The organism is Hydrogenophaga sp., assembly GCF_036675665.1.
In the GTDB taxonomy this organism is placed as follows: domain Bacteria; phylum Pseudomonadota; class Gammaproteobacteria; order Burkholderiales; family Burkholderiaceae_C; genus Hydrogenophaga.
The window spans coordinates 447784-501936 of the sequence record NZ_JAKFEO010000007.1 but is presented as its reverse complement, the minus strand read 5'-3'; the positions used below and the strand labels follow the sequence as shown (position 1 = coordinate 501936).

Annotated in this window: 55 protein-coding genes, 1 tRNA gene, 2 pseudogenes and 1 riboswitch (2 of these 59 cut by a window edge); of the genes and pseudogenes, 24 read left to right on the top strand and 34 right to left on the bottom strand. The window is 65.5% G+C overall.

The annotated features are described in order from the left end of the window. Positions 1 to 1049, bottom strand: partial view of a TRAP transporter substrate-binding protein gene (locus V6M63_RS05130; RefSeq protein ID WP_332740075.1) — the 5' portion only. 97 nt of this gene lie to the left of the window's left edge; the window shows 1049 of its 1146 coding nt (coding positions 1-1049); the start codon lies at positions 1047 to 1049; the stop codon falls past the left edge of the window. Positions 1050 to 1266: 217 nt separating this feature from the next. Here V6M63_RS05130 and V6M63_RS05125 point away from each other — a divergent pair. Beyond that, a pseudogene (locus tag V6M63_RS05125) lies at positions 1267 to 1569 on the top strand (ATP-binding protein); the annotation flags it as partial. Positions 1570 to 1614: 45 nt separating this feature from the next. On the opposite strand, the gene V6M63_RS05120 reads toward V6M63_RS05125, so the two are convergent. The 10 genes from V6M63_RS05120 to V6M63_RS05075 form a co-directional block, all read right to left on the bottom strand. Then, positions 1615 to 2565: a PdxA family dehydrogenase gene (locus tag V6M63_RS05120; RefSeq protein ID WP_056272090.1), complete on the bottom strand. Its 951-nt coding sequence runs from the start codon at positions 2563 to 2565 to the stop codon at positions 1615 to 1617. Continuing rightward, complete coding sequence (locus tag V6M63_RS05115; protein WP_056272088.1) at positions 2562 to 3614, bottom strand: TRAP transporter substrate-binding protein; 1053 nt, start codon at positions 3612 to 3614, stop codon at positions 2562 to 2564. Before V6M63_RS05115 ends, V6M63_RS05120 begins: the two co-directional genes overlap by 4 nt. A 75-nt stretch (positions 3615 to 3689) precedes the next feature. Continuing rightward, complete coding sequence (locus V6M63_RS05110) at positions 3690 to 5138, bottom strand: NAD-dependent succinate-semialdehyde dehydrogenase (protein ID WP_159604288.1); 1449 nt, start codon at positions 5136 to 5138, stop codon at positions 3690 to 3692. A gap of 14 nt (positions 5139 to 5152) precedes the next feature. Further along, positions 5153 to 5908 (bottom strand): SDR family NAD(P)-dependent oxidoreductase, encoded by a 756-nt coding sequence (locus V6M63_RS05105; RefSeq protein ID WP_056272082.1) that lies wholly within the window; start codon positions 5906 to 5908, stop codon positions 5153 to 5155. Positions 5909 to 5960: 52 nt separating this feature from the next. After that, positions 5961 to 7136 (bottom strand): NAD(P)/FAD-dependent oxidoreductase, encoded by a 1176-nt coding sequence (locus V6M63_RS05100; protein WP_056272078.1) that lies wholly within the window; start codon positions 7134 to 7136, stop codon positions 5961 to 5963. Further along, entirely contained in the window at positions 7136 to 7459 is a 324-nt protein-coding gene (locus V6M63_RS05095; protein ID WP_056272074.1) for a 2Fe-2S iron-sulfur cluster-binding protein, read from the bottom strand. The genes V6M63_RS05100 and V6M63_RS05095 overlap by 1 nt, the downstream gene beginning before the upstream one ends. Before the next feature lie 38 nt (positions 7460 to 7497). Further along, the gene (locus V6M63_RS05090; RefSeq protein WP_332740064.1) at positions 7498 to 8718 is read right to left on the bottom strand and encodes a cytochrome P450; all 1221 of its coding nucleotides are present in this window, start codon (positions 8716 to 8718) and stop codon (positions 7498 to 7500) included. 25 nt (positions 8719 to 8743) lie between these two features. Next, positions 8744 to 9778 (bottom strand): 2Fe-2S iron-sulfur cluster-binding protein, encoded by a 1035-nt coding sequence (locus V6M63_RS05085; RefSeq protein ID WP_332740062.1) that lies wholly within the window; start codon positions 9776 to 9778, stop codon positions 8744 to 8746. Positions 9779 to 9785: 7 nt separating this feature from the next. Further along, positions 9786 to 10262, bottom strand: coding sequence for an aromatic-ring-hydroxylating dioxygenase subunit beta (locus tag V6M63_RS05080; protein WP_056272065.1), 477 nt, complete (start codon positions 10260 to 10262; stop codon positions 9786 to 9788). After that, positions 10259 to 11518 carry an aromatic ring-hydroxylating oxygenase subunit alpha gene (locus tag V6M63_RS05075; protein ID WP_056272063.1) on the bottom strand — a complete coding sequence of 420 codons (1260 nt, stop codon included), beginning with the start codon at positions 11516 to 11518 and terminating at the stop codon, positions 10259 to 10261. The genes V6M63_RS05080 and V6M63_RS05075 overlap by 4 nt, the downstream gene beginning before the upstream one ends. A gap of 152 nt (positions 11519 to 11670) precedes the next feature. Here V6M63_RS05075 and V6M63_RS05070 point away from each other — a divergent pair, with 152 nt between their 5' ends. Further along, positions 11671 to 12441 (top strand): IclR family transcriptional regulator domain-containing protein, encoded by a 771-nt coding sequence (locus V6M63_RS05070; RefSeq protein ID WP_056272060.1) that lies wholly within the window; start codon positions 11671 to 11673, stop codon positions 12439 to 12441. A 157-nt stretch (positions 12442 to 12598) separates the two neighbouring features. Here V6M63_RS05070 and V6M63_RS05060 read toward each other — a convergent pair. Then, positions 12599 to 12748 (bottom strand): annotated as a pseudogene (locus V6M63_RS05060) (DNA-binding protein); the annotation flags it as partial. 223 nt (positions 12749 to 12971) lie between these two features. Here V6M63_RS05060 and V6M63_RS05055 point away from each other — a divergent pair. After that, complete coding sequence (locus V6M63_RS05055) at positions 12972 to 13178, top strand: hypothetical protein (protein WP_332740057.1); 207 nt, start codon at positions 12972 to 12974, stop codon at positions 13176 to 13178. Continuing rightward, positions 13175 to 13738: a transcription elongation factor GreB gene (gene greB / locus V6M63_RS05050; protein ID WP_332740055.1), complete on the top strand. Its 564-nt coding sequence runs from the start codon at positions 13175 to 13177 to the stop codon at positions 13736 to 13738. Before V6M63_RS05055 ends, greB begins: the two co-directional genes overlap by 4 nt. On the opposite strand, the gene V6M63_RS05045 is transcribed toward greB, so the two are convergent. The 4 genes from V6M63_RS05045 to V6M63_RS05030 all read right to left on the bottom strand — a co-directional run bounded on the left by V6M63_RS05045 (position 13739) and on the right by V6M63_RS05030 (position 17932). Further along, positions 13739 to 15997 carry a RelA/SpoT family protein gene (locus V6M63_RS05045; protein ID WP_442909537.1) on the bottom strand — a complete coding sequence of 753 codons (2259 nt, stop codon included), beginning with the start codon at positions 15995 to 15997 and terminating at the stop codon, positions 13739 to 13741. It lies immediately after the preceding gene. A gap of 147 nt (positions 15998 to 16144) precedes the next feature. Further along, complete coding sequence (rpoZ, locus tag V6M63_RS05040; RefSeq protein ID WP_056272051.1) at positions 16145 to 16348, bottom strand: DNA-directed RNA polymerase subunit omega; 204 nt, start codon at positions 16346 to 16348, stop codon at positions 16145 to 16147. Between the two features lie 28 nt (positions 16349 to 16376). Then, complete coding sequence (gene gmk, locus V6M63_RS05035; protein ID WP_332740051.1) at positions 16377 to 16997, bottom strand: guanylate kinase; 621 nt, start codon at positions 16995 to 16997, stop codon at positions 16377 to 16379. A gap of 2 nt (positions 16998 to 16999) precedes the next feature. After that, complete coding sequence (locus V6M63_RS05030; RefSeq protein ID WP_332740049.1) at positions 17000 to 17932, bottom strand: YicC/YloC family endoribonuclease; 933 nt, start codon at positions 17930 to 17932, stop codon at positions 17000 to 17002. Between the two features lie 60 nt (positions 17933 to 17992). On the opposite strand from V6M63_RS05030, the gene V6M63_RS05025 reads away from it, so the two are divergent. From V6M63_RS05025 to hemW, 5 genes are all read left to right on the top strand, one after another. Beyond that, positions 17993 to 19000, top strand: coding sequence for a serine/threonine protein kinase (locus V6M63_RS05025; protein ID WP_056272041.1), 1008 nt, complete (start codon positions 17993 to 17995; stop codon positions 18998 to 19000). Continuing rightward, positions 18997 to 19896: a PP2C family protein-serine/threonine phosphatase gene (locus V6M63_RS05020; protein WP_056272039.1), complete on the top strand. Its 900-nt coding sequence runs from the start codon at positions 18997 to 18999 to the stop codon at positions 19894 to 19896. The genes V6M63_RS05025 and V6M63_RS05020 overlap by 4 nt, the downstream gene beginning before the upstream one ends. A gap of 9 nt (positions 19897 to 19905) precedes the next feature. Continuing rightward, positions 19906 to 20643, top strand: a complete 738-nt coding sequence (gene rph, locus V6M63_RS05015) for a ribonuclease PH (RefSeq protein WP_332740042.1) — start codon at positions 19906 to 19908, stop codon at positions 20641 to 20643. Then, on the top strand, positions 20640 to 21263 hold the full coding sequence (gene rdgB, locus V6M63_RS05010; protein ID WP_332740040.1) for an RdgB/HAM1 family non-canonical purine NTP pyrophosphatase: 624 nt from the start codon (positions 20640 to 20642) through the stop codon (positions 21261 to 21263). Before rph ends, rdgB begins: the two co-directional genes overlap by 4 nt. 89 nt (positions 21264 to 21352) lie before the next feature. Next, the gene (gene hemW / locus V6M63_RS05005; RefSeq protein ID WP_332740159.1) at positions 21353 to 22534 is read left to right on the top strand and encodes a radical SAM family heme chaperone HemW; all 1182 of its coding nucleotides are present in this window, start codon (positions 21353 to 21355) and stop codon (positions 22532 to 22534) included. 6 nt (positions 22535 to 22540) lie between these two features. On the opposite strand, the gene V6M63_RS05000 is transcribed toward hemW, so the two are convergent. Both V6M63_RS05000 and V6M63_RS04995 read right to left on the bottom strand, forming a co-directional pair. Beyond that, positions 22541 to 23899 carry a heavy metal sensor histidine kinase gene (locus tag V6M63_RS05000; RefSeq protein WP_332740038.1) on the bottom strand — a complete coding sequence of 453 codons (1359 nt, stop codon included), beginning with the start codon at positions 23897 to 23899 and terminating at the stop codon, positions 22541 to 22543. Next, entirely contained in the window at positions 23896 to 24576 is a 681-nt protein-coding gene (locus V6M63_RS04995; RefSeq protein WP_332740036.1) for a heavy metal response regulator transcription factor, read from the bottom strand. The genes V6M63_RS05000 and V6M63_RS04995 overlap by 4 nt, the downstream gene beginning before the upstream one ends. Positions 24577 to 24782: 206 nt before the next feature. Here V6M63_RS04995 and V6M63_RS04990 point away from each other — a divergent pair, with 206 nt between their 5' ends. Then, a complete protein-coding gene (locus V6M63_RS04990) occupies positions 24783 to 25136 on the top strand; it encodes a DUF4148 domain-containing protein (RefSeq protein ID WP_332740034.1) in 354 nt (117 codons plus the stop codon). A gap of 162 nt (positions 25137 to 25298) precedes the next feature. Here V6M63_RS04990 and V6M63_RS04985 read toward each other — a convergent pair whose 3' ends face one another. Continuing rightward, on the bottom strand, positions 25299 to 25685 hold the full coding sequence (locus V6M63_RS04985) for a hypothetical protein (RefSeq protein ID WP_332740032.1): 387 nt from the start codon (positions 25683 to 25685) through the stop codon (positions 25299 to 25301). Next, complete coding sequence (locus V6M63_RS04980) at positions 25682 to 26020, bottom strand: hypothetical protein (RefSeq protein ID WP_332740030.1); 339 nt, start codon at positions 26018 to 26020, stop codon at positions 25682 to 25684. Before V6M63_RS04980 ends, V6M63_RS04985 begins: the two co-directional genes overlap by 4 nt. Positions 26021 to 26252: 232 nt before the next feature. Between V6M63_RS04980 and V6M63_RS04975 the strand changes: the two genes are divergently transcribed. From V6M63_RS04975 to V6M63_RS04940, 8 genes are all read left to right on the top strand, one after another. Next, entirely contained in the window at positions 26253 to 26939 is a 687-nt protein-coding gene (locus V6M63_RS04975) for a TetR/AcrR family transcriptional regulator (RefSeq protein ID WP_332740028.1), read from the top strand. Positions 26940 to 27065: 126 nt separating this feature from the next. After that, positions 27066 to 27620, top strand: a complete 555-nt coding sequence (locus V6M63_RS04970; protein WP_332740026.1) for a TRAP transporter small permease — start codon at positions 27066 to 27068, stop codon at positions 27618 to 27620. After that, positions 27617 to 28897, top strand: a complete 1281-nt coding sequence (locus tag V6M63_RS04965; protein ID WP_332740024.1) for a TRAP transporter large permease subunit — start codon at positions 27617 to 27619, stop codon at positions 28895 to 28897. Before V6M63_RS04970 ends, V6M63_RS04965 begins: the two co-directional genes overlap by 4 nt. Before the next feature lie 88 nt (positions 28898 to 28985). Further along, positions 28986 to 29993, top strand: coding sequence for a TRAP transporter substrate-binding protein (locus V6M63_RS04960; protein WP_332740023.1), 1008 nt, complete (start codon positions 28986 to 28988; stop codon positions 29991 to 29993). Between the two features lie 10 nt (positions 29994 to 30003). Continuing rightward, positions 30004 to 30474 (top strand): type II 3-dehydroquinate dehydratase, encoded by a 471-nt coding sequence (gene aroQ / locus V6M63_RS04955; RefSeq protein WP_332740021.1) that lies wholly within the window; start codon positions 30004 to 30006, stop codon positions 30472 to 30474. Positions 30475 to 30492: 18 nt separating this feature from the next. Further along, a complete protein-coding gene (locus tag V6M63_RS04950; protein ID WP_332740019.1) occupies positions 30493 to 31326 on the top strand; it encodes a shikimate dehydrogenase family protein in 834 nt (277 codons plus the stop codon). Positions 31327 to 31367: 41 nt separating this feature from the next. After that, positions 31368 to 32294 (top strand): VOC family protein, encoded by a 927-nt coding sequence (locus V6M63_RS04945; RefSeq protein ID WP_332740017.1) that lies wholly within the window; start codon positions 31368 to 31370, stop codon positions 32292 to 32294. A gap of 4 nt (positions 32295 to 32298) precedes the next feature. Then, positions 32299 to 33192 (top strand): sugar phosphate isomerase/epimerase family protein, encoded by an 894-nt coding sequence (locus tag V6M63_RS04940; RefSeq protein ID WP_332740015.1) that lies wholly within the window; start codon positions 32299 to 32301, stop codon positions 33190 to 33192. A 34-nt stretch (positions 33193 to 33226) separates the two neighbouring features. On the opposite strand, the gene hpaI is transcribed toward V6M63_RS04940, so the two are convergent. From hpaI to V6M63_RS04920, 4 genes are read right to left on the bottom strand one after another with little or no spacing between them, the layout of a single operon-like run. Then, complete coding sequence (hpaI, locus tag V6M63_RS04935; RefSeq protein WP_332740013.1) at positions 33227 to 34024, bottom strand: 4-hydroxy-2-oxoheptanedioate aldolase; 798 nt, start codon at positions 34022 to 34024, stop codon at positions 33227 to 33229. Then, positions 34021 to 35505, bottom strand: a complete 1485-nt coding sequence (locus V6M63_RS04930) for an NAD-dependent succinate-semialdehyde dehydrogenase (RefSeq protein WP_332740011.1) — start codon at positions 35503 to 35505, stop codon at positions 34021 to 34023. Before V6M63_RS04930 ends, hpaI begins: the two co-directional genes overlap by 4 nt. A gap of 41 nt (positions 35506 to 35546) precedes the next feature. Then, on the bottom strand, positions 35547 to 37070 hold the full coding sequence (locus tag V6M63_RS04925) for a UxaA family hydrolase (RefSeq protein WP_332740009.1): 1524 nt from the start codon (positions 37068 to 37070) through the stop codon (positions 35547 to 35549). 4 nt (positions 37071 to 37074) lie between these two features. Continuing rightward, positions 37075 to 38085: a Bug family tripartite tricarboxylate transporter substrate binding protein gene (locus V6M63_RS04920; RefSeq protein WP_332740007.1), complete on the bottom strand. Its 1011-nt coding sequence runs from the start codon at positions 38083 to 38085 to the stop codon at positions 37075 to 37077. 100 nt (positions 38086 to 38185) lie between these two features. Here V6M63_RS04920 and V6M63_RS04915 point away from each other — a divergent pair, with 100 nt between their 5' ends. Next, positions 38186 to 39118, top strand: a complete 933-nt coding sequence (locus V6M63_RS04915) for a LysR substrate-binding domain-containing protein (RefSeq protein WP_332740005.1) — start codon at positions 38186 to 38188, stop codon at positions 39116 to 39118. Between the two features lie 49 nt (positions 39119 to 39167). On the opposite strand, the gene V6M63_RS04910 is transcribed toward V6M63_RS04915, so the two are convergent. The 8 genes from V6M63_RS04910 to V6M63_RS04875 all read right to left on the bottom strand — a co-directional run bounded on the left by V6M63_RS04910 (position 39168) and on the right by V6M63_RS04875 (position 43736). After that, a tRNA-Ser gene (locus V6M63_RS04910) sits at positions 39168 to 39255 on the bottom strand. Positions 39256 to 39279: 24 nt separating this feature from the next. Next, complete coding sequence (ureG, locus tag V6M63_RS04905) at positions 39280 to 39963, bottom strand: urease accessory protein UreG (RefSeq protein WP_332740003.1); 684 nt, start codon at positions 39961 to 39963, stop codon at positions 39280 to 39282. After that, positions 39960 to 40679, bottom strand: a complete 720-nt coding sequence (locus V6M63_RS04900) for an urease accessory protein UreF (protein WP_332740001.1) — start codon at positions 40677 to 40679, stop codon at positions 39960 to 39962. The genes ureG and V6M63_RS04900 overlap by 4 nt, the downstream gene beginning before the upstream one ends. Continuing rightward, on the bottom strand, positions 40666 to 41196 hold the full coding sequence (ureE, locus tag V6M63_RS04895) for an urease accessory protein UreE (RefSeq protein WP_332739999.1): 531 nt from the start codon (positions 41194 to 41196) through the stop codon (positions 40666 to 40668). Before ureE ends, V6M63_RS04900 begins: the two co-directional genes overlap by 14 nt. An 11-nt stretch (positions 41197 to 41207) precedes the next feature. Beyond that, positions 41208 to 42926, bottom strand: a complete 1719-nt coding sequence (ureC, locus tag V6M63_RS04890; RefSeq protein ID WP_332739997.1) for an urease subunit alpha — start codon at positions 42924 to 42926, stop codon at positions 41208 to 41210. Continuing rightward, positions 42926 to 43231 (bottom strand): urease subunit beta, encoded by a 306-nt coding sequence (locus tag V6M63_RS04885; protein ID WP_332739996.1) that lies wholly within the window; start codon positions 43229 to 43231, stop codon positions 42926 to 42928. Before V6M63_RS04885 ends, ureC begins: the two co-directional genes overlap by 1 nt. 11 nt (positions 43232 to 43242) lie before the next feature. Continuing rightward, on the bottom strand, positions 43243 to 43413 hold the full coding sequence (locus V6M63_RS04880; protein ID WP_332739995.1) for a hypothetical protein: 171 nt from the start codon (positions 43411 to 43413) through the stop codon (positions 43243 to 43245). A 20-nt stretch (positions 43414 to 43433) separates the two neighbouring features. After that, on the bottom strand, positions 43434 to 43736 hold the full coding sequence (locus V6M63_RS04875) for an urease subunit gamma (RefSeq protein WP_291087853.1): 303 nt from the start codon (positions 43734 to 43736) through the stop codon (positions 43434 to 43436). A 114-nt stretch (positions 43737 to 43850) separates the two neighbouring features. On the opposite strand from V6M63_RS04875, the gene V6M63_RS04870 reads away from it, so the two are divergent. Together V6M63_RS04870 and V6M63_RS04865 are read left to right on the top strand one after the other, a co-directional pair. Continuing rightward, on the top strand, positions 43851 to 47420 hold the full coding sequence (locus tag V6M63_RS04870; RefSeq protein ID WP_442909542.1) for a hybrid sensor histidine kinase/response regulator: 3570 nt from the start codon (positions 43851 to 43853) through the stop codon (positions 47418 to 47420). A 4-nt stretch (positions 47421 to 47424) separates the two neighbouring features. Then, the gene (locus tag V6M63_RS04865) at positions 47425 to 48447 is read left to right on the top strand and encodes a response regulator transcription factor (RefSeq protein WP_332739988.1); all 1023 of its coding nucleotides are present in this window, start codon (positions 47425 to 47427) and stop codon (positions 48445 to 48447) included. Positions 48448 to 48477: 30 nt separating this feature from the next. Here V6M63_RS04865 and V6M63_RS04860 read toward each other — a convergent pair whose 3' ends face one another. Then, complete coding sequence (locus V6M63_RS04860) at positions 48478 to 48876, bottom strand: hypothetical protein (RefSeq protein WP_332739986.1); 399 nt, start codon at positions 48874 to 48876, stop codon at positions 48478 to 48480. Positions 48877 to 48950: 74 nt separating this feature from the next. Between V6M63_RS04860 and V6M63_RS04855 the strand changes: the two genes are divergently transcribed. Continuing rightward, entirely contained in the window at positions 48951 to 49421 is a 471-nt protein-coding gene (locus V6M63_RS04855; protein ID WP_332739984.1) for a helix-turn-helix transcriptional regulator, read from the top strand. 10 nt (positions 49422 to 49431) lie between these two features. Here V6M63_RS04855 and thiC read toward each other — a convergent pair whose 3' ends face one another. Next, positions 49432 to 51339 (bottom strand): phosphomethylpyrimidine synthase ThiC, encoded by a 1908-nt coding sequence (gene thiC, locus V6M63_RS04850; protein WP_332739982.1) that lies wholly within the window; start codon positions 51337 to 51339, stop codon positions 49432 to 49434. Positions 51340 to 51460: 121 nt separating this feature from the next. Further along, positions 51461 to 51575: riboswitch (TPP riboswitch) on the bottom strand. A 151-nt stretch (positions 51576 to 51726) separates the two neighbouring features. Here thiC and V6M63_RS04845 point away from each other — a divergent pair. Beyond that, positions 51727 to 52881: an imelysin family protein gene (locus tag V6M63_RS04845; protein ID WP_332739980.1), complete on the top strand. Its 1155-nt coding sequence runs from the start codon at positions 51727 to 51729 to the stop codon at positions 52879 to 52881. Further along, positions 52878 to 54153, top strand: the 5' portion of a protein-coding gene (locus tag V6M63_RS04840; protein ID WP_332739979.1) for a di-heme oxidoreductase family protein. It continues 161 nt past the right edge of the window; 1276 of the gene's 1437 nt are visible here — the first part of the coding sequence; its start codon is at positions 52878 to 52880; the stop codon falls past the right edge of the window. Before V6M63_RS04845 ends, V6M63_RS04840 begins: the two co-directional genes overlap by 4 nt.

Sequence of the window (54153 nt, the reverse complement as noted above, 5' to 3'; positions counted from 1 at the left end):
CATTCGACCTCTACCTGGCTTGCTGCGCGCCTGAACTCTTGGGCTTCGACCTGCCCGAAGTTATGGGTCACGTTGCCGCGTGCCTCCACCAACTTGCGGGCAGGGTCGTCGCCACATTGGTGGGCGCGCCCCAAGGACGCAGAAGCGGTTATGCCCGAGTTGGGGTCCAGCACCTTCCGGACATCTGGCGGCAGGGACTCGTACTTCCGTTTGTTTGTTGCCGTCACGAATTTCGTGGTGTAGAGCGCGCCACTGGCTGGATCGAACTGACTGTGAAACTTCGTTAATTCGTGCACCTTTACGGAGGGAACGACATCCCAAGGGATCACGCAACCGTCGAGAGGCCCCTTTTGCAGTGCGTCGGGAATCTTGGGCAGCGGCATGCCCACAGCATTGGCGCCGAGGTATCCCAGCATCTTCGTAGTTTGTCTGGTTGGACCGCGCATTTTCAGGCCGCGCAAGTCGTACGGAGCCTCGAAGAGGCGGTCGCGGGTGTGGAGCATCCCCGGCCTATGAACCTGCACTGCAATGGGATGCACTTCCTTGTATTCGTTGGACGCTTTTGTCTTGATGAACTCCCAGAAAGCCTTGGAAGTAGCCTCGGCGTTGGTCGTCATGAACGGCAGGACAAACACCTCGCTGCAAGGAAAGCCTCCAGGTGAATAGCCGGTCAGTGTCCAAACGATGTCAGCCACGCCATCCCGTGCCTGGTCGTATGGCTGCACAGGCGCGCCATCAAGCTGCATCGCGGGGTACGCCTCAAACCGGATGCGCCCATCTGATTCCCGTTGCACCTTTTCCATCCATACCTTGTTCATGCTGACCCATACGTTGGACATGGGAGACATGAAAGTGTGAAATCGCAAAGTGATCGACTGCTGAGCAAAGCCTGTCAGCGAGGGAGCGCCCAAGGCCATCCCTACTGCCAACTGAACGATGGTTCTGCGGTTGATCATTTGGTGAATTGAGGAGAAGGCGTGAGTACCTAGGAAGTGAGACTTGATCCAGTTCGCAATCCGGATTGTCCGTCTGGTGATTATGTTGTTCATTCTACGGTTATGTTCACTCCACGAAATCAGGGTAAACACTGGGGGCGTCGTGAGCGGTTACCTAAATGACCTTCGATGTTGTTAGGCTGGGTCGGCACGAAACATCCGGCGCTATCGCCAAATCCACAAGATCACGACGAGAACCGCAAGGACCCAGTCCTCATGTGCGCCACAGCCAAGCACCAGCGTGCAGGCCGTGGGATGTGTGGAGTCCTCGGACCTGCTCGTGCTAGATGACCAGTCTCTGGCCCGGCGCATCGCCGACATCAGCGACGAACTCCTCTATGCCATCGTTCACCAGCGCTACAACCTGCGCCGCGCCATCGTCATCACCTCAAATCTTTTGGTGCAGGACCTGAGCAAGTACCTGGCCGACGTCACCATGGCCACCACCATCCTTGATCGACTGATACACCGCTGCTCGACGCTGGGGTTCGAAGGCAAGAGCTACCGTCTGAAGCAGTCCGCCTCACGAATCGCGATCGCACCCGAACAGTCGGAATTCGAACGACTTTGTTAGCGCAGTTTGGGTTGACCATAGGAGGAGACTGTCAAATTTAAGAAGTCACTCGCTCAGCGTGGAGTTCAGCAGGTAAATCGTGCGAAGCAAGGCCTCGGGACTGGCAATTCCCTTGCCGGCGATGTCCATGGCACTTCCATGCCCGACACTGGACAGCACGACGTTGCCTCCCACGCTGAGGGCACTTGCGGCGTGGGGCGCCAGCAACTTGATTGGAATGTGACCCTGGTCGTGGAAGACGGCCACATAGAGATCGTGCTGCCTGTTTGCCAACAGCGTGTCTGCACCTGTGGGCCCACTGACATGGTGGCCTGCTGAGCGCAGCTGCGCCACCGCAGGCACCATCAAGCGAGCGTCCTCCGGTCCGAAAAGCTCACCTTCGGATGCGTGTGGATTGATACCGAACATGCCGATGCGAGGCGTTTCCACGCCCAGCCGCTGACACGCGACGATGCCTGCCTGAGTGGCGCGCACGATCAGGTCGGTGCTCAGACGATCAAGTGCTGTTTGAACGCTCTCGTGGAGCGTGACGTGCACGATGCGTAAGCCCGCCCCCACCAGCATCAAGAAAACGGAGTCGGCAGATTGGCCGCACACACGCGCCACAAGAGAGGGGTACCCGCTGAACGCTATACCTGCCTGCGTGATCGCTGTCTCGTGGTGAGGACAGGCGATCACGGCGTCGAACTCGCCAGCCTGCGCAGCCTGAATGGCCGCCGTGGCGCTGGCCACCGACGAGGCGCCAGCGGCCGCGTCGATGCGACCAGGTACAGCTGCAGCCGGATCGAGGGCGCCTACCTCGTTGCAACGAACACCATCTAGCATCCCGCTAAGGTTCAATTGCTCGGCGCAGCGGCGCAGCACCGAATTCGGGCCGAACAGCGTAATACGGTCGCGCTCAGACTCTGTCAGAGTGGCAAGTGCCTTTAGCGTGATCTCCGGTCCGATGCCGTTCGGATCGCCGATCGAGATGGCCAGGCGCGCAAGGCCGCTCATGCAGCCTTTGGTTTATGTTTGGCAATGAGCGCCTTTGCGCCAGCCAAGAGCTTGGCACCGTCCTGCCCGCGCTTGTCCATCTCCTGGACCCATTCGCTGGCGATGGTGCCAGTCAGTTTGACAAACTCGCTGGTTTCCGATTCGCTGAACACGTGTACCTTGTTGCCTCGATCGGTCGCCATCTTGCGGCTGATGGGGTCATGATCTTGTTGCACCTTGCCGAACCAAGCCGAGGTTTCCAGGCCCGAGTTGTCGTCGATCACCTTTTTGATATCCGGAGGCAACGATGTATATTTTCTTTTGTTCATCACCATCACAAACGCCGTGTTGTAAAGAGCTGGCTTGCCGGGCGCGAACTCGCTGTGGTGCTGAACAAGCTCATGCACCTTGACCGAAGGAATCACTTCCCAGGGCAAGGCTGCGCCGTCAATGACGCCTTTGGACAGCGCGTCTGGAATCTGTGGCAGCGGCATGCCTACCGCGGATGCTCCTGCTGCTGCGAGCAACTTAGTCGCTTGGCGGGTCGGCCCTCGCATCTTCAGGCCGCGCAGGTCGGAAGCGCTGTTGATGGCCTTGCTTTTCGAGTGCAGCACTCCTGGACCATGGGTATGAAAAGCGAGTGGTTGGACGTCCTTGAACTCATCGCTGGCGTGGGTTTCGAGGTACTCCCAGGCGGCACGCGACGCTCCGATGCCGTCCATGGTCATGAACGGCAGTTCGAACACTTCGGTCCGAGGGAATCGACCGGGGGTAAGTCCAGCCAAAGTCCATACGATATCGACAACACCATCCCGTGCCTGGTCGAAAAGTTGACTTGGTGAGCCCCCCAGCTGCATGGCAGGAAAGCCCTCGAAGCGGATACGTCCGCCCGAGTCGTTCTCCACTTTCGACATCCATGCCTTGTGTGCATTGAGATAGACATTCGAGGTCGGCGCCATGAAGGTATGGAACTTCAGGGTTACCACTTGCTGGGCGAAGACGCCAAGGGTGGGGGCTCCAAGGGAAGCGGCTGCCGCCGCCGATTTGATGAGGGTTCTGCGTTGCATCATGAGGTTGTCTCCTGGATTGAAGGGAAAGGCGGGTCCGGCCCCCTGGGCGGTGCTGGCTTCTTGTAGTACTGGTGATCAAGCAGGGCTTGCCTGCGAAACGAATTTAGTGACGAGGTAGCCGTCGAAGGTTTCGCTGCCGCCTTCGCTGCCGATGCCGCTGTCCTTCACGCCACCGAACGGCGTCTCGGCCAGCGTGATGCCGAAATGGTTCACGTTGACCATGCCCACCTCGAGGCCGTTGACCATGCGCTCCGAGGTCTTGATGGAGCCGGTGAAAACGAAACCGGTGAGGCCGAAGGGCAGGGCGTTGGCGCGCTTCAATACCTCGTCGGTGTCCTTGAAGCGCGTGATCGGCGCGACCGGACCGAAGGGTTCTTCGACCATCAGGCGCGCGTCGTCGGGAATGTCGGTGAGGATGGTGGGCGGGTAGAAGTAGCCAGGGCCAGCGAGCCGCGTGCCGCCGCTGGCCAGCTTCGCGCCACGCTCCAGCGCATCGGCCACCAAGCCTTCCATGGCATCGACCCTGCGCAGGTGCGCCAGGGGGCCCATCTGCGTGTCCTTGTCCATGCCGTCGCCCACCTTCAAGCCACCGTAGGCTTTCGTGAAGGTGTCGAGAAAGCGGTCGTACACCTTCTCCTGCACGAAGAAGCGGCTGGGTGCAATGCACAGCTGCCCCGCGTTGCGCGCCTTGAAACGCGCCAGCAGATGGGCCGCGTCGTCCACGTCGGCGTCGTCGAACACCACCACCGGCGAGTGCCCGCCCAGCTCCATGCTGATGCGCTTCATGTGCAGGCCGGCGAGCGACGCCAGCTGCTTGCCCACCGGCACCGAGCCGGTGAACGATACCTTGCGCGAGATCGGCGAGCGGATCAGGTGGTCCGACACCTCGGCCGGCACACCCCACACCACGTTGAGCACGCCCGGGGGCAGACCCGCGTCGTGGAACATGCGCGCGAGCGCGATCACCGCGCCCGGCGAATCCTCTGGCCCCTTCAGCACAAGCGTGCAACCCGCGCCGATCGCCGCCACCATCTTGCGGATGGCCTGGTTAAACGGAAAGTTCCAGGGCGTGAAGGCCACGCACACACCCACGGGCTCGCGCAGCACCAGCTGGCGCACGTGGGGCAGGCGTGCGGGGATCACGCGGCCATAGATGCGGCGGCATTCTTCGGCGTGCCACTCTGCGTGTTCGGCACAGGTGGTCACCTCCAGCAGCGCCTCGCTCAGCGGCTTGCCCTGGTCGAGAGTGATCTGGCGGGCGATCTGCGGTGCGCGTTCGCGCGTGAGCTCGGCCACGCGGCGCAGCACCTTCGAGCGCTCGAGCGGCGAACTCTTGCGCCAGCTCTCGAAGGCGCGTTGCGCCGCGTTCAGTGCGCGGTCAAGGTCGTCGCGGCGCGCGTGCGGCAACGAGCCGATCACCTCGCCGTTGGCGGGGTTGATGATGTCCTGGTGTTGGCGGTCGCCGCCTTCGATGAATTCGCCATCGATGTAGAGGAAAGGCTTGCCGTATGCGGTGTCGGTCATGGTGAGTCAACCGATCAGATGAATACCGAGCCACCGTCGACGGCGATGGTCTGGCCGGTGATGAAGCCCGCGCCGTCGCTGGCTAGGAAGAGCAGGGCGCCCACCAGGTCTTCAGGCACCTGGTCGCGCTGCAGCGAGCGGCTGGTCTTGCGCACCACGTCGCCCATCTTGCTGTGCAGGTCGTTGTCGAGCACACCGTCGCTCAGCGTGAAGCCCGGGGCAATGGCGTTGACGGTGATGTCGTCCTTGCCGAGTTCGCGGGCTAGCGAGCGCGTGAACGCGATCACCGCGCCCTTGCTGGCCACGTAGTGCAGCATGTTGGGCGTGCCCTTGATCGGCGTGGTGGACGCGATGTTCACGATGCGGCCGAACCCGTTCTTGCGCATTTCGGGCACGACCGCTTTGGCGCACACGAAAGGCCCCAGGGTGTTGACCTCCATCACCCGCATCCACTCGGCGTCGCTGATCTGGTCGAACGGTTTGAGCGTGAGCGTGGTGAACAGGCCGGCGTTGTTCACCAGCACGTCGAGCCGGCCGAACGCCTTCACGGCCTGTTCGACCATGCCCGCCACGTCGGCGGGCTTGACCACATCGGTCTGCGTGCCGATGGCCTTCAGGCCCTGGGCACTGAGGCGTTCGGCCGCTTCGACGGCACCGCGCAGGTCGGCGATGACGACCTGGTGGCCCGCGCGCGCGAGGGCTTCGGAGAAGGCGAAACCGATGCCGCTGGCGCCGCCAGTGACCGCGATGACCCGGGATGCTGCTGTCATGTGTTGTCTCTTTCTGTGGGAAGGTGTGGATGTCGAATGGGACTGAGGGAGCTCAGGTCGGTGCTAGCACCGGCGCGAGGGCCGTGCGCGCGCGCATGTGGGCGGCAGGGTCGTTGAGGGATTCGACGGCGCTGAGTTGATCGCCGCGGTAGCGCAGCACCGAAAAGCGGCCGCTGGCCGGATCGCCCTCGATGTCGCTGCGGTCGCCCGGCGCGGCCAGGCCGGCCATCTGCAGCCGGCAAGGGCCTTGCTCGCTCCAGAACCAGGGCACCTTGGCGTACGGCAGGGGTTGACCGCACAGGCGCGCGGCGATGCAGCGCGCCTGGTCAACGGCGTTCTGTACCGACTCGATGCGCACGCGGGAGCCGCCATCGGCCGCGAACGGAAAGTTCGCGCAGTCGCCGAGCGCGGAGATGGCGGCGTCGCTGGTGAGCAGCAGCTCGTCGACCTCGATGCCATTGCCCACCGCCAGCCCGGCGTCGCGCGCCAGCTGGTCGTTGGGCGTGACGCCTACCGCGATCACGATGAGGTCGGCGACGATGCGGCCACCGCCGTGCAGGCGCAGGCCGGTGGCGCGGCCGTCCTCGCCTTCGATGGCGTCGAGCTGCGTGTTCAGGTGGAATTGCGTGCCCTGGGCTTCGTGGAAGGCTTGCAGGTGTCGCGCCATGGGCTCGGAGAGGGCGCGCAGCAGGGGCCGTGCCGTGGCCTCGATCACGTGCATCGGCAGGCCCTGGCCGCGCGCCACGGCCGCGAGTTCCAAGCCAATGAAGCCGGCGCCGACCACGGCCACCGAGCGCGCGCGGGCCAGTTGCTCTCGGATGCGCCGCGCGTCCTCCAGACCGCGCAGCACGTGCACGCCGGACAACCCCGCTCCGGGCACGCACAGGGTGCGCGCGGTCGCGCCGGTGGCCAGCACCAGGTGGTCGTAGGGCAGGGTCTGGCCGCTGGAGAGGTGCACGCCACGCGCCGCGCGGTCGATGCGCGCCACGCGCGTGCCACCGAGCACGCGGGCATCGATGCGTTGGTAGAACGGGGGCGGGCGCAGCAGCAGGCCGGTGTCGTCCACCTTGCCTTGAAGGAAGGCCTTGGACAGCGGGGGGCGCTGGTAAGGCAGGCCGGGCTCGTCGCCGACCAGGGTGATGGGATCGGCATAACCCGAATCGCGCAGCGAGGCCGCGAGCTGGAAGCCGCCCTGCCCGGTGCCGACGATGACGGTGCCGTGGGCCATCAGACCTGCCGCTCCGGGATGTGCACGATCAGCTGGTCCACGCCGGGCGCCAGCGCGAGCTGGCAGCCCAAGCGGCTGTGTTCGCGGCGCTCGCCCGCGGCGCTGGCCAGCATTTCGTCCTCGACGTCGCTGATGGGCGGCAGGAAGCCGATCGAGGCCGGGTCCACGTACACGTGGCAGGTGGCGCACATGGCGGAGCCGCCGCACTCGGCGACGATGCCGGGAATGCCGTGGCCGACAGCGGTCATCATGACGGTAGCGCCGGGACTGGCGGGCACGGCTTCTCGGGAGCCGTCGGGTTGTACGTAGACGATCTGGGGCATCGTGGGTCTCTCTCTTCTAGTTCGAATGGGGCGGGATGTCAGTGCACGGCGGCCAGCAGCGGCTCGACCGTCACGGGCATGCTCTTGAGCCCGCGCACCGTGTTGTTGAAGTGCTGGACCGGTTCGCCGTCGAGGCGGATCGAGGCCACGCGGCGGGCCAGTGCGGTGAGCACGATCTCGCCTTCGAGGCGCGCCATCATCTGGCCGGCGCAGCCATGAATGCCCGTGCCGAAGGCCATGTGGCCGGTGGCGCGGCGGGTGATGTCGAAGCGGTCGGCTTCGGGCCAGCGGCGCGGGTCGCGGTTGGCCGAGGCGATGAACACCACGATCTTCTGGCCCTGCTTCACGGTGATGCCGCCGAGTTCCACGTCCTGGGTGCTGGTGCGGTAGAAAGAGTGGAAGGTGCTGTCGTAGCGCAGTACCTCTTCGAGTGCCTGGCGCGCCAGCGAGGGGTCGTCGCGCAGCAGGGCCCATTGACCGGGGTTGCGCGCGAAGCTGGTGAAGGCGTTGCACAGGGTGAACACGGTGGTGTCCAGCCCGGCGGAGAGCAGGGTGCGAACCAGCATGCCGGCCTCGTCGTGGCCTATCTCGCCCGCGTCGGCGGCGGCGAACAGCTGGGCGCCCAGGCCGTCGGGCGTGAGCGCGTCGCGCTGGCAGACCTTGGCGATCCAGTTCACCGCTTCGCCCGAGCTGTTCATTCGGTCTTGGAAACGCTCGTTGATTGGGCCGAAGCCATTGAACACCATGTCACCGTAGGGCAGCAGGTGCTCGCGCCCCTCGGCGGGCAGGCCCACCGCGTCGCCGAAGGCCTTGATGGGAAAGGCCTCGCACAGTTCTTTGGCGGCGTCGAACGAGCCGCGTTCCACGAGCTCGTCGACCATGCGCGCGGCCACGTCCTCGAAAGTGGCGCGCAGGCGTCCGATCGATGCGGGCGAGAGCACGCGCGCCACCACCTTGCGGGTGCGGCTGTGGTGGGGCGGGTCTGCTTCGAGAATGATGCTGGGCTTGCGCCAGGGCGCCTCGGTGTGGAAGTTGGCAAGGCCCACGCCCGCGCTGGAACAGAAGATGTCGGGCTGAGACAGGATGCGCTGCACTTCGTCGTGGCGTGCGACCGCAAGCACGCCGTAGCGCTCCAGCCAGGCCCAGGGGCCGAGTTCGCGCAGCTGCTCGTAGTGGGGATAGGGGTTGGCCAGCACCTCGGTGGCGTACGGGTCGAAGTCGCTGGTGGGAACGTTGTCGTAGGGGTTCGGATGGGTCATGGAATGGCTCTTCTTCGGGTGTGCTTCAGTCGGTCAGCGCGGAGGTGCGGGGGTGGGCCACCACGAACGCGTCGCAGAAGAACGCATCGGGCGGCAGGCCGCGGGTTTCGACGAAATCGCTGCGCGCCGCGCTCACCATGGCAGGCGCGCCGCAGGCGTAGACCTGGTGGCCGGCAAGACTGTCGTGGTCTTGCAGCACGGCCTGGTGCACGAAGCCGGTGCGACCGCTCCAGCCGGCCTCGGGTTCGGAGAGCACGGGCACGAAGCGCAGGCCGGCCTGCTCTCCCCAGCCGCGCGCCAGGTCGAGCAGGTACAGGTCCTTCTCGGTGCGCGCGCCCCAGTAGAGTGCGATCTCGCGTGCCTGGCCCCGGCGCAGGCCGTCCTCGACCATCGACTTGATGGGTCCGAAGCCGGTGCCGCTGGCGAGCATCACGATGGGCGCGGTGCTGCCCTCGCGCAGGTGAAAGTCGCCATGCGGCAGTTCGACCCGGAGGTGGTCACCCACCTTGAGGTCGTGCGCGAGCCAATGCGAGAACGCGCCGCCTTCCAGCATGCGGATATGCAGCTCGGCGCCATCGTTCTGGTGCGGCGGGTTGGCCATGGAGAAGCTGCGGCGCTGGCCGTCGGGCAGCAGCACCTGCAGGTACTGGCCGGCCTTGAACTTCACCTTCTCGCCCGCCGGAAAACGCAGCTTGAGGCGCGCCACGTCGCTGGCCAGAAAGTCGATGCGCATGACCCTGGCGGCGAGCTGGCGGCGCGCGTTCGGATCGGTTTTCTCGATCTGGCGCGGTTCGATCTCGATGTCGGTGAGCGGGCGCGCCTGGCAGAACAGCACCTGTCCGTGCGCGATCTCGTCCGCCGTGAGCGTGTGCTCACCCGCCGCGCCGGGGTTCACCCGGCCCGAGACGACGCGGCCCTTGCAGCTCGCGCACACGCCCGAGTTGCACGAGAACGGCATCTCGTAGCCGGCCTGTCGCACTGCGTCGAGCACTGTCTGACCAGCGGCGCAGGGGATGGCGGTGGCCATCCCGGCGATGCGTATGAGGTGCGGGGTGCTCACGGCTTGCTCACAGGGGAATGGCCAGCAGCGTGTCGATGTTGTGGCTGTCGCAGACCACCACACGGCTGGCCAGGCGCAGGGTATCGCCTCCATCGATCACCAGCTCGTCGAGGTAGCGCCCGGTGGCGAAGAGGCTGGTCTCGCCGCCACGCATGATGCGCACCACCACAAACGGGGTTTCGCTGCGGCGCCCGCGCGGCGTGTCCTCCAGCAGGGAGGGCAGGCCCACCAGGTGGCGGTAACGTTGTTTCTCGTAGACGTTGGCGGTGCGCAGTGAGAGCACGCGGTCGTTGAGCATGGCGCGCGAGTCGGCGTAGATCAGGCTGGCTTCCATGCCTTGCGCATGGTTGTCGGCGGTGGTCACGCGGTAGAGGCAGTGTTCGGTGAAGAACTGCGTCCAGGCTTCGAGCTCGTCGTTGTCGATGCAGCGCGCGCAATGCGCGTTGAGCGCCAACGCGCTCGCGGTGTCGATCACCGCGTTCATGCATCCGCTCCCATGTGCAGGCGGTAGGCTTTCCAGAAGCCGCGCACGGACGCTTCCGTGGTGCGGCTGCTCTGCGAGCGCACGCTGTCGCCGCCCATCTCGACGATGGCTTCCTGCGCGCCAGCGGAGGCAATGCCGCGTTGCACAAAGCCGCCCACAGCGCCGTCCTCCATCGATACGAAGCCGGCCGGCCCGATCAGGTTGGACTGCTTGTGACGCATGGTGCGCAGCTCGGGTGTGTCGTCCTGGAAGCCGAGGTACACCCAGTTCAGGGCGGTGGTCTCCAGGCCTTCGGGCAGCACCTGGCGTACCGCGATGGTGTTCTGTATCTGCGCCAGCACGAAGCCCGGAAATACCGAGAGGATCTGCAGCGTCACGCCATCGCCGAACTCGTCTATTCCTTTCAACAGCGTGGCGTCCTCGAGCTTGAAGTCGTCCTTCTCCGAACGCAGTTCCTCGGTCTTGTAGTCCTCGCTATTTTCGGCGATGGGGTCGATGGCGGAGAAGCTGATGTGGTTGCCGCCACATTCGCTCACCACCACGCCGCCCTTCTGCGAAAGGCGGTTGAGCCGGAACGTGGTGAAGAACACGTGCAGCAGGCTCGCGTGGTACGTGTCGCGCACGTTCTCCACATAGAGCTTCCAGTTGTTGGGCAGCGTCTGCTTGAAGCGGCCGAGGATCTGCACCGGCTTGTGCAGCACGCGCGAGATGCCGCGTGCGATTTCCGGGCCGAGGTAGTCCTCCAGGTCGGGCACGTCGTCGCTCAGGCTGCCAAATACCAGGCCACAAAACACACTCGTTCTCAATTTGCGCGGACCATGACTCTTCATGCAGAAAGCAGGGTCCATGCCGCCTTCGCCGTTTACGCCGTTCTGGAACGCGATGCCCTTGAGGTTGCCCTGGCGGTCATAACGCCATGCGTGGTACACGCACTGGAAGTCACGCGCGGTGCCGCCGTCGTCCAGGACGATCAGTGCGCCGCGGTGCGAGCAGCGGTTCTCGAACGCGTACACCTCGCCGTCGCTGTCGCGCGCCACCACCACCGGCATGCGGCCGAGGAACGTCGTGCGGTAGCCGCCGGGTTGTGGCAACTCGGCTTCGAGACACAGGTAGTTCCAGGTCGCGCCTTCGAAGATGCGCTGTTGCTCGGCGTCGAGCACGGCCGGTTCCTGGTACAGGTGGTATGGCACGCGGGTGAGGTTCCCAGGTGGCCAGAAGGTGAGGGGTGCGCTATTCGCAGGGGCGGTGACGCTCATGATGCAGTGGGGTTCTTGCCTTGGAAGAATTCGGATACCGAACTTTTGACCGTTTGGTGAACCGCGACTGTATTTTTTGAGTTGATGAAGGTCAACAAAATCCGGCAAAATGTTCGAATACCGAACTTATTCAACTTCGAGTGGGGCCGCAAATGGACGATGAAGCGCGTGCAGTTGACAAGGAATACGTCATGGGTCTGGAGAAGGGCCTACTCCTGATCGAGGCCTTCGGCGTCAGCAATTCGCCTCTGACGCTGACCGAAGCGGCCGATATCACAGGCCACAGCAAGGCCTCGACTCGCCGCGCCCTGCTTACCCTCGTCAAGCTAGGCTACGCGCGAGCATCGGGGCGGCATTTTTTTCTCGAGCCGCGCACCTTGCGGCTGGTGCACGCCTACGTGAACTCTACGCCCCTGACCAAGGTGGCGCAGCCCATCCTGGAGATCACGAGTGAGCGCACGCGCGAGTCCGCGTCGCTGGCGGTGCTGGACTCGCAGTTTGTCGTTTTCGTTGCACGCTCAACTCAGCGGCGCAGCTTGTCTTTCGGACTCGGTATCGGCGCGCGATTGCCCGCCTATTGTTCTGCAACCGGGCGAGTGCTTCTCGCGGGTATGTCAGACGAGGAGGTTGAATTCCGCCTTCAGCGAATGAGTCGCCAGGCGATTACGCCGAAAACAAAGACTGACGTGGCGGCACTGATGAAGGAGGTGCAGGCTGCGCGCGAGTGCGGTTATTCGATGAGTGACGAAGAGCTGGAAATTGGCTTGCGTTCCATTGCCGTGCCGGTGCGCAATGGAAAGGGTGAGTTGCTGGGGGCTATGAGTCTTTCCGTGGCCACTTCGCGCATGTCACGCGACGATGTCGTGAACAAGTTGATGCCAGAACTTGAAGTGGCACGAAGGACGTTTGCACTGCAGTTGTAGAGCCCGCCTGTTGGCTTCCGTTGAAAACTGACCCCCGTAGAGCGGCAGAGATCAGTGGAACTCAACACGACGTATCCAGATCGTCCAAAGGGAATGATCAACTCGCGCAGAAAGGGGCTCTGACCGACCTTGCGGCACGTGAATGGTGAAGTCTTCAAGGTGGCGGCGCCGGCGCGGATCCGCGACCGAGGTGCGTGCGCACGCGCTCGATCGTGGGCCGCTCGCGTTGGGCAAGCACGCCGTCGGCCGCGGCCCAAACGTCATCGACTTGGACGCCCCGGGAGGCTCTCGTACTTTTCGTTGGCATCGCCCTGCTCTCTGATATAAATTAGTGCCGATAAGATGTATTTATCGACACCTATCTCCCTGACAGCTCCGAAGGAGCGGGCGCATTTTTGTCGCTTCACAACACTCACCGGGCGCCTGCGCACGCTACAGAAAACGTTTGCGCCCCGGTCGCAGAAACTGATCGATGTCACTTCGCACGCAATTTTTCTGCGGGACTTTTGCGGGACTGGGCTCTGAAATACATGTCTAAACAGGGCAGTTTTGGTACAATGCGCGGTCACAGAATTTATATAAATCAACAACTTACAGATGATCTGGTAGCTACGAACCAAGGGGTCGTGGGTTCAATTCCTGCCAGCCGCACCAAACAAAAAACCCGCAGCCACAAGCTGCGGGTTTTTTCATTTCTGCCGCTGAAAACGCATGCCGGCGGCGAAGGGTCACCATGAGCAAGGCTTTTACCAAGGAGTCCGACCAGGACGAGGATGACGATCTTCCGCCAGCGGCACCGGTGCCCGGTGGCAAGAACTACATCACCCGGGCGGGCTACGACCGTCTGCGCAGAGAGTTGTTTGCGCTGATCGACGACGAGCGTCCCAGGATCGTCGAGATTGTTCACTGGGCCGCCAGCAACGGCGACCGATCGGAAAACGGTGATTACCTGTACGGCAAGAAGCGCCTGCGCGAGATCGACCGGCGCATCCGGTTTTTAACGCGCCGTCTCGAAATTGCCGAGGTGGTCGATGCATCGCTGCATCACGGAGGCGACCAGGTCTTCTTTGGCGTCACCGTGACCTACGCCGACGACACGGGTGTCGAGACCACCGTCACCATCCTCGGTGTGGATGAGGCTGACAGCGCACAAGGACAGATCAGTTGGGTGTCGCCAGTGGCACGCGCGTTGCTCAAAGCGAAAGTTGGCGATGTGGTGCGCCTGGTGGTGCCCGGTGGCGCGCAAGAACTCGAAGTGCTGGCGGTGAGCTACCCAGCGCCCGCCAGCGGGGGGTGATCAAGCCTTGACGGGCTTGAAGCGCTGCGCCTTGATCACCGAAGTTGTGCGCTTGAGGCTGCGCAACACATCGGCGAGGTGTTGACGGTCGCGCACCGAGACCGAGAAGCGGATGTCGGTCGCGGTCTGAGCGGGTTCGTCGCCCATGTCCACATGGGTGATGTCGGCTTCGGCCGACGCGATGCTGGACGCCACGCGTGCCAGAACGCCCTTGCCGTTCATGACGGTCACCACCACCGTGGTCTCGAAGGAACGCACGGGCTCATCGGCCCATTCCACTTCCAGAAAACGCTCGCTGTCGCGCAACAACAGACGCTTGCCGGTTGGGCATTCCTCCGCATGCACCACCAAACCCTCACCGCGACCCAGGTAGCCCACAATGCGATCGCCCGGGATGGGTTTGCAACAGGAGGCATATTGCACCGACAGGCCTTCGCTGCCGTCGAGCGTCACAACGCCCTGAGAAGCCGATTCGTCGCGGCCACTGGCGTAGCGCTCGGTGCTGATCAGCAATGCATCGGGCTTGAGCCCCATTTCGGACAGCAGCACGGCGAGCTTCTTGCCCACCATGCTGGCGATGCGTTTGCCCATGCCGATGTCGGAGAGCAATTCGTTGCGCGTCTTGTTGCCGGTGAACCGGAGCAATTTTTCCCAAGTGTTGTGGTACTCGCCGTCTTCAGCCGGCAAGGCCGCAATGCCCTCTGATCTCAACGCCTGGCTCAGCATGCGCTCGCCCAGTTCGTGCGATTTCTCCTGGGCCACGGTCTTCAGGTAGTGGCGGATCTTGGAGCGCGCCCGTCCGGTTTTCACGAAGGACAACCAAGTCGGATTGGGTTCGGCGCTCTCGGCGGTGATGATCTCGACCACATCACCGTTGGCCAGCTCGGTGCGCAGCGGGCGCTGCTCGCCATTGATGCGGGCCGACACGGTGTGGTTGCCCACGTCGCTGTGGATCGCGTAGGCAAAGTCCATCACCGTTGCGCCGCGGGGCAACGCCATGATCTTGCTCTTGGGCGTGAACACATAGACCGCGTCCGGAAACAGGTCGATCTTGATGTGATCCCAGAACTCGCCCGCGTCGTGGGTTTCCTGCTGGATGTCCAGCAGCGACTGCAGCCATTGCGTACCCAGCCGTTGCGACATGTCGCTGCCCGGTTCACTGGCCTTGTACAGCCAGTGCGCGGCCACGCCGGATTCGGCCACCACATCCATGGCGTGCGTGCGCAGCTGGAATTCGATGTTGGTGCCGAACGGGCCGATCAGCGTGGTGTGAAGTGATTGGTAGCCGTTGACCTTCGGAATTGCCACATAGTCGCGGAACTTGCCAGGCAGCGGCTTGTAGAGCTGGTGCAGCACACCGAGCCCGGTGTAGCAGTCGGTCAGTTCCGGTACGACGATGCGAAAACCATAAACGTCGGTCACCTGTGAGAACGACAAGTGCTTGTTGTCCATCTTGCGATAGACCGAGTAGAGCGTTTTCTCACGACCCATGATGCGCACGCTCATGCCCTGGCGGGCAAACACGCTTTCCACCTCCTTCTGCACGCGGGAGATCAGGTCGCGGCGGCGGTTGCGCGACTTGTTGAGTGCCTTGGACAGCACCTCGTAACGCCAGGGGTGCAGGAAGCGAAACGCAAGATCCTGCAGTTCGCGGTAGGTGAAGTTCAGGCCCAGCCGGTGCGCGATCGGGGCGTATATCTCCAACGTCTCGCTGCTGATGCGCTGCCACTTGCTTCGGGGCATGTCGCCCATGGTGCGCATGTTGTGCGTGCGGTCGGCCAACTTGATCAGGATGACACGCACATCCTTGGCCATGGCCAGCAGCATCTTGCGAAACGACTCGGCCTGATTCTGTTCGCGGGTGTCGAACTCCAGCTTCTCCAGCTTGGTGAGCCCGTCCACCAGATCGGCTACCGGCGCGCCAAAGCGCTCCACCAGTTCTTCCTTGGTCACGCCGCAGTCTTCGATGGCGTCGTGCATCAAGGCCGACATGAGTGCCTGTGCGTCGAGCTTCCATTCGGCGCATTGGGCCGCTACCGCAATCGGGTGGGTGATGTAGGGATCGCCGTTCTTGCGCAACTGCCCCAGGTGCGCCTCGTCTGCAAAACGGTAGGCTTGCCGGATGCTCTCGATGTCGCCAGGGCTCAGGTAATCCAGTTTCGCGAGCAAGCCGGCGAAGCTGGCTGCGGCCGCGCTGGCGGCTGGGTGCGCCTGGTCGTCCGCAGAGAAGAATGAGCCGCTGTCGGCCATGGTGATCATCTCGGTACTTTAGCGTGAGATGACGTCCACTGCAGAGGAGCTGACCTCCTGCCTCGCCAATGGCCGTGATAGCGTGATGACGGATCGGTGTTCGGGCGAAAAAAAACACCGCGATGCGGTGCTTTCTTGAGGAGGCCGCAACTCAGGTCAGAGCGGCACCTTCTTGAGCATTTCGAGGCCGATCTTGCCTTCGGCAATTTCGCGCAGCGCGGTCACCCCGGGCTTGTTCTTGCTTTCGATCTTGGGAGCATGACCCTGGCTCAACATGCGAGCGCGGTAGGTGGCGGCCAGCACGAGCTGAAAGCGGTTGGGGATCTTTTCCAGACAATCTTCGACGGTGATGCGTGCCATGGGCGGGCTCCAGTAAACGGGCTTGGGATCAGAGGATGTTGAGCGCTTTGAAGGTATCGCCGCGGGCGATACGCTGGGCGGCGAACTTGAGCCGCTGTGCATGGACGATGGCCTTGAGATCAAACAGGGCCCGCTCGAACAACTCATTGATTATAACGAAGTCGAACTCGCGGGCATGGGTCATCTCGGTGGCGGCGTTCTGCAACCGCAGCTCGATGACCTCGGCAGAGTCTTCCGCCCGGCGCTCCAGGCGGGAGCGCAGCTCTTCCCAACTGGGCGGCAGGATGAAGACCAACACCGCGTTGGGGAAGATGCGCTTGACCTGGATCGCGCCCTGAAAGTCGATCTCCAGCACCACGTCGGCGCCTTGCGCCATGCGTTGCTCGATGGCCATCTTGGATGTGCCGTAGCGGTTGCCGTGGACCATGGCCCATTCCAGGAAAGCGCCCTGGATGACCATATGGTCGAAGGTTTCCTTGCTTACAAAGTAGTACTCGCGGCCGTGCAGCTCCTGGCCGCGTGGTGCGCGGGTGGTGTGCGAAATGGAGGGCACGACGCGCGAGTCGAGTTCCATCAAGGCCTTCACCAAGCTGGATTTTCCAGCCCCGCTGGGGGCTGCGACGACGAACAGGTTTCCGGGATATTCCATGCTCACTCTATGTTTTGGACCTGCTCGCGCATCTGTTCGATGAGCACCTTCATGTCCACCGAAATGCGGGTGAGTTCGAGGTTGGACGACTTCGAACCCATGGTGTTGGCCTCGCGGTGCAACTCCTGGATCAGGAAATCCAGCCGTTTGCCGACCTCGGCACCTTTTTTGATCAGCCGCTCAATCTCGGTCAGGTGCGAGTCAAGCCGGGTGAGTTCTTCTGCCACATCAATGCGGATGGCGAATGCTGTGGCTTCGGTCAGGGCACGGTCGTTGGCCGTGTCGGACGTGACCGTATTGCCCGTTGCCGATGGTCCGCCGGCGGCCAGCGCCTCGTTCCAGCGATCGATGAAGCGCTGGCGCTGCTGCGCCACCAGTTGGGGAATGAGGGGTTGCGCATCCTTGGCCAACTGCCTCAACTGACCCAGCCGGTCCAGCAACATGGCCGCCAGACGTTTGCCCTCGCGCTCGCGCGCTTCCATGAGGTTGTTGATGGCGGTGTCGGCCAACGACTGCAGGCCTTCGTTGAGTTCGCCCGGGTTGCCTTGCTGGCGAGAAGTGAGCTGCAGCACCTCGGCCACCGACAGGGGGCTGGCGGTGGGCAGCCAGGCGCGCACGTTGTCTTGCAGGCCAACCAGCTTCTGGAGTTCAAGGGCGCTGGGCGAGCGAGGCATGGCATCGCTGCGGCCTTCGATCCAGGCGCGAACCTCGACCTTGCCGCGTTTCAGGCGTGAGGTCAGCAGTTCACGCAGGGCGGGTTCCGATCCGCGAAGGTCGTCGGGGAGCTTGAAGGTGAGGTCGAGAAAGCGGCTGTTGACCGAGCGGATCTCCAGGCCCAGACCCGGTTTGGGATCGCGCGCTGGCTCTGCGTTCGCGGCCGTAGCGGGCCCGCCCAGGTGGGCCGTTGCATAGCCGGTCATGCTGTAAACTGCCATTGCACTTTGCCCGTCAGGTTGAGTGGTCCAAAACGAGGCGTTCCGGAAACCATCCGAATTATGTCAAAGGTCAAACCCGCACCGCTCCCGCCGGACACCGTGATTGGTGGTTACCGCATTGTTCGCAAACTGGCAGCGGGTGGTTTTGGCGTCGTTTATCTCGCTGTCGACACCGAAGGCCAGCAGGTCGCGGTCAAGGAATACCTCCCGTCGTCACTGGCCTCGCGCGGCCCCGGCGAACTGCTGCCACAGGTGCAGCCCGAGAAGCTCTCGCTCTACCGCCTGGGTCTCAAAAGTTTCTTTGAGGAAGGCCGGGCGTTGGCCCAGATTTCTCACGCCTCGGTCGTCAGCGTGCTCAATTTTTTCCGCGAGAACGAGACCGTGTACATGGTCATGAACTTCCTGGAAGGCGCGTCGCTGCAGGAATTCATCATCACGGCGCGCGAACAGAAAAAGCAGAAGGTCTTTCGCGAATCGACCATCCGTTCGCTGTACGACGAGGTCTTGCGTGGTTTGCGCATCGTGCACCAGCACAAGATGCTGCATCTGGACATCAAGCCGGCCAACATCTTCGTGACCGATGACAACCGCTCGGTGCTGATCGATTTTGGCGCCGCGCGCGAGGTGCTGAGCAAAGAGGGCAACTTCATTCGCCCGATGTACACGCCCGGCTTTGCCGCGCCCGAGATGTACCGGCGCGATTCCAGCATGGGCCCATGGACCGACATCTACGCGATTGGCGCATGTATTTACGCCAGCATGCAGGGCTATCCACCCAACGATGCGCCGCAACGGCTCGAAAAGGACCGCCTGTCGTTGGCGTTGTCCCGCCTGCGCGGCGTCTATTCCGACAATCTGATTGAAGTGGTCGAATGGTGCATGTCGCTGGATCCCTTGTCGCGTCCGCAATCGGTGTTTGCGCTGCAGAAGGAACTCAGCCGCGAAACCGAGCGCAGTTACACCAAACTCACGGTGGCCGAAAAAATGCGGCTGCAGTTTGACAACATCGTGTCGGACAACAAGAAGGTCATGCGCAAATCCACCAACGCCGGCACCAAGTTTCGATGAAATTTTCGGTCTATCAGATCAGTCGCCAAGGTGGGCGGGAACGCAATGAAGACCGCATGGGCTATGCCTATACCCGTGAATCAGGCCTCTTCGTTCTGGCCGACGGCATGGGCGGCCATCCCGAAGGCGCGATGGCCGCTCAGTTGGCCCTGCAGACCTTCTCGGCCTACTTTCAGAAGGCGGCCAATCCCACGGTGAGGGAAGTCCCCGAATTCCTCTCGAGCGCGCTGATGGCCGCGCACCATCAGATCATTCGTTACGCAGCTGAAAAGGGCATGCTCGACACGCCGCGCACGACGCTGGTGGCCTCGGTCATGGAGCGGGGCCACGTGTACTGGGTGCACTGCGGCGATTCGCGACTGTATGTTGTGCGCAATGGCGAAATGCTCACGCGCACGCGCGACCACTCCTACATGGAGCAGCAGGCCCATCTGGGTCGGGCCACCGAGCACATCAACCGCAACATCCTGTTCACCTGCCTGGGCTCACCCGCCAAGCCTGTGTTCGATCTGTCGGGGCCGGTGCAGCTGCTGCAAGGCGACCGCGTGCTGCTGTGCTCCGACGGCCTGTGGGGCACGGTGACCGATGAGGAAATCACCTCCGAGTTGTCCAAACGCCCGCTGGAGCAGGCGGTGCCCGAGCTGGTCGAACTCGCACTCAAGCGGGGCGGCCCGCGCTGTGACAACGTGACCGTGCTCGCCATGGAATGGGAGACGGCCGACGAGTTCCAGAGCACCCGCGTGTCCACCGAGGACATCGAGGACGGCGTGTTCGCCTCCACCATCCAGTCGGGCACGCCCGACTCGACCATGGAAGATCTGGACGACGCGGCGATCGAACAATCGATCGCCGAGATCAACGAAGCGATTCGCCGCACGGCCGAACGCAACACCTGAGGTTTTCCCATGAGTGAAATTTCCCGACCCGGCCAACGGGCCGTCGATGCCCTGCGCCCTGTGCGCATCACCCGCAGCTACACCATGCACGCCGAAGGCTCGGTGCTGATCGAATTCGGCCACACCAAGGTGCTGTGCACGGCGTCGGTTGAAGAGAAGGTGCCGCCACACAAGCGCGGCAGCGGCGAAGGCTGGGTGACCGCCGAGTACGGCATGTTGCCGCGCGCCACGCACACCCGCAGCGATCGCGAAGCCGCCAAGGGCAAGCAGAGCGGTCGCACGCAGGAGATCCAGCGCCTGATTGGTCGCTCGCTGCGCGCTGTGTTCGATCTGAAGGCGCTGGGCGAGCGCACCATCTCGCTCGACTGCGACGTGATCCAGGCCGACGGCGGCACCCGCACCGCGAGCATCACCGGTGCTTTCGTGGCCGCGCACGATGCGGTGTCGAAGTTGATCGCTGACGGCAAGATCACCACGTCGCCCATCAAGGACCATGTGGCTGCGATCTCTGTGGGCATCCTGGATGGCGTGCCATTGCTGGATCTGGAGTACGTGGAAGACGTGGCCTGCGACACCGATATGAACGTGGTGATGACCGGCGCTGGACATTTTGTGGAAGTGCAGGGCACAGCCGAGGGCGCAGCCTTCACGCGCCGCGAAATGGAGGCGCTGCTGGCCCTGGCCGAGAAGGGCATCGGCGAACTCGTGACCTTGCAGAAGCAATCACTGGGTCTTGCTGAAGCATGAAACTGGTTCTGGCGTCGAACAACCAGGGCAAGCTCGCCGAGTTGCAGGCGCTCTTTGCACCGCTGGGCATCGAGCTGGTGCGCCAGGCCGACCTGAACATCCCCGAAGCACCCGAGCCGCACCGCACCTTTGTGGAGAACGCCCTGGCCAAGGCGCGCCACGCCGCGCGGGTCAGCGGCCTGCCGGCGCTGGCCGACGATGCCGGCCTGTGTGTGGAGGCTTTCAACGGTCTGCCCGGCGTCGACACGGCGTACTACGCCACGCAGTTTGGTTACGCGAAGGGCGACGACAACAACGTGCGTGCGCTGCTCGAACAGATGCAGGGTGTGAGTGACCGCCGCGCAGCGCTGGTGAGCACGCTGGTGGCCTTGCGCAGCGCCGACGACCCCGAGCCATTGGTGGCCACGGGCCGCGCTCCTGGTCTCATCACGCAGCAGCCCATCGGCGAGAACGGCTTTGGCTTCGACCCCGTGATGTACCTGCCGGCCTTCGGCAAGACCTTTGCCGAGCTGCCCACCGAGGTGAAGAACGCCAACAGCCACCGCGGGCGTGCCGCCCAGCACATGCTGGCGTTGATGCGCGAGCGCTGGTTCGCGCCTGCGCCGGTCTTTGCGCCATGAGTGTCGACAAGCCGGTGTCCTGGCCGGGGGGGCTGCCCGGCCACAAGGTGGCCAAGCCCGAGGTGCCCTGGAACGATGTGCGTCACTGGATGCGCCCCGGCACGCTGCAGCTGCAAAGCCTGCCGCCGCTCTCGCTGTACATCCACCTGCCGTGGTGTCTGAAGAAGTGCCCCTACTGCGATTTCAATTCGCACGAATGGAGCGCCACATCCGAACCTGACCAGCCGCTGCCCGAATCGCGCTATCTGGACGCCTTGCGTGCCGATCTTGAAGCCTCACTGCCGCTGATCTGGGGCCGCACGGTGCACAGCGTGTTCATTGGCGGTGGCACACCCAGCCTGTTTTCACCCATGGCCATCGACCGGTTGCTGGGTGATGTGCGTGCCTTGCTGCGACTCGACGCCGACGCCGAGATCACGCTCGAAGCCAACCCTGGCACGTTCGAGAAAGACCGCTTCCGCGCGTTTCGCGAAGCGGGCGTGACGCGCCTGTCCATCGGCGTGCAGAGCTTCAACGACGCGCACCTCAAGGCGCTGGGCCGCGTGCACGATCGCGAGCAGGCCATGGCCGCGGTGGAGGAGGCTGCACTGGCCTTCGACACCTTCAACCTCGACCTCATGTACGCGCTGCCCGGGCAGACGCTGGCCGACTGCGAAACCGACGTGCGCACCGCACTCGCCTTCTCGCCGCCACACATTTCCATCTACCACCTCACGCTGGAGCCCAACACCTACTTCGCCAAGTACCCTCCGGCCCTGCCGCCCGAAGACGAGGCGTGGGACATGCTCGACCGCATCACCGAAATCACCGGCGGGGCGGGTCTGCAACGCTACGAAGTGTCGGCCTATGCGCGTGCGGGGCACCGCTGCTGGCACAACACCAACTACTGGCAATTCGGCGACTACCTGGGCATAGGCGCGGGCGCGCACAGCAAGCTGAGCTTTGCCCACCGCGTGGCGCGCCCGGTGCGCGTGCGTGAGCCGCGCCTGTACATGGAGCGGGCGCTCGCGGGCAACGCTGTCGTGAGCGCCGATGAAGTCTCACGCGCGGAGTTGCCGTTCGAATTCATGCTCAATGCCATGCGGCTCAGGGAAGGCTTTTCCCTGCAGCAGTTCATGGAGCGCACCGGGCTGCCGCTCTCCAGCATCGAGCCGGGCCTGGCCCAGGCGGTGCAAAAAGGCTTGATTGAGCGCGATGCGGCGCGGGTGTGGCCCACCGAGCGCGGTTTTGATTTCCTCAGCGACCTGCAGGCCCTGTTTCTGGCGAACTGAAGTCGCTCAGGCCGCGTGCAGGCTGAATCCCACGCGGGTGGTGCCACCGCTGGACTCGGCGGCGGGGAAGCCGTCGTGCATGCGGGCGATGGCGGCCACGATGGACAGGCCCAGGCCGTGGTGCGGCTTTTCGAGCTCGCAACGCGATGCATCGGCGCGGAAGAAGCGGTCGAACAGGCGCGGCAGGTACTCCGGCTCGATGCAGGGCCCCGTGTTCTCCACCCACAGCCGCACGCTGTCGCCCGATTCGCGTGCGATGCGCACACACAGATTCGTGCCGGCGTCGGCGTAGCGGATCGCGTTGCCCAGCAGGTTGGACAAGGCGCGCTTGACCAGCGGTTCATCGATGGACAACCGGGTGTCGCCCTCGATGCTCACCGTCAGTCCACGCTCCTCCATCGGCGCTTCATGGAACTCCACCACCTGTTGCACCAGTTGCGCCAGGCTCACCGCGGCGCCACGCCGTGCCTTCACGCCGCGATCGGCCTGCGCGAGAAACAGCATGTCGTTGACGATGGCCGCCATGCGGTGCAGCTCCTCCAGGTTGGAGTGCAGCGTGTCTTCGAGTTCACCGACACTGCGCTCGCGGCTGAGCGCCACCTCGGTCTGGCCGATGAGGTTGGTCAGGGGCGTGCGCAGTTCGTGGGCCACATCGGCGTTGAAGCCTTCGAGCTGCTCGTAGGTTCGCTCAACCCGGTTCATCAGGCCGTTGAACTGGTCGATCAACGGCTGCAGTTCCTCGACCGGTTCGGCCAAGGTGAGCCGCTGGCCCAGGCGGCGCGCGTCGATGGCCTTGGTCTGACCCGCCAGATCGATCAGTGGTCGCAGGCTGCAGCGCACGCGCCAGAAGGTGCCCCAGCCCACGAGCGCCGCACCGGCCAGCACGGCCGCGATCAGCAGCAGGGCCATGCGTTTGGCCGTCTTGGCGTCTTGCGTGCAGTCCAGAATCAGCGTGCCTTGCAGGGGAGCAGACTTGCTGACCAGTTCGACCGAAAACGGCATGGCTCGCGAGACCGAGGTGGCTACATCGAAGGTGGGCGCCTTGTCGCGGTAAAGCTCGCTGCCATCGGCGCGGTTCACTTGCACGAAGGTGCCCGGGCGGCGTTCGGCCAGCCAGGCGAGCTTGGCCTTGATCTCGGCCTCGCCACCCTTGGCATTGGCGTCCCGCACCACGTCGACCAGCACAGCTGAGTAGCTGCGCAGTTCTTCCTCGTGCTTGGCGGTGAACAGCATGGTGGTGGCGCCGTAGATGAACGCCAGCAACACGCCCAGGCCGATCACGGTCTGGATCGCCAGCAGCAGCGACAGGCGCCGGCCGATCGAATAGGCGCACGGCGCGGTGGATGGAATGGCTTGCGAACTCATGCCCGCTCCTCCAGCACATAACCCATGCCGCGCACGTTGTGCAGCAGCTTGGGTTTGAATGGATCGTCCATCTTGGAGCGCAGTCGGCGCACGGCCACCTCCACCACGTTGGTGTCCGAGTCGAAGTTCATGTCCCACACCTGCTCGGCAATGGTCGTGCGCGACAGGATCTGCCCCTTGCGCCGTGCCAGCAGCGCGAGCAACGAGAACTCCTTGGCGGTGAGATCCAGGCGCTGCCCCGCGCGCCAGGCCTTGCGGCTGAGCAGGTCCATCTCCAGGTTGCTCACCGCCATGCGGGTGTTGGCCGCTTCGGTGGCCGCAGGGCCCCGGCGCAGCAGGGCGCCCACGCGGGCGAGCAGTTCGGAGAAGGCAAACGGCTTGACGAGGTAGTCATCGGCACCGGCCTGCAGGCCTTGCACGCGGTCCTCCACGCGGTCGCGTGCGGTGAGCATCAGCACCGGCGTGCCACGCTTCTCACGCAAGGCCGCCAGCACGCCGAAACCATCGATGCCCGGCAACATGATGTCGAGCACCACGAGCTGGTAGTCGCCTTCCAGCGCGAGGTAGCGGCCTTCGATGCCATCGCGCGCCACGTCCACCGTGTAGCCGGCCTCGGACAGGCCGCGCTTGACGTAGTCAGCGATCTTGGCTTCGTCTTCAATGACCAGCACTCGCATGGCAGGAGTCCATCTGGGGGTTGCAGGGCAGGGCGTGTCACCCCGGGGGAGAAGCCTGAATTGTCGTGGAAATGGCCTTTTTCCTGAATTACGAATTTGTCATTCTGGTGTTCGGGAAACGACAACCTCGGTTTCTAAAGTTCTTCCTGTGCCGAACACAAAGCGGCACACCAGTCTCCTCCCCAACGCTCTCACAAGGAATCATCATGAAACTCTCGACCACCATTCTCCTGCCCCTGATCCTCGCCGCCACCGCCGGTACCGCCATGGCTCAGAACGCCCCGCTGACACGCGCCGAAGTGCAAGCCCAGGCCATCGCCGCCCGTGACGCCGGTGCATTCGACCACATCGACACGCAGCCACTGGTCGTGCCGACGGGTGTGGGCAAAAGCCGCGCACAAGTGGTTGCCGAGACCGCTGAAGCACACCGACTGGGTCTGCTCGACGTGAGCGAGAGCGAGTTTCCCAAGATCGCCACGCCGCAGCAAGCCGAGCAGATCCGCCAGGCCGGCCTGCGCGCTGCCGATGGCATGACCGTTGGCCGCCTGAACCAGCAGTGATGCGGGCGACTCGCGCGGCGGGAGACACAGCCGTCAGATCGACGGCCGTTTCCCGCCCGGGTCGGATCTTGTTTCCCTCACAGGGCCCAAGCCCATGAATGTCCAAACGCTTCGACTGCAGAAACACCAACGGGCCTGAGGGCCCGTTGGTGTTTCCAGTGGTCAGTCACCGCCCGCATCGCATGGCCGACCACTCCATCGGCATTGCCCTTCGTCCGACAGCCAGTGGTGGGCGTGTCCCGTGCACCCGGTCTGGCAGATGGCCTTGCGTGAGGCTTCCAGGTCTTCCTGCCGAGCCGCGGTTGGCTGCTCAAGAGATGGCCGCTTCGTGGGGCGGCGCCCGACGCGCATCAGCGGTGCAGACAGGCCCCACAGCATCGACGTGCGTGACAACACCAGCAACCCACGCAACCGAACGATCTCGCCGGACAGGGTCTGCAACTCGCTCTCCTTGTCACACAGAAGTCGGGAGACGCGGTCCTGCACGCTGCCCAGGTGCCGGGTGAGGATGGCGTGTTCTTGCGTCACGCCCGTTGGTTGAGTGCTCATTGCACCGTGGACGCCGTGGTGTGCCAGAGGCGCCGCTCCGGCAAAAGATCGTCATTGCGCTGCGAGGACTGCGCGGCCGACCCGTCGCTGCTCTTCAGGAGCGTGTCCCAGTGCTGGTGCATGCGCTGAAGCACGGTGCGAAAGCTCGGCGTGAGTGCCGGGTGCTGGCCCAGAAAAAACAGGTTGGAGCGAATCTTCCTGCCCATGAGATCGCGCTGGGTGGCGCAAGCGCTCTGGGCATGCCCCGTCATCAGCGCCAGCGTGCCGGCCAGCATGGCCTCGGTGCAGGGCAGCACATGTTCTTCGTCCTCAGGCAGTTCGGTGTCGGTGTTCACGGCGGTCTCCAGACAGGGTTTTGACATCGCGACAGGGCGCGAACGGTGCTGGCTGCCGGTCCGGATTCGAAGGTGACGAGGGACCTGGGATGGCTTGCAGGTGCATATTAAATGAGAATCGATCGCATTTGAATGGGCCGAACGGAATGTTTTGCAAGCGGGTGTTTCGTGCAGGCGAAGGGGAGGCCAGCACTTGCGCCGCGACGCGCATGGGCGCTCCTATACTTCCGGAATGAACGATGCAGTACATTCCATCGCCGCCAAATCTGCCGCGCCTTTGCCCAAGAGCGCAGGCGTCACGGGACGCACCAACGATCCGGCGCGGACCATGGCCGAGATCCTGAAGGTGGCCACCCACGAGTTTGCGGACAAGGGCCTGGCTGGTGCGCGCATCGACGAGATTGCAGCGGCCACGCGCACCAGCAAGCGCATGATTTACTACTATTTTGGTAGCAAAGAAGGGCTTTATATCGCGGTACTGGAGGAGTCCTACCGTCGGGTCCGGAGCATCGAGAGTGAGTTGAACCTGGAAAATCTGCCGCCCGAAGAGGCCTTGCGCACCTTGGTGGGGTTCACCTTCGACCACCACAACGGCAACCAGGACTACGTGCGGCTGGTGATGTCGGAGAACATGCTGCGCGGTCAGTACATCGCGCAGAGCAAGAGCATCCAGGCGCTGAACGTTCCCGCCATCCGGTCCATCCGCGACCTCTACGACCGTGGTGTGGTCGAGGGCGTGTTTCGCCCGGGCGTGGACCCCATCGACATCCACGCCAACATCTCCGCGTTGACCTTCTTCAACGTGTCCAACCAGTACACCTTCAGCCAGATCTTCAAGCACCAGATGCAAGACCCCCAGGTGCTGGCGCAGCGCCGTGCCAATGTGATCGACGTGCTCGTGCGCTACCTGCGCGCATGAAGAAGGCCGTGCGCATGGCGAGCTGGACGATGGAGGTGCCGGCTGTCGTGCGGTGAGGAATCAAGGGTTTTCCCTGAATGACAAACTAACCAGTTCGTACAAAATTGCCCCAAGAGGAGACAACTCATGGTGCAAAAACTCATCGATCACTACTGCCGGCTGTTGTCGGTGGCCATGGTCGGTTGCCTCGGCCTGATGGTCGTCCTGGTGTTCGGCAATGTGGTCCTGCGCTACGGCTTCAACAGCGGGATCGCGGTGTCGGAAGAGCTGTCGCGCTGGCTTTTCGTCTGGATGACCTTCATGGGCGCCCTGGTGGCCATGCGCGACCGCGCCCACCTGGGCACCGACACGCTGATCTCGCGCCTGCCGCTGGGCGGCAAGAAGCTGTGCATGGTCCTCGCGCAGTTGCTGATGCTGTTCATCTGCTGGCAGATGTTCACCGGCGCCTGGGCGCAGACGGTGGTGAACCTCGGCACCACGAGCGCGGTCATGGAGGTGTCCATGGCCGGCTTTTATGCGAGTGGTGTGGTGTTCGCCGTGATGGCGGGGCTGGTGGTTCTCAACGACCTCTACAAGCTGCTGAGCGGACAACTGGGCGAGGCAGAACTCATCGGCGTGCGCGAGTCCGACGACATGCCCACCGGACACCCTGAAGTCCCACCGGCTGGAGACAAGCCATGACCATCGCTGTCTTCCTCGGCGCCTTGCTGGGTGCCATGGCGCTGGGCGTGCCGATCGCCTTTTCCCTGCTGTTGTGCGGTGCCGCCCTGATGTGGCACCTGGACATCTTCGACGCGCAGATCCTCGCGCAGAACGCGATTGAGGGCGCGAACAGTTTTCCGCTGCTGGCGGTGCCGTTCTTCATGCTCGCCGGCGAAATCATGAATGCGGGCGGCCTCTCGCGGCGCATCGTGCATTTCGCGATGACCCTGGTGGGACACGTGCGGGGCGGGTTGGGCTACGTGGGCATCATCGCCGCGGTGATGATGGCGGCGCTCTCGGGCTCGGCGGTGGCCGACGCCGCCGCGCTGGCGGCCTTGCTGCTGCCGATGATGAACAAGGCCGGCTACGACAAGGCGCGCTCGGCCGGCCTGCTGGCCTCGGCCAGCATCATCGCTCCCATCATTCCGCCCAGCATCGGCTTCGTGGTGTTTGGCGTGGCGGCCAACGTGTCGATTTCCAGGCTCTTCATGGCCGGCATCTTTCCGGGCATCCTGCTGGCGGCTTCACTCTGGATCACCTGGTGGGTGCTCATGCGCAAAGACGACATTGCGCCTGCCAAGCGCGCCAGCCGCCACGAAGTCCTGTCTTCCCTGAAGGATGCGACCTTCGCGCTGGTCCTGCCGCTGATCGTGATCGTCGGCCTGAAGTTCGGCGTGTTCACGCCCACCGAGGCGGCGGTGGTCGCTGCGGTGTACGCACTGTTCATCTCCACCGTGGTCTACCGGGAGTTGCGCCTGAGCCAGTTGTACGGTCTGTTCCTGGCGGCTGCCAAGACAACGTCGGTGATCATGTTTCTGGTGGCCGCGGCCATGGTCTCGGCCTGGCTGATCACGGTGGCCAACCTGCCCGCAGAGCTGGTTTCGCTGCTGGAGCCCATTCTGGACAACCCCACGATGCTGCTGATCGCCATGATGGTGTTGACCATGATCGTGGGCACGGCCATGGACATGACGCCCACCATCCTGATCCTCACGCCGGTGTTCATGCCGCTGGTGAAGGCCGCCGGCATCGACCCCGTGTACTTCGGCGTGCTGTTCATGATCAACAACGCCATCGGCCTGATCACGCCCCCGGTGGGCACGGTGCTCAGCACGGTGGCGGGTGTGGGCAAGATGAGCATGGACCAGGTCACGCGAGGCGTGTGGCCCTTCATGCTGGCCCAGTTCGCCGTGATGTTCCTGCTCATCATCTTCCCCGACCTGGTGCTGGTGCCTGCGCGCTGGCTCTACGGCTGAGCCCTCGGGGCGGGCGCTGCATGGGCACGCCACCACCCGCTCCCTTCACTTCGAGCGTCCCGATTTCGCCACCCCAGGAGACACAACCATGAAACGCTTTTTCCTCAAGACCGTGCTCGCCGCCGCCGCGCTGGCCACCCTGGCCAACGTGGGCTTGGCCCAGGCCCAGACCCGCACCATCAAGTTCGTCAACCAGAACGCCAAGGGCCATCCCATCGTGATGGGCATGGAGAAGTTCGGCGAGATCGTCGAAGCCAGGTCGGGCGGGCGTTTCAAGGTCAACATCTTTCCGGGCGGTGCACTCGGCAGCGACCAGGCCAACCTGTCGGCCATGCAGGGCGGCACGCTGGAGATGGCGTCGATGAACTCGGGCATCTTCGCCAGCCTGGTGAAGGACTTCGCCATCTACGACTTCCCCTTCCTCTTCGCCAACGCACGCGAAGCCGATGCCGTGGTCGACGGCCCCTTCGGCAAAGGCCTGCACGACAAGTTGCAGGAGAAGGGCCTGGTCGGCCTGGCGTATTACGAACTGGGCTTTCGCAACATCACCAACGGCAAACGCCCGATCAACAAGGTGGAGGACATCGCCGGTCTGAAGCTGCGCGTGATCCCCAACCCGATCAACGTCGACTGGGTCAGCGCGCTCGGCGCCAACCCCACGCCGCTGCCCTTCCCGGAGCTGTACGCCGCGCTGGAGCAGCGGGCGGTGGACGGGCAGGAGAACCCGCTGGCCACCATCCAGGGTGCCAAGCTGTTCGAGGTGCAGAAGCACCTGGCAATCACCAACCACCAGTACAACCCGCAGTCGGTGGTGGTGAGCAAGAAGTTCTGGGACACGCTGTCGGCCGATGACAAGAAGCTGTTGCAGGACGCTGCCGCCGAATCGGCCAAATACCAGCGTGAACAGTCCCGCAGCGCACAGGCCAGCACGCTGGAGAGCCTGAAGAAGAGTGGCATGCAGGTGACCGAGCTGCCACCCGCCGAGGTGGCGAAGTTGCGCGAGAAGATGAAGCCGGTGCTGGCCAAGCACGCCGCCAGTGTGGGCGAAGCCACCGTGAGCGCGATGATGGGTGAGCTGGACAAGCTGCGCAAGTGAGCACGACGGCATGAAAAAAGTCCTGGTGCTCAACGGCCCAAACCTCAACCTGCTCGGGCTGCGCGAGCCCGCGCTGTACGGGCACACCACCTTGCCGGATGTCGAGGCCCTGTGCCGCGACGCCGGCCAGAAGCTCGGTGTGGAGATCGAGTGCTTCCAGAGCAATTGGGAGGGCGCCCTGATCGACCGCATCCACGAGGCGGGCCGTGGGTACAAGGACGGCACGGTGCTGGGGTGTGTCTTCAATCCCGGTGCCTACACCCACACTTCGGTGGCCCTGCATGATGCGATCAAGGGCGTGGACGGCCTGCCCGTGATCGAGCTGCACATCTCCAACGTGCACGCCCGCGAGGCCTTTCGCCACCACTCCTTCATTTCGCCCGCGGCCGCCGGTATCGTGGTGGGATTTGGTGTCGATGGTTACGTGATCGCGCTCGAAGGCCTGGTGCGCCGCCACGCGCGCCAGGCCGCCGCGACCTGACTTTCCCGGGTGTCTTCCATGATCAATGGCCTCACTGAAATCATTGCCCACATCGGCTACCCGACGCACACCTTCAAGTCGCCGATGATCTACAACCCGTTCTTCGAGCGGGAGGGCATCAACGCGGTGGTGGTGCCCATGGGCTGCCAGACGCCGGACTACCCCGCGTTCCTGCGCGCCGTGTTCAAGCTCACCAACATCCGGGGCGCGCTCATCACCATGCCTCACAAGGTGGTGACGGTCGACCTGGTGGACGTGGTCACGCCCACCGTGAAGGTGGCGGGCGCCTGCAATGCCGTGAAACGACTGCCCGACGGACGCCTGATGGGCGACATGTTCGACGGCGCCGGCTTCGTGCGCGGCGTGCAGCGCAAGGGCCTGAAGCTGCAGGGCGCGCGGGTGCTGGTGGTGGGCAACGGCGGTGTGGGTTGTGCCATCGCCGCGTCGCTGGCCGCCATGGGCGTGGCCCGCGTCACGCTGTTCGATGCCCAGGCCACGGTCTGTGAAGCGCTGGCCCAACGCCTCAAGAGCGAGTACCCCGACATCGAGGTGATCACCGGCAGCAACGACCCGGCCGGACACGACCTGGTCGTCAATGCCACGCCCATGGGCATGAACGACGGCGACCCGTTGCCCATGGACGTGTCGCGCCTCTCGCCCGACACCTTTGTGGGCGAGGTGGTCATGAAATCCGAAATGACCGCCTTCCTGCGCGCTGCCCAGGCGCGGGGCTGCCCGGTGCAGATCGGCACCGACATGCTGTTCGAACAGATACCGGCCTACCTGGAATTCTTCGACCTGCCCACCGCCACCGCCGAGACGCTGCGCAGCGTCGCGCGCCTGAGCTACTGACACACAATTCTCTTCATCCCACCCACCGGAGGCCACCGACCATGAGCGACTTCCTGACCACACGCGATCCGAGCCGCGAACCCCTGCAGCCCTCGTTCGGCGATCCGGACAACCCGGTGGGTCTCGATGGCGTGGAGTTCATCGAGTACGCGACCGACAAACCCCAGGCGCTGGGACAGGTGCTGGAGATGATGGGCTTTCGCCCGGTGGCGCGCCACCGCTCGCGCGAGGTGCTGCTGTACCGCCAGGGCGGCATCAACATCGTGGTGAACTCATCGCCGCTGGACTCAAAGGCCGCCAGCCACGGCGCCGATGTGCCCGCCATCTCCGCCGTGGCCCTGCGTGTGCGCGACGCCCGGGCGGCCTACCAGGCCGTGCTGTCGCGCGGTGCCTGGCCGGTGCACACCCACCCGGAAGTGATGGAACTCAACATACCGGCCATCCACGGCGTGGGGGGCAGCCGCATCTATTTCGTGGACCGCTACCGCGAGTTCTCGATCTACGACGTCGACTTCGTCCCCATCCCGTCGGTGGACCAGCACCCGCCGGCCACCGCCGGCATCGAATTTTTCGGCATCGTGCAGTACATCGGTGCCGACCGGGCCGTGGACTGGATCGAGTTCTACGGCGAGCTTTTCGGCATGACGCTCATCCCCGACGAAGAACGCTACGGGATCCTGCCCAAGGGCAAGCTGCTGATGGCGCCGGCCCTGCACCCGGCCAACCGCTTCATGCTGCAGCTGGTGGAGCCCGACCTCAACGTGCGGGACAGCTCCGAAAAAATCCAGCGCATCGGCCTGGGCGTGCCCGATGTGCTGGCCGCCGTGCGCGCCTTGCGCGCGCTCGGGCTGGACTTCGTCGAGACCGAGCAGGCCCACAGCGAAGGGCGGGGCGCGATCTCGCGCACCTACCTCGGTTCGGTGGCCTTCGAGCTGGTGCACGGGGCGCCGGGCATTCATGTCGGGTGAGCGCATGACCGCCCAACACAACCCGTCGATCCAGGCCTTCGGCATGGACACCATCACCCTGGCCGGCCCGCTGGAGGCCAAGCTCGAAGCCATGCAGGACGCCGGCTTCTCCCAGGTCATGCTCAAGGCCAACGACCTGGTGGGCCACCCCGATGGCTGGAAGGCCGCCGTCAAAGCGGTGCACCGCAGCGGTCTGCGCGGCACGGGCTTTCAGGTGCTGCGCGATTTTGAAGGCCTGAGCGGCCATCTGCACGACTACAAGGTCGAGATGGCCCAACAGATGCTGGAGATGTGTGCCGAGCTGGGTTGCGACGTGCTGCTGGCGTGCTCGTCCACCTCGCGCCACGCCGGCACCGACCTCGACCAGATCGCGCGCGACCTGCGCAAGCTGGCGATGCTGGCAATCCCGCACGGCATCAAGATCGCGTTCGAGGCGCTGTCCTGGGGCCGCACCATCAACGAATTCCCGGTGGCCTGGGACGTGATCACCCGGGCCAACTGCCCCAACCTCGGCCTGGGGCTGGACGCCTTCCACCTCTTCGCCAGCAACACCTCGCTGGAGGAGATCGACCTGCTCGATCCACAGCGCATCTTCCTGGTCCAGCTCGCCGACTTCATGTGGCAGGAGACCCCGACTTTTGAGGAACGCATGACCACCGCGCGCACCTTCCGGGTGTTTCCGGGCGAGGGGGTGCACACCGAACAACTGGCCGCGCTGGTGCTGTCGCTGGAACGCCTGGGCTACAGCGGTGACTACAGCTTCGAGGTGTTCAACGACGACTACCTGCAGCTGCCCCTGCCCTTCGTGGCCGAACGTGCGAGGCGCTCGGCGCTCTGGTTGGCCGAAGACGTGCTGCGCCTGTCGATGCCGCTGCCCAACCAGATCCGTCTGCGTTGAGGCATCCATGGTGCGGGTGGCCCTGCGAAGCGGATCAGTAGGCCGCCGAGCGCTCGGCCGGGGATGCGGTGCCGCGCCCGAAGTCGGCCGCGAGTTTGCGCGCCGCATTGGCGAACAGCAGCACGTCCACGCCGGTGGCCACGAACGTGCAGCCCAGCGCCAGGTAGCGCCGTGCCAGGGTCGGGTCCGAGGTGAGTGTGCCGGCGGCCTTGCCGCTGGCCACGATGGTCCGCATGGCCTGCTCGATGGCGGCCTGCACCTCGGGGTGGCCGGGTTTGCCGCGGTGACCCATCGAGGCCGCGAGGTCCGCCGGGCCGATGAAGACGCCGTCCACGCCCTCCACCGCGCAGATGGCGTCGAGGTTCTGCAAGGCCGTGACGGTCTCGGCCTGCACCAGCAGGCAGACTTCGCTGTCGGCCACGTCGAGGTAGTCGGTGCGCGCGCTCCAGCGCGATACCCGTCCCACCGCGCTGCCCACGCCGCGCATGCCCAGCGGCGGGTAGCGCGTGGCCTGCACCAGGGCGGCGGCCTGCTCGGGCGTGTCCACCATGGGCACCAGCAGCGTCTGTGCGCCGATGTCGAGCAACTGTTTGACCCGGTGCACTTCACCGCAGACCACGCGCACCACCGGATGGGCCGGGTAGGGTGCCACGGCCTGCAGGGCGCCCAGCGTTGAACGCAGGTCGTTCGGCGCGTGCTCGCCGTCGATCAGCAACCAGTCGAAGCCCGCGGTGGCGCTGACCTCCGCGAGGTAGGGGTCGGCCATCGAGAGCCACAGGCCGACCTGCGGGCGCCGTGCCGCCAGCGCGGCCTTGAAGGGGTTGCCGCTCATCGCAGGCTGCCCTGGCAGAGGTACTTGACGTGCATGTAGTCGTCCAGGCCATCGCGCGAGCCTTCGCGGCCGTAGCCCGACTCCTTCACGCCACCAAACGGTGCGGCCTCGGCCGCCAGCGCGCCTTCGTTGATGCCGACGATGCCGGTCTCCAACAGGTCGGCCACGCGCCAGATGCGTTGGGCATCCTGGGTGTAGAAGTAGGCCGCCAGGCCAAACGGCGTGTCGTTGGCGAGGCCAACCACTTCGTCTTCGGTGGTGAAGCGGAACACCGGGACCACGGGGCCGAAGGTCTCTTCCTGCGCCAGCGCCATGGCGGTGTTGGCGCCCGACAGCACGGTGGGTGCGTAGTAGTGGCCGGCGCTGCCGGCATCGGCCGCGCTGAGGCGGTGGCCGCCGGTGACGATGCGCGCACCGTGTGCCACCGCGTCCACCACGTGGCGGTCGATCTTGTCGACCGCGCGCTGGTTGATCATGGGTCCGATCTGCGAACGCTCGTCGCTCGCGGGGCCCACGTGCAGGGCGGCGACGCGGGTCGCCAGTTTCTCCACGAAGCGGTCGTGCACGCTGTCGTGCACGAACACGCGGTTGGGGCAGACGCAGGTCTGCCCGCCGTTGCGGAACTTGGAGACCATCAGGCCTTCGACCGCCGCGTCCAGGTCGGCGTCCTCGAACACGATGAAGGGCGCGTTGCCGCCGAGTTCGAGCGAGAGTTTCTTCAGCGTGCCAGCCGACTCGCGCGCCAGGTGCTTGCCCACCGGCGTGGAACCGGTGAAGGTGATCTTGCGCACGCGGGGGTCCGCCAGCCAGGCATCGACCACCGCGGGCGTGTGCTCGCGCGAGGCGCAGACCAGGTTGATCGTGCCGGCCGGAAAACCCGCAAGGTGCGCGAGTTCCACCAGGGCGGCGGCGGTCAGCGGCGTGTCTTCCGCGGGCTTGGCCACCACGGTACAGCCGGCAGCCAGGGCCGGCGCGATCTTGCGCGCGATCATGGCCAGCGGAAAGTTCCACGGCGTGATGGCGGCCACCACGCCCACCGGCTCCTTCACCGCCATCATCTTGCGGCCGCGCATCGGCTCGGGAATGATGTCCCCGTGCGTGCGCGTGGCCTCCTCGGCGAACCACTCCACGTAGGAAGCGCCGTAGAGCACTTCGCCACGCGCCTCGGCCAGCGGCTTGCCCTGCTCGGCGGAAATGATGCGGGCCAGGTCTTCGCGGTGTTCCAGGATCAGGGCGTGCCAGCGCTTGAGCAGTTGCGCGCGCTCGCGCCCGCTCTTGTCGCGCCAGGCCGGGAAGGCCGCGTGCGCGGCGTCGGCCGCGGCCTGCGCGTCCGCAGCCGTGCTGTCGACCACCCGCGCGATGGTGGCCAGCGTGGCGGGGTCCACCACGTCGAGCAAGGCGCCTGCCTGAGCGGGCTGCCAGCGGCCCGCAATGAAATTTTGAGTGCGCAGCAGTTCGCCGCGAACAAGTTCGCCCAGCATGAAAACTCCAGTGTGTTTGAAAGGATTGGGGGTGAGCGGCTTCAGCTCACGATGCCCAGGTGCCACGGCACGAATTCGTGGTCGCCCAGGCCCAGGGCTTCGCTCTTGGTCGGCTCGCCCGAGGCGTGCCGCAGGATGGCTTCAAAGATGCGCTGGCCCATTTGCGGCACGTCCACCTCGCCGTCGAGGATGGCACCGCAGTTCACGTCCATGTCTTCTTCCAGCTTGCGGTACATCACCGAGTTGCTGGCCAGCTTGATGGTGGGCGCCGGCTTGGAGCCGAACATCGAACCCCGACCGGTGGTGAAGCAGATCAGGTTGGCGCCGCTGGCGATCTGCCCGGTGCAGGCCACCGGGTCGTAACCCGGTGAGTCCATGAACACGAAGCCCGCCTGGTCGATCGGCTCGGCGTATTCGTACACCGCCTGCAGCGGCGTCGTGCCGCCCTTCATGGCCGAGCCCAGCGACTTCTCGAAGATGTTCGCCAGGCCGCCGGCCTGGTTGCCCGGGCCGACCACGCCGTTGAACTGGCCGTTGTGGCCGCGCGTGTAGTTCTCCCACCAGGTCAGGCGGTCCAGCAGCTTCTGGCCCACCTCGGGCGTGACCGCGCGGCGCGTGAGCATGTATTCCACGCCGTGGATTTCCGGCGTTTCCGAGAGGATGGCCGTGCCCCCATGGCGCACCAGGATGTCCATGGCCGCGCCCAGCGCGGGGTTGGCCGTGATGCCCGAGAAGCCGTCGGAGCCGCCGCATTCCAGGCCGATCTTGATGTGGCTCGCGGGCACGCTCTGGCGCTGGTAGCTGTTGGCGATGGGCAGCATCTCCTCGATGGCCTTGATGCCCGCTTCGATGGTCACGCGGGTGCCGCCCACCTCCTGCATCACCATGGTGCGCATCAGGCGGCCCGATGCCAGACCCTGCGACTCCACAAGGCCGGCGACCTGGTTGCGTTCGCAGCCCAGGCCGACGATCAGCACACCGGCCATGTTGGGGTGGCGCGCATAACCGGCGATGGTCCGGCGCAGCACGTCGAAGTGTTCGCTGGGGGAGGACATGCCGCAGCCGCTGGTCTGCGCGAAGGCGGCCACGCCATCGACGTTGGGAAACGCGGCCAGGCGCTCGGGCGTGAAGTGCGCGGCGATGTTCTTGATCACCGTGGCCGAGCAGTTGACCGAGGACAGGATGCCGATGAAGTTGCGCGTGCCCACGCGACCGTCTTCGCGCACGAAGCCCATGAAGGTCGCGCGCTCGGCCTCGGGGACGTAGTCCACGGGCTTCACGTCCAGGCCGAAACCGGGATCGCGGTCGAACTCCACCAGGGCCAGGTTGTGCGTGTGCACGTACTCACCCGCCTCGATGTCGCGTTCGGCCACGCCGATGACGGTGTCGTACTTGCGCACGCGCTCCCCCTGCGCGATGCGGCTGGCCGCGATCTTGTGGCCTGCCGGCACCTGCGCCCGCACACGAACGCCGAACTCGGGCAGGTCCTGGCCCAGGGCCAGTGGGGACCTTGCAACGAGCACGTTGTCGTTGGCGTGCAGGCGGATCAGGGGGCTGAGTGTCATCGGGTCAACCCTTCTGGAGCAGTTCTTTGAGCTTGAGACGTTCGATCAGCTGCGTTTCGCGGTCGTACATGCCTTGAACGTATTTCTGGTAGTCGGGGCCGTCGAGGTACATCACGGGTGCGTCGATCTTGTCGGCCACGGCCTTGAACTCGGTGCTGTTGACGGCGAAGCGGAAGGCATCGCGCAGCTTCTGCTCGACCACCGGGTCCAGGCCCTTGGGAGCACCGATGCCATTGGGCGCGTCGACCACCACCTTGTAGCCGAGGTCCTTGAGCGTGGGGGTGTCCTTGAAGCGCGGCGTGCGCTGCTCGCCCCAGGTGGCCAGCAGGCGAAGCTTGCCGGCTTCGACGTGTGGTGCCCACGAGCTCGAATCGGCCAGCATGTCGACCTGACCACCCAGCGTGTCGGACAGGGCTTGCGCGCCGCCCTTGTAGGCGATGGCGTTGAGCGAGATGCCGGCGGCCAGCGCGAACTCTTCCATGCCCACGTGCGTGGCGCCGCCGATGCCGGCGTGGCCGTAGCTCACGATGCCGGGGTTGGCCTTGGCGAAGGTGACCATGTCCTTGAGCGTTGCGAATTTCGAACTGGGCAGCACGGCGATGCCGAAGGTCTGGCCCGAGGTGCGGGCCAGATAGGTGTAGTCCGTGCGCGGGTCGGCCTGCAGCGTGCCGAGCTGCGAGAAACGGGTCACCGAGATCGGGATCTGGCCGATGGTGTAGCCGTCGGGTCGGGCGTTGGCCAGGGCCTTCGCACCGATCATGCCCGCCGCCCCCGCCTTGTTTTCCACGGCGATGGGTTGCTTGAGCACGTTGGCAGCCACCGAGCAGATCGCGCGCATCGACTGGTCGGCGGTGCCGCCGGCAGGCCACGGGCAGATGAAACCGATGGGGCGCTCGGGGTAGCGGGCCGCGTCCGATGCGAATGCGAGCGATGGCACGAGGATGCCGGCGGCGGTGGCGCTGCCGCCCACGAGCAGTTGGCGGCGGGAGATGGGGGTGCGGGATTGGAGTTTCATTGTCTTCCTCTGTGGTGGAGCCGGGATTGTTCGGCATCCATCCATAACAATCCAATCGTTAAACGGAATCGCTTCATGAGCTGATGGTTATGATTGAACCATGGCTGCCATCGACCGTGTCCTGCGTTCCAACATCAAGTTGCGCCACCTGCAGCTGCTGGTGGCGCTGGACCAGTTCCGCCACCTGGGGCGCACGGCGGAGTTCATGTCGGTGAGCCAGCCGGCCGTCTCCAAGATGCTGACCGAGGTGGAGAGCATGTTGGGCTCCACGCTGTTCGAACGCTCGACCCGCGGCACCGAGCCCACTGCCGCCGGCTGCTCGCTGGTGCGCTTCGCCCGCTCGGTGCTGGCCGACTACGAGCGCACGCGGGACGAGATCGCGGCGGTGGAAAGCGGTGCGGCGGGGCGAACCCGTGTGGGCTCCATGGTGGTCACACTGCCTGTGTTGCTGGCCCAGGCGGTGGCGCTCTTCAAGAGCGATGCACCGGGGGCCACGGTGCTGGTGGAGGAGGGCGATCTGACCCAGCTGCTGCCCAAGCTGAGGCTGGGCGAGATCGACCTGTTCGTGGGCAGGCTCGAACCTGGCTATGCGGCCCCGGACCTGGTGACCGAGAAGCTCTTCAACGAGCCGATGGTGGCGGTGGTGGGCGCGGGCCATACCCTCTCGCGCAAGAAGCAACCCACCTGGGCCGACCTCGCTGCCATGCCTTGCGTGCTGCCGCCGCCCTGGGCCTCGCTGCGGGTGAAGCTGGAGCAGCAGTTCTTCAAACACAAGCTGCAACCGCCGGCGGACATCATCGAGACCGCATCGTTCCTGGCCATCAGCACCTTCGTGCAGCAGCGCATGGCGGTGGCCTTCGTGGCGCGGTCGGTGGGCCAGCACTTCGAGCGCGAGGGCCTGTTCAAGGTGTTGAAGCTGCCGGTGCCGGTCGATCTGCCGCCGGTGGGCCTGATCACGGTGCGCGGGCGCCCGCCGACGAGGATCACCGAGCAGTTGATGCAGTCTCTGCGGCGTGTGGCGGCAAAGCGGTGACGCTGGGCCAGAAAAAAGGGCCTTGATTTCTCAAGACCCTTGAATTCGTTGGCGGAGACTGTGAGATTCGAACTCACGGACCCTTGCGGGTCGGCAGTTTTCAAGACTGCTGGTTTAAACCGCTCACCCAAGTCTCCGGATGCGTCGGCAATGCGGCGATTTTAGCCTGCGACGGCGGCTGGCTCGGCTTGCGGCTGGGGCAGCATGCCGCGCGTCTCGATGAAGCGCACCACCTCGTCCACACCGGCCAGCGTCTTGAGGTTGGTCATCACCCAGGGCCTGCGCACGCTGTCGGGGCGCATGCGTGCGGTGTCGGCCTTCATCACCTCCAGGTCGGCGCCCACGTGGGGGGCCAGGTCGGTCTTGTTGATCACGAAGAGGTCGCTCTTGGTGATGCCGGGGCCGCCCTTGCGCGGAATCTTCTCGCCCGCGGCCACGTCGATCACGTAGATCGTGAGGTCGCTGAGTTCGGGGCTGAAGGTGGCGGCGAGGTTGTCGCCGCCGCTCTCGATGAACACCACGTCGGCGTCGGGGAACTCACCGAGCATGCGGTCGATGGCTTCCAGGTTGATGGAAGCGTCTTCGCGGATCGCGGTGTGCGGGCAGCCACCGGTCTCCACACCCATGATGCGTTCGGCCGGCAGCGCGCCGCTCACGGTGAGGATGCGCTGGTCTTCCTTGGTGTAGATGTCGTTGGTGATGGCGATCAGGTCGTAGCGCTCGCGCATGGCCTTGCAGAGCATCTCCAGCAACGTGGTCTTGCCCGAGCCGACCGGGCCGCCGATGCCCACGCGCAGCGGGGGCAGGTGCTTGGTGCGGCGGGGGATGTGGTGCAGGGCGGTCATGAGCGGAACAGGCGTGAGTACTGGGTTTCGTGGCGGGCGGAATGGATGGCCAACAAGGGGGTGAAAGCCTGCCGGTCATTGTCGTGCAGGGCGATGGCGTGGTCCACCGCGGCCGGTATCTGCTGCGCCAGGCGCGCGAGCATGCGCTGGCCGGCGCTCTGGCCCAGCGGCACCGACTTGATGGAGGCCTGCACCATGTTTTCGCACCAGCCGAAGGCGTAGCCGACCAGGCTGTCGTGCACGCTGGCACCGGTGCTGGCGGCCGCGCAGGCGCAGGCCACCGGGTAGGTGGGTGGGTCCAGGCGTGCGCTGTGCAACTGCTCGAACACGCCCGTGCCCAGATCGCCGAGCTGGCGCGCCCACTCCAGCAGCGAGCGACCCATCTGCTCGCTTTGCAGGCGGAATTCGAGCGTCTCGCGGGTCTGCAGCACCCAGTGGTTGAGTGCGTTGATGCGCGCCAGGTCGTTCGCACGCCAGGCGGGAATGGCCTGCGCCACCACGGCCAGATCGCTGCGCGCGAGACCCAGGTGCATCTGGTCGGTGAGCCAGGCGGCAGCGCTTGTTTCGTCGTGCACCAGCCCCGCGTCCACCGCGGCCTCCAGGCCTTCGGAGTACGAGAAGCCGCCCACCGGCAGCGCCGGTGAGGCGAGCCAGAGGATCTGCAGCAGGCTGGCAGCCGAGCGGGGCGGCGCCTCCACCACGTCAGCCGTGGTCATGGTCGTGGGCGTGCCCGTGCCCTGCATGCCCGTGGCCCGGGGTGGCGGCGTGGTGGGCTCCATACGCGCCGGCCTCGGGCTCGAAGGGCTCGCGCGCCTCCACCACGGTGAGGTGCATGGCGCGCAGCATGTCGGCCAGCACGTGGTCGGGCTCGATCTTCAGGTGGTCCGGCTGCAGTTCGATCGGCACGTGCCGGTTGCCCAGGTGGTAGGCCGCGCGCATGAGGTCGAAGGCCTGCTCGTGTGCCGGGTGGTCGGGGCAGGCGGTGATGCGCAGCACCGGCTGGGCCGCGGCCACCACGCGCAAGAGCGAGCCGTCCTGCGTGAGCAGCACGTCGCCACCGCGCACCACCGTGCCGCGCGGCAGGAACACGCCCACGTGGCGTTCGTCGGAAGCCACGGTGTCGAAGCGGCTCTTCTGGCGGATGTCCCAGTCCAGCACGAGCTGCGCCGCGCGCTGCACCAGTGAGGCGGCCAGGCCCTGGCCTTGTGGAATGAGTTTGGAGACTTGCAGCATGGGATCGGTTGTCAGAACAGGAAGTAGCGCTGTGCCATGGGCAGCCGGGTGGCCGGCTCACAGGTGAGCAACACGCCGTCGGCGCGCACGGCGTAGGTCTGCGGGTCGATCTCCATCTTCGGCAGCAGGCTGTTGTGCACCATGCTGGCCTTGGTCACGCCGCGGCAGCCGCGCACCGCGTCCAACGTCTTGCGCAGGCCGTAGCGTTCGCCCACGCCGGCAGCCAGCGCGGCCTGCGAGACGAAGGTGAGGCTGCTTTTGGCCATGGCGCCGCCGAAGCTGCCGAACATGGGGCGGTAGTGCACGGGTTGGGGCGTGGGAATGGAGGCGTTGGGGTCGCCCATGGCGGCCAGCGCGATGCTGCCGCCCTTCAAGATGAGGGCGGGCTTCACGCCGAAGAAGGCGGGTTTCCACACCACCAGGTCGGCCCACTTGCCGACTTCGAGCGAACCCACCACGTGCGAGATGCCGTGCGCGATGGCGGGGTTGATCGTGTACTTGGCGATGTAGCGTTTGACGCGGACGTTGTCGTTGCGCGAGCCGTCACCGGGCAGGCTGCCGCGCTGGCTCTTCATCTTGTCGGCCGCCTGCCAGGTGCGGATGATCACCTCGCCCACGCGGCCCATGGCCTGGCTGTCGCTGCTCATCATGCTGATGGCGCCCATGTCGTGCAGGATGTCTTCGGCCGCGATGGTTTCGCGACGGATGCGGCTCTCGGCGAAGGCCAGGTCTTCGGGGATGCCGGCGTCCAGATGGTGGCACACCATGAGCATGTCCACGTGCTCGTCGAGCGTGTTCACCGTGTAGGGCATGGTCGGGTTGGTGGAGCTGGGCAAGAAGTTGGCCTCGCCCACCACGCGCAGGATGTCGGGCGCGTGGCCGCCGCCAGCGCCTTCGGTGTGGAAGGCGCAGAGGCTGCGGCCCTGGGTGGCCGCGATGGTGTTCTCCACGAAGCCCGATTCGTTGAGCGTGTCGCTGTGGATGGCGACCTGCACGTCGGCTTCTTCGGCGACATCGAGGCAGTTGCTGATCGCGCTCGGCGTGGTGCCCCAGTCTTCATGGAGCTTCAGACCGATCACACCGGCGTTCACCTGCTCGTGCAGCGCCGCGGGCAGGCTGGCGTTGCCCTTGCCCAGGAAGCCCAGGTTCATCGGCAGGCCGTCGGCGGCCTGCAACATGCGTTCGATGTGCCAGGGGCCGGGTGTGCAGGTGGTGGCGAAGGTGCCGGTGGCCGGGCCGGTGCCGCCGCCGAGCATGGTGGTGATGCCGGAGGTGAGGGCCTCGTCCACCTGCTGCGGGCAGATGAAGTGGATGTGGCTGTCGATGCCGCCGGCCGTGACGATGTTGCCCTCGCAGCTGATGACCTCGGTGCCCGGGCCGATGACGATGTCCACGCCGGGCATGGTGTCGGGGTTGCCGGCCTTGCCGATGGCCACGATGCGGCCGTCCTTCAGGCCGATGTCGGCCTTGACGATGCCCCAGTGGTCGACGATCACCGCGTTGGTCATCACGGTGTCCACCGCGCCCTCGGCGCGCGTGCGCTGGCTTTGCGCCATGCCGTCGCGGATGGTCTTGCCGCCGCCGAACTTCACCTCTTCACCGTAGCCGCCCGCGGCCAGGGTGAAGTCCTTCTCGATCTCGATCATGAGACCGGTGTCGGCCAGGCGCAGGCGGTCGCCCACGGTGGGGCCGAACATGTTGGCGTAGGCGCTTCTTGAAATCGTGCTCATCAGAGTTTTCCTTGCGTGAGCCCGCGAAAGCCGAAAACGATGCGGTCGCCCGCGTAGTCCACCAGTTCCACCGTGCGCTGCTGGCCGGGCTCAAAACGCACGGCCGTGCCCGACGCGATGTTCAGCCGCATGCCGCGCGCCGCTGCGCGGTCAAAGTCGAGCGCGCCGTTGACTTCGGCGAAGTGGTAGTGCGAGCCGACCTGGATCGGCCGGTCGGCGCCGTTCTTCACCACCAGGGTGAGCGTGCGCCGGCCGGGGTTGAGGGCGTGTTCGCCCTCGTCGGTGAAGAGTTCGCCGGGGATCATGGGCCTGCCTTTCAGCGCTTGCCGCTGGACCACCACAGCGCCACGGCAATGGCCACCACCACGCCGACAAAACCCAGCGTGTCGGTGGAATGCCAGTGGGAGCCGAACAGGCCGTGGCCGTCGTGGGCGAGGGCGGGCGCGCAGAAGGCGGCGGCGGTGAGGAGGGCGGTGGCAAGGCGCATGGGAGCTTTCGGTGAAGGGGTCAGGGAATGGGTTGGTGCACGGTGACGAGCTTGGTGCCGTCGGGAAACGTGGCCTCGACCTGGATGTCCGGGATCATCTCGGCGATGCCCTCCATCACGTCGGCGCGGGTGAGCACGTTGCGGCCTTCGCTCATGAGTTGGGCCACGGTCTTGCCGTCGCGCGCGCCCTCCATCACGGCCGCGCTGATCAGCGCCACGGCTTCGGGGTAGTTCAGCTTGAGTCCACGCGCCTGGCGCCGTTCGGCCAGCAAGGCGGCGGTGAAGATCAGCAGCTTGTCTTTTTCTCTGGGCGTGAGTTCCATGGTGGTGCGTGCGTTTTCGGTGGTGCTTGGGTGGTCTGGTCAGCAATTCCCGTGCCCCGAAGGGCCCGGCGCTCCCATGTGGCACGAAAGCTGCACAAATGCGGCGTGACGACCATACCCATTGTTCCCATCCGCAGCGCTCCCGCACCCACCGCAGGGCCGGAGCCCGGGCAGGACGCGCCCCAGCGCATCACCCGCGTGCGCCGCGACTACAACAGCTGGGTCGGCAGCGAGACCATGGAGGACTACGCGCTGCGCTACACCCCGCAGCGCTTTCGCAAGTGGAGCGAATGGCGCGTGGCCAACACCGCGTTCGGCGCGGCGTCCTTCCTCATTCTGGAGGCCGTGGGCGCCACGCTGCTGGTGCAGTACGGCTTCGTGAACGCCGCGCTGGCCATCCTGTGCACCGGTTTGATCATCTTTCTCGCGGGCCTGCCCATCAGCGTGTACGCCGCGCGCTACGGGGTCGACATGGACCTGCTCACGCGGGGCGCGGGCTTTGGCTACATCGGCTCCACCATCACCTCGCTGATCTACGCCACCTTCACCTTCATCTTTTTCGCGCTCGAAGCCGCGGTGATGGCCTACGCGCTGGAGCTCGCGCTCGACATCCCGCCCGCCTGGGGCTACCTGATCTGTGCGGTGGTGGTCATCCCGCTGGTCACGCACGGCGTGTCGGTGATCAGCCGCTTCCAGGTCTGGACCCAGCCGCTGTGGCTGGTGATGATGGTGGTCCCTTTTGGGGCGGTGGCGGTCATGGCGCCCGAAACGTTCACCAACGTGGTGCGGTATGGGGGCGAATCCGGTGCGGGCGGGCAGTTTGACTGGCACCTGTTTGGTGCGGCGCTCACCGTGGGCATCGCGCTCATCACCCAGATGGGCGAGCAGGCCGACTACCTGCGCTTCATGCCCGCCAAGGAGCCGGGCAAGGGTTTGCGCTGGTGGGCCGGGGTGCTGGCCGGCGGGCCGGGCTGGGTCTTGCTGGGCGTGGTGAAGATGCTCGGTGGTGCCTTGCTGGCGTACCTGGCCATCAGCCACATGGTGTCGCCCGACCGTGCGGTGGACCCCAACCAGATGTACCTCGCGGCCTACGAGTACGTGTTCTCCGACTACGGCTGGGCGGTGGCCGCCACGGCGCTGTTCGTGGTGGTCTCGCAGCTCAAGATCAACGTGACCAACGCCTACGCCGGGTCGCTGGCCTGGAGCAACTTCTTCTCGCGCATCACCCACAGCCACCCGGGCCGCGTGGTGTGGGTGGTGTTCAACACCTTCATCGCCTTCATGCTGATGGAGATGAACGTGTTCCAGGCGCTGGGCCAGGTGCTCGGCGTGTACTCCAACATCGCCATCGCCTGGATCATGGCGGTGGTGGCCGATCTGGTGATCAACAAGCCGCTGGGCTGGAGCCCCAAGGGCATCGAGTTCAAGCGCGCCTACCTGTACGACATCAACCCCGTGGGCGTGGGTGCGATGGGCCTGGCCTCGGTCTTGTCCATCGTGGCGCACATGGGGCTCATGGGACCGGGCGCGCAGGCGTTCTCGGCGGTGATCGCCATGGTCACTGCGCTGGTCACAGCGCCGCTGATTGCCTGGGCCACGAAGGGCCGCTACTACATTGCCAGGAGTGGTGGCGTGCAAGGAGGTCCCGTCCCAGAAACACCGCGGAACTGGCTTCGCCAGGCCGCTGGTGTTGCCCCCCTTCAGGGGGGTGACGCCGCAGGCGGCGCGGGGGGTGTTCACAAGTGCGTCATCTGTGAACGTGAATACGAAGCGCCCGACATGGCGCATTGCCCCGCTTACCAAGGCCACATCTGCTCGCTCTGCTGCACGCTCGACGCGCGCTGCGGCGACCTCTGCAAACCCCACGCCAAGCTCTCCGAGCAGTGGATGGGCGCGCTGCGGCGCGTGCTGCCGCGCTCGATCTGGCCGTATCTGGAGGCGGGTCTCGCGCACTACATGCTGCTCATGCTGGTGATGGCACCGGTGCTGGCCGCCGTGCTCGGCTTGCTCTACCGGCAGGAGGTGCAGGGGCTGGCGCAGCGCACCGGCCTCTCGGTCAACGCCGGCCTGCTCGACGCGGCGCTGCGCTCGGGCTTTGTGCGGGTCTACGCCGTGCTGCTGCTCATCACGGCCACGGTGGCCTGGTGGCTGGTGCTGGCGCACAAGAGCCGCGAGGTGGCGCAGGAAGAGTCGAACCGGCAGACCCGCCTGCTCATGCAGGAGATCGAATCGCACCGCCTCACCGACGAGGCCCTGCAGCAGGCGCGCCTGGCCGCCGAGCAGGCCAACCAGGCCAAGACACGCTACATCAGCACCATCAGCCATGAGCTGCGCACACCGCTCAACAGCATCCTGGGCTATGCCCAGCTGCTGCAGGAAGACACCGGCATGGCACCGCACCGCGCGCAGGCCATCCGCGTGATCAACCGCGGCGGCGAACACCTGCTCTCGCTGATCGAGGGCACGCTGGACATCGCGCGCATCGAGTCCGGCAAGCTCGCGCTGGACGTGCGACCCATGGCCTTCGCTGGCGCCATGCGCGAGGTTGCGGGCATGTTCGAACTGCAGGCCAGCGCCAAGGGCCTGCACTTCGTGTTCGAGACCGGCAGCCGCCTGCCCGACACGGTGCGCGCGGACGAGAAGCGCCTGCGCCAGATCCTCATCAACCTGCTGGGCAATGCGGTGAAGTTCACCCACACCGGGCAGGTTCGGTTGCGCGTGACGCATGCGCGCGAAATGGCGCAGTTCGAGGTGCACGACACCGGCCCCGGCATGCGCGCGCAAGACCTGGAGCGCGTGTTCGAACCGTTTGCGCGCGGGCAGAACGAAGCCGCCGCACCCGGTCCGTCCACCGGCACCGGCCTGGGCCTGACGATTGCCAAGATGCTCACCGACCTCATGGGCGGCGAGATGACCGTGCGCAGCGCGCCGGGCGAGGGCTCGGTGTTCACCGTGCGGCTGTTCCTGCCCGAGGTGCACGGCGCGGTGCTGCCGCGTCCGCTGGCCCTGCCCAACCACATCGGCTTCGAGGGCGCGCGACGGCGCGTGCTGGTGGTGGACAACGAAGAGGCCGACCGCGAGCTGATCCAGCGCTGGCTGGAGCCGCTGGGCTTCGAGGTGATGCTGGCCACCAGCGGCCTGGATGCGCTGGCCCTGCTGGAGGGTTTGCAGCCCGGAGAAGCCGGCGCGCCCGATGCCGTGTTCATGGACCTGGCCATGCCCGGCATCGACGGCTGGGAGACCATGCGCCGGCTGCGCGCCAGCGGGTGGGGCGCGGTGCCGCTGGCCATCGTGTCGGCCAACGCATTCGACAAAGGACTCGACAACGACCTGGGCCACCGAGCGCAGGACTTCTTCGTGAAGCCGGTGCGCCGCGACGACCTGCTCGGCTGGCTGGGCCAGCGGCTGCAGCTCGCGTGGATCGAACTGCCCCCGGCGGAGCGCGGCGCTGTTCCACAAGCACCGCCGCACGCGCGGCCGGGTCATGAGGTCACCAGCGGCCGCGAATTTGAACCCCTGCTCGAACTCGTGCGCCTGGGCTACTACAAAGGCATCGTGCAGTGGCTCGACGAGTGGGTGCAGGACCACCCCGAGCAGGCGGCGTTTGCGCAGCAGCTGCGCACGCTCGCGCGCGAATTCCGCTTTGACGCCATCGAACAGCAACTGCTGCAGCGCCATGTCTGAGTTCATGCCCACCCGCACCGGCGGCACCGCACTCGGCCTGGCACCACTGGAACAGGTCGACAAACTCATCGTGCTGATCGTCGACGATGTGCCCGACAACGTGGCGCCGCTGCACGACGCGCTGGACGATGCGGGCTACACCGTGCTGGTGGCGCTCGACGGCGAGAGCGCCATCCGACGCGCCACCCAGGCCCTGCCCGACGTGGTGTTGCTCGATGCGGTGATGCCCGGCATCGACGGCTTCGAGGTGGCGCGCCGGCTCAAGGCGCAGGCGGCCACCGCGCACATCCCCATCATCTTCATGACCGGCCTGACCGAGACCGAGCACCTGGTGGCCGCGCTGGATGCCGGCGGTGCCGACTACGTGACCAAACCCATCAAGCCGCGCGAGGTGATGGCGCGCATGGGCGTGCACCTGCGCACCGCGCGCCATGTGCGCCAGGGCGCGGTGGAGCGCAGCCAGGCACGCAACGCACTGGACGCCTTCGGCTACGCCACCATCACCGTGCGCGAGAGCGACGGCCGCCTGATGTGGCAGACGCCGCTGGCGCGCGACCTGCTGCGCAACTACTGCGGCACCGAGTCACCCACCACACCACCGGCGGTGCTGCAGTGGCTGCGGCGCCACCTCGGTGAGGCGGGCGAGCAGCGCGAGCCGCCGCGCCTCACGCTGGAGAACGGCCCGCGCCGGCTCACCTTCCGGCTGCACCAGCGCGTGGGGGATGAAGATGGCGACGTGGACGCTGGCGGCGACTGGCTCATCGTGATGCAGGAAACGTCGGATGCCAGCGTGCTCTCCAGCGTGGCCGGCGCGTTCGGCCTCACCGCGCGCGAGGCCGAGGTCCTGTACTGGGTGGTCAAGGGCAAGATCAACCGCGACATCGGCGACATCCTGGGCGCCAGCCCCGCCACGGTGAAGAAACACCTGGAGCGCATCTACGCCAAGCTCGGCGTGGAAACGCGCACGGCCGCCGCCGCCATGGCCATCAACCGCGTGCCGTTGCTGCAGCCGCAGCACGGCGGCTGAGCCCAGCGCGGCCGCTGGCCCTGCTCACTTTCACACCTTCACGATCAGCCCGGCCCGCAGCTCGCGGATGCGTTTGTCGATGTAGTAGCCGCCGTACTCGGTGTAGCGCAGAAACGGGAAGCCGCAGGCCTTGCAGGCCCAGACTTCGCAGCGGTTGTAGGGGTGGTGGGCCAGCGAAATCGGTGCGTCGACCGACCACGCATCCACGCCGGTGGGGCGGTGCTCTTCCAGCGTGGGTTCGTCGTCGCCCGGCAACCACAGCGCACCGAGTGGTTGCAGCGCGGCGCCGTCCTGTGAGGCGGGGAACGATTCCCAGCCTAAGCTGGCGTAGGGCCGGCAGGTGGGGCAGGGGGCGGGTGCGGTGTGCGCCTGCGCGATGGCGGTCACCGCTTCGGGCGTCAGGCGGGAGAGGTCGGTGGGGGTGGGCATGCGAGGGATGCTACTGGAGGGAGCGATCAACGAGCCTCGGTTTGTGGTGTGTTCGATGCCGTACCATGGGCGGTATGACTACTTTTGCCGATTCCCTGAAGAAAGAGATCGCTCGCGTGGCCCGCAAGGAGCTGCGCGATGAGATCGGCGCAGTGCGCAAAGCTTCCTTGGCTCAACGCTCCGAGATCGCGGCCTTGAAGAAGCAGGTCAAGGCCATGCAGTCCGAATTGAACCGCCTGGGCAAGATGAGGGCCGAGCCTGCACGGGCAGCGCCCATCACCACCAGCGCTGCGAGCGCAGCGGCCCCCCGGGGCAAGCCCGGGCGCAAGGTGGTGTTCACGGCGGAGCGCCTGAAAACCCAGCGCGCCCGGTTGGGCCTCACGCAGGAACAGATGGCCAGGCTGCTGGGCGTCTCCTCGCTCTCGATCTGGAAGTGGGAGTCGGGCGGCGCCGTGCCGCGCGCCTCCCGTGTGCCCAAGATCCTGCAGCTCCTGGCCCTGGGCAAGCGCGAAGCGCTGGCACGGGTGGCGCCCGAGGCGCCATGACCGCAGGGCCTCAGGCCTTGCGGGTCAAGGTGTCCACCGGCACATAGAACTCACCACCCGCGGCCTTGAACTCGGCCGACTTCGCGGCCATGCCCCGAGCCAGGGCGTCGGTCTCGCTCAATCCCTGTTTTTCCGCGTAGTCCCGCACGTCCTGCGTGATCTTCATCGAGCAGAACTTCGGCCCGCACATGCTGCAGAAGTGCGCCTCCTTGCTGCTGTCCTTGGGCAGCGTTTCGTCGTGGAATTCGCGTGCGGTGTCCGGGTCCAGGCCCAGGTTGAACTGGTCGTGCCAGCGGAACTCGAAACGCGCCTTGCTCATGGCGTCGTCGCGTGCGCGGGCGCCCGGGTGGCCCTTGGCGATGTCGGCCGCGTGCGCGGCGATCTTGTAGGCGATCAGCCCCTGCTTCACGTCGTCGCGGTCGGGCAGGCCCAGGTGTTCCTTGGGCGTCACGTAGCAGAGCATGGCCGTGCCCATCCAGCCGATCATGGCCGCGCCGATGGCCGATGCGATGTGGTCGTAGCCCGGCGCGATGTCGATGGTCAGCGGGCCCAGGGTGTAGAAGGGCGCCTCGTGGCAGTGTTTCAACTGCTCGTCCATGTTGGCCTGGATCAGGTGCATGGGCACGTGGCCCGGCCCTTCGATCATCGTTTGAACGTCGTGCTTCCACGCGGTCTGCGTGAGTTCACCCAGGGTCTTGAGTTCGGCGAACTGCGCCTCGTCGTTCGCGTCCGCCGCGCTGCCCGGTCGCAGGCCGTCGCCGAGCGAGAAGCTCACGTCGTAGGCCTTCATGATCTCGCAGATCTCGTCGAAGTGCGTGTAGAGAAAACTCTCGCGGTGGTGCGTGATGCACCACTTGGCCATGATGGAGCCGCCGCGCGAGACGATGCCCGTGCGCCGGTTGGCGGTGAGGTGGATGAAGGCCAAGCGCACGCCGGCGTGGATGGTGAAGTAGTCCACCCCTTGCTCGGCCTGCTCGATCAGCGTGTCGCGGTAGATCGCCCAGGTCAGGTCTTCGGCCACGCCGCCCACCTTTTCCAGCGCCTGGTAGATCGGCACCGTGCCGATGGGCACCGGCGAGTTGCGCACGATCCAGTCGCGCGTGGTGTGGATGTTGCGGCCGGTGGAGAGGTCCATCACGTTGTCCGCGCCCCAGCGGATCGCCCACACCAGCTTGTCCACTTCCTCTTCAATGCTCGACGTGACGGCCGAGTTGCCGATGTTGGCGTTGACCTTCACCAGGAAATTGCGGCCGATCGCCATCGGCTCCACCTCGGGGTGGTTGATGTTGGCCGGGATGATGGCGCGGCCGCGCGCCACCTCGTCGCGCACGAACTCGGGCGTGATCACGTCAGGAATGCGCGCGCCCATGGGGTTGCCGCGCAGGCGCGACTCGCGGGCAGCGTCGCCCAGGTACTCGGCCATCCACTCGCGTTTGCCGTTTTCGCGCACGGCCACGTATTCCATTTCGGGCGTGACGATGCCGCGGCGCGCGTAGTGCATCTGCGTCACGTTCATGCCGCTCCTGGCGCGTCGCGGCGTGCGCTGCAGGCCGGCGGCCTGGGCACGCAGTGCCTCGATGCGTTCGATGGTGGTGTCGTTCTGGCGGGCCTCGTTCTTCACGCCATCGTCCAGCACCTGGCGGGCGCGGCCGGCGTAGGTCTCGGTGTCGCCACGCGATTCGATCCACGCGCCGCGCACATCTGGCAGGCCGCGCGTCACGTCGATCGTGGTCGAGGGCTCCGAGTACGGGCCCGAGGTGTCGTACACCACGACACGCTCACCATTGGTGAGCGCGATTTCGCGCATGGGCACGCGCACGCCGGGCTGCTGGCCGGGCACATGCAACTTGCGGGAAGCGGGGAAGGGCTCTCGGCTGAGGGCCAGCGTCGAGACGGGGAGTTGATCGGGGGCATTCATGGTGGCGGTCTCCGGTTCCGGTGGATGGGCAGTGAATGCTCCGGAGGACCGCCCCATGGACCGCGACGGCGGGTGAACCGCCTCCGCCGTGACAACGGAGGGAGGGTCACACCCACATGCCGCGTGGGGCATGCGCTCTTCTTTCGCCGGTACTAACCGGATCAAGTTCTCGGGTTCGGCTGGCAAGCCGTCTCAGCGCCCGACCTTTGAAGGTCGGTGCACCCCGGAGCAGAGCGCAGTGTATGCGGTGTGCGGGGTGGCTGGTCGTTGACCACGTTGGGCCGCCAACGGATCTTCACATTGGCCACGGTTGGTCATTACAAATCATTCGCATTTGCGTTAATATCGCCGTCAACCTTTTCCTGACCCCCCAAGCGAGCCCTTCCCATGCACATCAAAACCACCTTGGCTGCCGCCGTTCTCAGCATCGTTTTGTCGGCTCAGGCCCAGACGGCGGCCACCCCACCCAGCGTTGCCGCGCACTACGCCACGCTCGTGCACGCCAACTACGAAGACGCGTTGACCACGGCGCGCACGATGCAGGGAGCCATCAAGGCGTTCACCGCCGCCCCTTCGGCCGATACACAGGCCGCCGCGCGCAAGGCGTGGCTGATGGCGCGCGAGTTCTATGGCCAGACCGAGGCTTTCCGCTTCTACGGCGGCCCGATCGACAACGACAGCGGCCCGGAAGGCCGCATCAATGCCTGGCCGATGGATGAGTCGTACGTGGACGCCGTGGACGGCAAGAAGACCGCCGGGTTGGTGAACAACCGCAAGCAGGCCATCACCAAGAAGGCGCTCTCGGGCTTGAACGAGCGGGGCGGCGAAGAGAACATTGCCACCGGCTGGCACGCCATCGAGTTCATGCTCTGGGGGCAAGACACCTCCGACACCGGCCCGGGCAACCGCAGCTTCGAAGACTTCGTGGACGGCAAGGCGCCCAACGCCGACCGCCGTCGCCAGTACCTCACGGTGGTCACGGAACTGCTGGTGGACGACCTCTCCAGCCTCGTCAAGGCCTGGGCGCCCGGCCAGAAGGCGAACTACCGCGCCAAATTCGAGAAGGGCGGCAACGAGTCGCTGCGCAAGATGTTCGTCTCGCTGGGCTCGCTCTCGCGCGGTGAACTCGCTGGCGAGCGGCTTGAGGTGGCCTTGGCCAGCCAGGACCAGGAAGACGAACACAGCTGCTTCTCGGACAACACGCACCGCGATGCGGTGACCAACGCCCGGGGCATTGAAAACGTGTGGCTGGGCCGCTTCACCCGGGTGGACGGCAGCCTGGTGCAAGGCCCCAGCCTGCGCGATCTGGTGGCGGCGAAAAACGCCGCGCTGGCCGACAAGACCACACAGCAGATCCGTGACTCGGTGAAGGCGGCCGAGGCAATTCCAGCGCCCTTTGACCGCGCCATCGCTGGCCCCAAGGACGCACCGGGTCGGGTCAGCATCGAAAAAACCATCGCCAGCCTGACCGCGCAGTCCAACGACATCGTGGCCGCCGCCACCGCCGTGGGCATCACCAAGCTCACGCTGGTGCAGCCGTGACGCGTGCGGCCTGGCTGGTGGCCGTGATCGCGGTCGCCGGGCTCGGTGCCGCGGTTCACGCCGGCTTGCAGGCCGCGCCGGGCGCCGGTGATCCGCTGGGCGAAATGACCGGTGGCCAGACCACGGTCCATGCCAATGGCAAGAACGCGTTCTCGTTCCCGGCGGCCAACCTGACCGACGAGGAGCGCACGCGCTTCGTCATCGGCAACTCGTTTTTCAAACGCAACTGGGTCGAGGCGCCTGCTTCCACCACCGCGCGCGACGGCCTGGGGCCGCATTTCCTGGCGCGCTCGTGCGCTGGCTGCCACCTGTTCGACGGGCGCGGCGAGCCGCCGCCGTGGCGCAAGGGCTTGTCCGATGAACAGCCGCTGGCGCTGCTGATCCGCCTCTCGGTGCCCGGCACCGACGCGCACGGCGGCCCCCGGCACGAAGCCGTGTACGGCGACCAGTTCAACACCGCCGCGAACCAGAACGTGAAGCCCGAGGGCGAGGTGGTGATGCGCTGGAAGCCGCTCGGTGGTCGCTTTGCAGACGGTTCGCGCTACACGCTGCAACAGCCGCATTACGAGTTGCGCAGCCTGGGCTATGGGCCGCTGGACCCCAAGACCTTGATGAGTCCGCGCATTGCGCCGCAGATCATCGGCGTGGGGCTGCTGGAGTCGATTGCCGAGCAGGACATCGTGGCCAATGCGGCGAACCAGGCCGCGCAGCCCGGTCCGATCAAAGGCCAGCCCAACCGGGTCTGGGACGCTTTCGCCGGGCGCGAGATGCTCGGGCGCTTTGGCTGGAAGGCCAACGTGGCCACGCTGGCGCACCAGACCGCGGGCGCCTTCCATGGGGACATCGGCATCACCTCGCGCCACTTTCCGGCCGAAACCTGCACCCCTGCCCAGAAGGACTGTCTGGCCGCGCCCAACGGATCCAACGACGCCCAGCCCGAGATTGAAGACGAGACGCTGGAGCAGGTGGTTTTTTACCAGGCCACGGTGGCCCCACCGGCGCGACGCGACGTGCGCGAGCCCCAGGTGTTGCAAGGCCAGCGGCTGTTCGCGCAGGCCCGGTGCGCCGTCTGCCACCGGCCGTCCTACAAGACGGCCGAGGGGCCGTTCCCGCGCCTGACCAGCAGGGCTTTGCAGGGTCAGACCATCTGGCCCTACACCGACCTGCTCTTGCACGACATGGGCGATGCGCTCGCCGATGGCCGGCCGGATTTTCTGGCCAATGGCCGGCAGTGGAAGACGCCGCCGCTGTGGGGCATCGGCCTGATCCGGG

What these genes read in the sequence shown, in the direction of transcription:
- V6M63_RS05120 (WP_056272090.1), bottom strand. Translation starts at nt 2,565, where the DNA reads ATGAGCGGCCTTGCGCGCCTGGCCATCTCGATCGGCGATCCGAACGGC.
- V6M63_RS05115 (WP_056272088.1), bottom strand. Translation starts at nt 3,614, where the DNA reads ATGATGCAACGCAGAACCCTCATCAAATCGGCGGCGGCAGCCGCTTCC.
- V6M63_RS05110 (WP_159604288.1), bottom strand. Translation starts at nt 5,138, where the DNA reads ATGACCGACACCGCATACGGCAAGCCTTTCCTCTACATCGATGGCGAA.
- V6M63_RS05105 (WP_056272082.1), bottom strand. Translation starts at nt 5,908, where the DNA reads ATGACAGCAGCATCCCGGGTCATCGCGGTCACTGGCGGCGCCAGCGGC.
- V6M63_RS05100 (WP_056272078.1), bottom strand. Translation starts at nt 7,136, where the DNA reads ATGGCCCACGGCACCGTCATCGTCGGCACCGGGCAGGGCGGCTTCCAG.
- V6M63_RS05095 (WP_056272074.1), bottom strand. Translation starts at nt 7,459, where the DNA reads ATGCCCCAGATCGTCTACGTACAACCCGACGGCTCCCGAGAAGCCGTG.
- V6M63_RS05090 (WP_332740064.1), bottom strand. Translation starts at nt 8,718, where the DNA reads ATGACCCATCCGAACCCCTACGACAACGTTCCCACCAGCGACTTCGAC.
- V6M63_RS05080 (WP_056272065.1), bottom strand. Translation starts at nt 10,262, where the DNA reads ATGAACGCGGTGATCGACACCGCGAGCGCGTTGGCGCTCAACGCGCAT.
- V6M63_RS05075 (WP_056272063.1), bottom strand. Translation starts at nt 11,518, where the DNA reads ATGAGCGTCACCGCCCCTGCGAATAGCGCACCCCTCACCTTCTGGCCA.
- V6M63_RS05070 (WP_056272060.1), top strand. Translation starts at nt 11,671, where the DNA reads ATGGACGATGAAGCGCGTGCAGTTGACAAGGAATACGTCATGGGTCTG.
- V6M63_RS05055 (WP_332740057.1), top strand. Translation starts at nt 12,972, where the DNA reads ATGTCTAAACAGGGCAGTTTTGGTACAATGCGCGGTCACAGAATTTAT.
- greB (WP_332740055.1), top strand. Translation starts at nt 13,175, where the DNA reads ATGAGCAAGGCTTTTACCAAGGAGTCCGACCAGGACGAGGATGACGAT.
- V6M63_RS05045 (WP_442909537.1), bottom strand. Translation starts at nt 15,997, where the DNA reads ATGATCACCATGGCCGACAGCGGCTCATTCTTCTCTGCGGACGACCAG.
- rpoZ (WP_056272051.1), bottom strand. Translation starts at nt 16,348, where the DNA reads ATGGCACGCATCACCGTCGAAGATTGTCTGGAAAAGATCCCCAACCGC.
- gmk (WP_332740051.1), bottom strand. Translation starts at nt 16,997, where the DNA reads ATGGAATATCCCGGAAACCTGTTCGTCGTCGCAGCCCCCAGCGGGGCT.
- V6M63_RS05030 (WP_332740049.1), bottom strand. Translation starts at nt 17,932, where the DNA reads ATGGCAGTTTACAGCATGACCGGCTATGCAACGGCCCACCTGGGCGGG.
- V6M63_RS05025 (WP_056272041.1), top strand. Translation starts at nt 17,993, where the DNA reads ATGTCAAAGGTCAAACCCGCACCGCTCCCGCCGGACACCGTGATTGGT.
- V6M63_RS05020 (WP_056272039.1), top strand. Translation starts at nt 18,997, where the DNA reads ATGAAATTTTCGGTCTATCAGATCAGTCGCCAAGGTGGGCGGGAACGC.
- rph (WP_332740042.1), top strand. Translation starts at nt 19,906, where the DNA reads ATGAGTGAAATTTCCCGACCCGGCCAACGGGCCGTCGATGCCCTGCGC.
- rdgB (WP_332740040.1), top strand. Translation starts at nt 20,640, where the DNA reads ATGAAACTGGTTCTGGCGTCGAACAACCAGGGCAAGCTCGCCGAGTTG.
- hemW (WP_332740159.1), top strand. Translation starts at nt 21,353, where the DNA reads ATGCGCCCCGGCACGCTGCAGCTGCAAAGCCTGCCGCCGCTCTCGCTG.
- V6M63_RS05000 (WP_332740038.1), bottom strand. Translation starts at nt 23,899, where the DNA reads ATGAGTTCGCAAGCCATTCCATCCACCGCGCCGTGCGCCTATTCGATC.
- V6M63_RS04995 (WP_332740036.1), bottom strand. Translation starts at nt 24,576, where the DNA reads ATGCGAGTGCTGGTCATTGAAGACGAAGCCAAGATCGCTGACTACGTC.
- V6M63_RS04990 (WP_332740034.1), top strand. Translation starts at nt 24,783, where the DNA reads ATGAAACTCTCGACCACCATTCTCCTGCCCCTGATCCTCGCCGCCACC.
- V6M63_RS04985 (WP_332740032.1), bottom strand. Translation starts at nt 25,685, where the DNA reads ATGAGCACTCAACCAACGGGCGTGACGCAAGAACACGCCATCCTCACC.
- V6M63_RS04975 (WP_332740028.1), top strand. Translation starts at nt 26,253, where the DNA reads ATGAACGATGCAGTACATTCCATCGCCGCCAAATCTGCCGCGCCTTTG.
- V6M63_RS04970 (WP_332740026.1), top strand. Translation starts at nt 27,066, where the DNA reads ATGGTGCAAAAACTCATCGATCACTACTGCCGGCTGTTGTCGGTGGCC.
- V6M63_RS04965 (WP_332740024.1), top strand. Translation starts at nt 27,617, where the DNA reads ATGACCATCGCTGTCTTCCTCGGCGCCTTGCTGGGTGCCATGGCGCTG.
- V6M63_RS04960 (WP_332740023.1), top strand. Translation starts at nt 28,986, where the DNA reads ATGAAACGCTTTTTCCTCAAGACCGTGCTCGCCGCCGCCGCGCTGGCC.
- aroQ (WP_332740021.1), top strand. Translation starts at nt 30,004, where the DNA reads ATGAAAAAAGTCCTGGTGCTCAACGGCCCAAACCTCAACCTGCTCGGG.
- V6M63_RS04950 (WP_332740019.1), top strand. Translation starts at nt 30,493, where the DNA reads ATGATCAATGGCCTCACTGAAATCATTGCCCACATCGGCTACCCGACG.
- V6M63_RS04945 (WP_332740017.1), top strand. Translation starts at nt 31,368, where the DNA reads ATGAGCGACTTCCTGACCACACGCGATCCGAGCCGCGAACCCCTGCAG.
- V6M63_RS04940 (WP_332740015.1), top strand. Translation starts at nt 32,299, where the DNA reads ATGACCGCCCAACACAACCCGTCGATCCAGGCCTTCGGCATGGACACC.
- hpaI (WP_332740013.1), bottom strand. Translation starts at nt 34,024, where the DNA reads ATGAGCGGCAACCCCTTCAAGGCCGCGCTGGCGGCACGGCGCCCGCAG.
- V6M63_RS04930 (WP_332740011.1), bottom strand. Translation starts at nt 35,505, where the DNA reads ATGCTGGGCGAACTTGTTCGCGGCGAACTGCTGCGCACTCAAAATTTC.
- V6M63_RS04925 (WP_332740009.1), bottom strand. Translation starts at nt 37,070, where the DNA reads ATGACACTCAGCCCCCTGATCCGCCTGCACGCCAACGACAACGTGCTC.
- V6M63_RS04920 (WP_332740007.1), bottom strand. Translation starts at nt 38,085, where the DNA reads ATGAAACTCCAATCCCGCACCCCCATCTCCCGCCGCCAACTGCTCGTG.
- V6M63_RS04915 (WP_332740005.1), top strand. Translation starts at nt 38,186, where the DNA reads ATGGCTGCCATCGACCGTGTCCTGCGTTCCAACATCAAGTTGCGCCAC.
- ureG (WP_332740003.1), bottom strand. Translation starts at nt 39,963, where the DNA reads ATGACCGCCCTGCACCACATCCCCCGCCGCACCAAGCACCTGCCCCCG.
- V6M63_RS04900 (WP_332740001.1), bottom strand. Translation starts at nt 40,679, where the DNA reads ATGACCACGGCTGACGTGGTGGAGGCGCCGCCCCGCTCGGCTGCCAGC.
- ureE (WP_332739999.1), bottom strand. Translation starts at nt 41,196, where the DNA reads ATGCTGCAAGTCTCCAAACTCATTCCACAAGGCCAGGGCCTGGCCGCC.
- ureC (WP_332739997.1), bottom strand. Translation starts at nt 42,926, where the DNA reads ATGAGCACGATTTCAAGAAGCGCCTACGCCAACATGTTCGGCCCCACC.
- V6M63_RS04885 (WP_332739996.1), bottom strand. Translation starts at nt 43,231, where the DNA reads ATGATCCCCGGCGAACTCTTCACCGACGAGGGCGAACACGCCCTCAAC.
- V6M63_RS04880 (WP_332739995.1), bottom strand. Translation starts at nt 43,413, where the DNA reads ATGCGCCTTGCCACCGCCCTCCTCACCGCCGCCGCCTTCTGCGCGCCC.
- V6M63_RS04875 (WP_291087853.1), bottom strand. Translation starts at nt 43,736, where the DNA reads ATGGAACTCACGCCCAGAGAAAAAGACAAGCTGCTGATCTTCACCGCC.
- V6M63_RS04865 (WP_332739988.1), top strand. Translation starts at nt 47,425, where the DNA reads ATGCCCACCCGCACCGGCGGCACCGCACTCGGCCTGGCACCACTGGAA.
- V6M63_RS04860 (WP_332739986.1), bottom strand. Translation starts at nt 48,876, where the DNA reads ATGCCCACCCCCACCGACCTCTCCCGCCTGACGCCCGAAGCGGTGACC.
- V6M63_RS04855 (WP_332739984.1), top strand. Translation starts at nt 48,951, where the DNA reads ATGACTACTTTTGCCGATTCCCTGAAGAAAGAGATCGCTCGCGTGGCC.
- thiC (WP_332739982.1), bottom strand. Translation starts at nt 51,339, where the DNA reads ATGAATGCCCCCGATCAACTCCCCGTCTCGACGCTGGCCCTCAGCCGA.
- V6M63_RS04845 (WP_332739980.1), top strand. Translation starts at nt 51,727, where the DNA reads ATGCACATCAAAACCACCTTGGCTGCCGCCGTTCTCAGCATCGTTTTG.